This is a genomic window from Mycobacterium pinniadriaticum (assembly GCF_026242045.1).
Classification (GTDB): domain Bacteria; phylum Actinomycetota; class Actinomycetes; order Mycobacteriales; family Mycobacteriaceae; genus Mycobacterium; species Mycobacterium pinniadriaticum.
Genome location: NZ_JAPJDO010000031.1, coordinates 1 through 57,671, shown reverse-complemented (window position 1 = coordinate 57,671; position 57,671 = coordinate 1). Strand labels below are relative to the sequence as shown.

At 66.4% G+C, this 57,671-nt stretch carries 30 protein-coding genes and 1 tRNA gene (1 of these 31 running past the window's edge); 12 read left to right on the top strand and 19 right to left on the bottom strand.

The features are described from left to right. From ORI27_RS25335 to fadD1, 5 genes are all read right to left on the bottom strand, one after another. Positions 1-649, bottom strand: the 5' portion of a protein-coding gene (locus tag ORI27_RS25335) for an L-threonylcarbamoyladenylate synthase (protein WP_265999828.1). Its footprint begins 5 nt before the window's first position; 649 of the gene's 654 nt are visible here — the first part of the coding sequence; its start codon is at positions 647-649; its stop codon lies off the left edge, out of view. Continuing rightward, the gene (prmC, locus tag ORI27_RS25330; protein ID WP_265999827.1) at positions 646-1,584 is read right to left on the bottom strand and encodes a peptide chain release factor N(5)-glutamine methyltransferase; all 939 of its coding nucleotides are present in this window, start codon (positions 1,582-1,584) and stop codon (positions 646-648) included. The genes ORI27_RS25335 and prmC overlap by 4 nt, the downstream gene beginning before the upstream one ends. Beyond that, the gene (gene prfA, locus ORI27_RS25325; RefSeq protein ID WP_265999826.1) at positions 1,581-2,648 is read right to left on the bottom strand and encodes a peptide chain release factor 1; all 1,068 of its coding nucleotides are present in this window, start codon (positions 2,646-2,648) and stop codon (positions 1,581-1,583) included. The genes prmC and prfA overlap by 4 nt, the downstream gene beginning before the upstream one ends. A 91-nt stretch (positions 2,649-2,739) precedes the next feature. Beyond that, positions 2,740-2,970: a 50S ribosomal protein L31 gene (gene rpmE, locus ORI27_RS25320; RefSeq protein WP_265999825.1), complete on the bottom strand. Its 231-nt coding sequence runs from the start codon at positions 2,968-2,970 to the stop codon at positions 2,740-2,742. Between the two features lie 139 nt (positions 2,971-3,109). Beyond that, positions 3,110-4,693, bottom strand: a complete 1,584-nt coding sequence (fadD1, locus tag ORI27_RS25315; protein ID WP_265999824.1) for a fatty-acid--CoA ligase FadD1 — start codon at positions 4,691-4,693, stop codon at positions 3,110-3,112. Between the two features lie 185 nt (positions 4,694-4,878). Between fadD1 and ORI27_RS25310 the strand changes: the two genes are divergently transcribed. Beyond that, entirely contained in the window at positions 4,879-5,505 is a 627-nt protein-coding gene (locus ORI27_RS25310) for a TetR/AcrR family transcriptional regulator (RefSeq protein ID WP_265999822.1), read from the top strand. A gap of 3 nt (positions 5,506-5,508) precedes the next feature. Here the strand turns inward: ORI27_RS25310 and ORI27_RS25305 are convergent, their stop codons facing one another. Beyond that, positions 5,509-6,117: a maleylpyruvate isomerase family mycothiol-dependent enzyme gene (locus tag ORI27_RS25305; RefSeq protein WP_265999821.1), complete on the bottom strand. Its 609-nt coding sequence runs from the start codon at positions 6,115-6,117 to the stop codon at positions 5,509-5,511. Between the two features lie 62 nt (positions 6,118-6,179). Here ORI27_RS25305 and ORI27_RS25300 point away from each other — a divergent pair, with 62 nt between their 5' ends. Together ORI27_RS25300 and ORI27_RS25295 are read left to right on the top strand one after the other, a co-directional pair. Further along, complete coding sequence (locus tag ORI27_RS25300; protein WP_265999820.1) at positions 6,180-6,617, top strand: MarR family winged helix-turn-helix transcriptional regulator; 438 nt, start codon at positions 6,180-6,182, stop codon at positions 6,615-6,617. 166 nt (positions 6,618-6,783) lie between these two features. Next, positions 6,784-7,452 (top strand): RsiV family protein, encoded by a 669-nt coding sequence (locus ORI27_RS25295; RefSeq protein WP_265999819.1) that lies wholly within the window; start codon positions 6,784-6,786, stop codon positions 7,450-7,452. A gap of 72 nt (positions 7,453-7,524) precedes the next feature. On the opposite strand, the gene rho is transcribed toward ORI27_RS25295, so the two are convergent. The 6 genes from rho to argS all read right to left on the bottom strand — a co-directional run bounded on the left by rho (position 7,525) and on the right by argS (position 16,126). Further along, positions 7,525-9,414, bottom strand: coding sequence for a transcription termination factor Rho (rho, locus tag ORI27_RS25290; protein WP_323055668.1), 1,890 nt, complete (start codon positions 9,412-9,414; stop codon positions 7,525-7,527). Positions 9,415-9,690: 276 nt separating this feature from the next. Continuing rightward, positions 9,691-10,635 (bottom strand): homoserine kinase, encoded by a 945-nt coding sequence (gene thrB, locus ORI27_RS25285; RefSeq protein WP_265999818.1) that lies wholly within the window; start codon positions 10,633-10,635, stop codon positions 9,691-9,693. A gap of 12 nt (positions 10,636-10,647) precedes the next feature. Beyond that, positions 10,648-11,733 carry a threonine synthase gene (gene thrC / locus ORI27_RS25280; protein WP_265999817.1) on the bottom strand — a complete coding sequence of 362 codons (1,086 nt, stop codon included), beginning with the start codon at positions 11,731-11,733 and terminating at the stop codon, positions 10,648-10,650. Further along, complete coding sequence (locus ORI27_RS25275) at positions 11,730-13,055, bottom strand: homoserine dehydrogenase (RefSeq protein WP_265999816.1); 1,326 nt, start codon at positions 13,053-13,055, stop codon at positions 11,730-11,732. Before ORI27_RS25275 ends, thrC begins: the two co-directional genes overlap by 4 nt. Positions 13,056-13,058: 3 nt before the next feature. Next, on the bottom strand, positions 13,059-14,438 hold the full coding sequence (lysA, locus tag ORI27_RS25270) for a diaminopimelate decarboxylase (RefSeq protein ID WP_265999847.1): 1,380 nt from the start codon (positions 14,436-14,438) through the stop codon (positions 13,059-13,061). Positions 14,439-14,473: 35 nt separating this feature from the next. Beyond that, positions 14,474-16,126, bottom strand: coding sequence for an arginine--tRNA ligase (gene argS / locus ORI27_RS25265; RefSeq protein WP_265999814.1), 1,653 nt, complete (start codon positions 16,124-16,126; stop codon positions 14,474-14,476). 204 nt (positions 16,127-16,330) lie between these two features. Between argS and ORI27_RS25260 the strand changes: the two genes are divergently transcribed. From ORI27_RS25260 to ORI27_RS25250, 3 genes are all read left to right on the top strand, one after another. Beyond that, a tRNA-Arg gene (locus tag ORI27_RS25260) sits at positions 16,331-16,403 on the top strand. Positions 16,404-16,755: 352 nt separating this feature from the next. Next, positions 16,756-18,312, top strand: a complete 1,557-nt coding sequence (locus ORI27_RS25255; protein ID WP_265999813.1) for a hypothetical protein — start codon at positions 16,756-16,758, stop codon at positions 18,310-18,312. Positions 18,313-18,887: 575 nt separating this feature from the next. Beyond that, the gene (locus tag ORI27_RS25250) at positions 18,888-20,009 is read left to right on the top strand and encodes a hypothetical protein (RefSeq protein ID WP_265999812.1); all 1,122 of its coding nucleotides are present in this window, start codon (positions 18,888-18,890) and stop codon (positions 20,007-20,009) included. 83 nt (positions 20,010-20,092) lie between these two features. On the opposite strand, the gene ORI27_RS25245 is transcribed toward ORI27_RS25250, so the two are convergent. Further along, positions 20,093-20,920 (bottom strand): hypothetical protein, encoded by an 828-nt coding sequence (locus ORI27_RS25245; protein WP_265999811.1) that lies wholly within the window; start codon positions 20,918-20,920, stop codon positions 20,093-20,095. Positions 20,921-20,924: 4 nt separating this feature from the next. Here ORI27_RS25245 and ORI27_RS33045 point away from each other — a divergent pair, with 4 nt between their 5' ends. Beyond that, positions 20,925-21,845 carry a PGRS repeat-containing protein gene (locus tag ORI27_RS33045; RefSeq protein ID WP_323055666.1) on the top strand — a complete coding sequence of 307 codons (921 nt, stop codon included), beginning with the start codon at positions 20,925-20,927 and terminating at the stop codon, positions 21,843-21,845. A 7-nt stretch (positions 21,846-21,852) separates the two neighbouring features. On the opposite strand, the gene ORI27_RS25235 is transcribed toward ORI27_RS33045, so the two are convergent. Next, positions 21,853-23,619: an AMP-binding protein gene (locus tag ORI27_RS25235; RefSeq protein WP_323055669.1), complete on the bottom strand. Its 1,767-nt coding sequence runs from the start codon at positions 23,617-23,619 to the stop codon at positions 21,853-21,855. Between the two features lie 281 nt (positions 23,620-23,900). Between ORI27_RS25235 and pks2 the strand changes: the two genes are divergently transcribed. From pks2 to ORI27_RS25220, 3 genes are all read left to right on the top strand, one after another. Then, positions 23,901-30,254 (top strand): sulfolipid-1 biosynthesis phthioceranic/hydroxyphthioceranic acid synthase, encoded by a 6,354-nt coding sequence (pks2, locus tag ORI27_RS25230; protein WP_323055665.1) that lies wholly within the window; start codon positions 23,901-23,903, stop codon positions 30,252-30,254. 74 nt (positions 30,255-30,328) lie between these two features. Continuing rightward, positions 30,329-31,003 (top strand): methyltransferase family protein, encoded by a 675-nt coding sequence (locus tag ORI27_RS25225; RefSeq protein WP_265999810.1) that lies wholly within the window; start codon positions 30,329-30,331, stop codon positions 31,001-31,003. A 36-nt stretch (positions 31,004-31,039) separates the two neighbouring features. Then, on the top strand, positions 31,040-31,999 hold the full coding sequence (locus tag ORI27_RS25220) for a metal-dependent hydrolase (protein WP_265999809.1): 960 nt from the start codon (positions 31,040-31,042) through the stop codon (positions 31,997-31,999). On the opposite strand, the gene ORI27_RS25215 is transcribed toward ORI27_RS25220, so the two are convergent. The 5 genes from ORI27_RS25215 to ORI27_RS25185 form a co-directional block, all read right to left on the bottom strand. Next, the gene (locus tag ORI27_RS25215; protein ID WP_265999808.1) at positions 31,996-47,583 is read right to left on the bottom strand and encodes a non-ribosomal peptide synthetase; all 15,588 of its coding nucleotides are present in this window, start codon (positions 47,581-47,583) and stop codon (positions 31,996-31,998) included. The genes ORI27_RS25220 and ORI27_RS25215 overlap by 4 nt on opposite strands. Next, positions 47,570-52,123: an amino acid adenylation domain-containing protein gene (locus tag ORI27_RS33040; protein WP_407666426.1), complete on the bottom strand. Its 4,554-nt coding sequence runs from the start codon at positions 52,121-52,123 to the stop codon at positions 47,570-47,572. Before ORI27_RS33040 ends, ORI27_RS25215 begins: the two co-directional genes overlap by 14 nt. A 27-nt stretch (positions 52,124-52,150) precedes the next feature. After that, on the bottom strand, positions 52,151-52,378 hold the full coding sequence (locus ORI27_RS25195) for an MbtH family protein (RefSeq protein WP_265999807.1): 228 nt from the start codon (positions 52,376-52,378) through the stop codon (positions 52,151-52,153). 276 nt (positions 52,379-52,654) lie between these two features. Further along, on the bottom strand, positions 52,655-53,932 hold the full coding sequence (locus ORI27_RS25190) for a glycosyltransferase (RefSeq protein WP_265999806.1): 1,278 nt from the start codon (positions 53,930-53,932) through the stop codon (positions 52,655-52,657). 29 nt (positions 53,933-53,961) lie between these two features. Beyond that, complete coding sequence (locus ORI27_RS25185; RefSeq protein ID WP_407666428.1) at positions 53,962-54,687, bottom strand: class I SAM-dependent methyltransferase; 726 nt, start codon at positions 54,685-54,687, stop codon at positions 53,962-53,964. 103 nt (positions 54,688-54,790) lie between these two features. Here ORI27_RS25185 and ORI27_RS25180 point away from each other — a divergent pair, with 103 nt between their 5' ends. After that, entirely contained in the window at positions 54,791-55,291 is a 501-nt protein-coding gene (locus ORI27_RS25180; RefSeq protein WP_265999804.1) for a DUF2505 domain-containing protein, read from the top strand. Between the two features lie 71 nt (positions 55,292-55,362). Then, on the top strand, positions 55,363-57,564 hold the full coding sequence (locus tag ORI27_RS25175) for an acyltransferase family protein (RefSeq protein ID WP_407666425.1): 2,202 nt from the start codon (positions 55,363-55,365) through the stop codon (positions 57,562-57,564). The last annotated feature ends 107 nt before the right edge of the window (positions 57,565-57,671 follow it).

Sequence of the window (57,671 nt, the reverse complement as noted above, 5' to 3'; positions counted from 1 at the left end):
CGGTCAGCGAGGCGATGTCGGTGCCGAGAACCTCAGCGATCGCCGCGGCGCTGATCGGGCCCTCGCGCAGCAGCCGTGGGGTGGCGCCGGTCAGGTCGACGATCGTCGACGCGGCCTGTTCCTGGGACGGCCCGGCATCCAGATACACCGCAACCAGATCGGCCAGCTGACGCTGAGCCTCCTCGGACGTGGTGGCCGCCGGGCGGCCGGAGAGATTGGCGCTGGACACCGCCATCGGGCCGACCTCGCGCAGCAGTTCGATCGCCACCGGGTGCAACGGCATCCGCAACATGACCGTCCCTCGCGCATCACCGAGGTCCCACTGCAGCGAGGGCGCCTGTTGCACAACCAGGCTCAGCGCCCCGGGCCAGAAGGCGCGAATCAGTTCGCGGGCGCTGTGCGGCACCGAATACACCAGGCCCTCGATGGTGTGCCAGGAGCCGACCAGCACACCGACCGGCATGTCGCGGCCGCGCCCTTTGGCGGCCAGCAGCGCCGTAACGGCCTCGCTGTCGAAGGCGTCCGCACCGATGCCGTACACGGTGTCGGTAGGCATCACGACCAAGCGGCCGCTCTTCACCGCGGCGGCGGCCGCGGTGATCGCCTCGGTGCGACGGCTGGCGTCGGAGCAGTCGAACACCTGGGTCACGCCGGCTCCTTTGGGTTGGGTCGGCCCCGGCTTCCCCTGGCCTCCGCCGGCGCTGGCGCGCCAACTCCGGCCAGCCTCGCCGAACCTCCCGTCGTCCGGCAGGCCGTCACGAACCGCGGCCGTCCCGCGAGATCGCAATGCGGGGTGATAGTAGCGAAACACCCTGTACCGCAGATGGTTTCAATGGTCTGACGCGAGGTGGTGTCATCGTGCTCGACGGCGAGCAGGCCGCCGGGCCGCAGCCAGCCCGCGGCCAGCCGCGCGATCGGCGCGATGACGGCCATCCCGTCGGCGCCGCCGAACAGCGCGTGCGCCGGGTCGTGCTCGGCCACTTCGGGTTCCAACTCTGCCCCGGTAGGGATGTACGGCGGATTAGCTACCACGAGGTCGACGCTACCGCTCAGTTCAGTGAGCAGTCCGGGCGCGGTGACGTCGGCCCGCACCACTTCGACGGTCGTCGATTCGGCGTTGTGGCGCGCGTAGTCCAACGCAGTGGGGTCGTCGTCGATCGCGATCACCCGCGCGAGGGGCCAGTGGGTGGCCAGGGCGACGGCCAGCGCACCGGATCCGGTGCACAGGTCCACAATCACCGGGTCTTCGGGCAGCCGTTGCGCCAGCGCCCATTCCAGCAGCGCCTCGGTCTCCGGCCGCGGGATGAACACGCCCGGCCCGACCAGCAGGTCCAGCGGGCCGAACGCCGCAGAGCCGGTGAGGTGCTGCAGCGGGATCCGGAGCGCGCGGGAGCCGATCAACTCGTCGTAGCGGGTGAAGAAGTCGGCATCGGGCTCGTCGATCGCCGCCAGCCGGCCACGGTCGACACCGGCGAGGTGAGCGGCCAGCAGTTCGGCATCGGTACGGGCCGAGTCGATACCGGCCCCGGCGAGGGCAGTAGTAGCCACATCGATGGCCTCACGCAGCCGCGGCCGGCCGGTCATGCCTGTTGCAGCCGGGACTGCTTGTCGGCCTCGGCCAGGGCATCCAGCAGCGGGTCGAGCTCACCGTCGAGCACCTGGTCGAGGTTGTGCGCCTTGAAGTTGATCCGGTGATCGGCGATCCGGTTCTCGGGGAAGTTATAGGTGCGGATCCGCTCGCTACGGTCGACCGTGCGGATCTGGCTGGCCCGATCGGCCGACGCGTCGGCTGAAGCCTGTTCTTCGGCCAATGCCTGCAGGCGCGCCGCGAGCACGATCATCGCGCGCGCCTTGTTCTGCAGCTGCGAGCGCTCGTTCTGACACGTCACCACGATGCCGGTGGGCAGGTGCGTGATGCGGACCGCCGAGTCGGTGGTGTTGACGCCCTGGCCACCCTTGCCAGACGACCGGTAGACGTCGATGCGCAGATCAGACTCGTCGATCTGGACGGCTTCGACGTCTTCGGGTTCGGGGTAGACGAGGACACCGGCGGCCGATGTGTGCACGCGGCCCTGAGACTCGGTGACCGGTACGCGTTGGACGCGGTGCACCCCGCCTTCGAACTTCATCCGCGACCACACGCCGTCGGCGGAGTCGCCCTTGCTGGCGATGATCATCGTGGCGTCCTTGTAGCCGCCCAGGTCGGACCACGTCTCGTCGAGCATGGTGACCGTCCAGCCGTGGCGCTCGGCATAGCGCATGTACATGCGGGCGAGATCGGCGGCGAACAGCGCCGACTCTTCTCCGCCCTCACCGGATTTCACCTCGAGGACGATGTCGTCGGCGTCGTGCGGATCACGCGGCGCCAAGAGGTCGGTCAGGTGCGCGTCGAGGTCGGCGACCTTGGTTTCCAGGTCAGGCACCTCGGCGGCGAAGGACGCGTCCTCGGCGGCCAGCTCGCGCGCGGCCTCAAGGTCTCCTCGCGCGGTCTCCAACCGGCGATAGGCCGTCACGATCGGCGCCAGCTGTGCGAACCGACGGCCCACCCGGCGGGCATTGCCCGCGTCGTTGTGCAGCGCGGGATCGGACAGCTGACGTTCGAGGTCCGCGTGTTCGGTCAGCACCGCTTCAACCGTCGCGTGCGTCATTGGCCTCTCCTCCTCTCAGCTGTGCCTGCCCCGAACGCAAACCGACGCCCGGCCTGCGCACACAGCAGCAGAGCGGGCGTCGGTGAGGCAGCTACTTGTCGGCTGAACCGGCAGTGTTGCGCTTGCCGTAGCGCTTCTCGAAGCGAGCCACACGGCCGCCGCTGTCGAGGATCTTCTGCTTGCCGGTGTAGAACGGGTGGCACTGCGAGCACACCTCGACGGTGATGTGGCCGCCGTCCTTGGTGCTGCGAGTGGTGAAGGAGTTGCCACAGCCACAGACCACGGTGGTCTCGGCGTAGGCGGGATGAATCCCTGTTTTCATGGTGTCCTCTGCATTCGGTGGTCGCCGGGTCGCCCGTACTGCTGTGCCTGGTAATCGAGCGTGAACCGGTACCTGAGGTGGTCGACGATCCAGTATGCCAGGTTGACCGTCACCTGCCCAAACGCGTCGCCGCCGGACGCTATTCCGCGGAACTGACGGCGTAGGTCCTGGCCCGGGCCGCACGCGTCCACACCACACCCGTTCCGGGGTGGGTACCGGCGGCGACGAGTTCGCGCTTGAGCACCTTGTTGGTGGCCGTGGCCGGCAGTTCGTCGGCGATCCAGACGTACCGCGGCCACGCCTTGGGCGACAGATCGGACTGCTCGGCGAGGAATTCGGCGAGTTCGGCCGCGGTGAGTTCGGCACCATCGACGAGCACGATCGCCGCCATCACCTGATCGCCCACGTGCTCGTCGGGCACCGGGTATACGGCGACCTGGCTGACTTGCGGCAGGCGCAGGATGACGCGCTCGATGGGCGCGGCGGCCATGTTCTCCCCGTCCACCCGCATCCAGTCCGCGGTGCGCCCGGCCAGGAAGATCCAGCCGTCGGCATCGCGGTAGCCGAGGTCACCAGACCAGTACATGCCGTGCCGCAGGCGGTCGTCGGTGGCGCTGCCGTCGTTGTAGTAGCCGCCGAACATGCCGCCGCCGGAAGTGTTGACGATCTCCCCGACCGCTTCGTCAGGATTGGCCAGCGCACCGCTCTCGTCGAATACGGCCGTCGCGCATTCCTGCAATGTCTCGGAGTCGTAGATCGCCACCCCGGGATAGCCGCGCCCGACCGAGCCGGGCGGGCAGCCCTCCTCCCGGGTGATGATGACCGCGCCCTCGGTGGAGCCGAACCCGTCCCACACCGTGCACCCGAAGCGGCGGCCGAACTCGGCGATGTCGCGGTCGGTGGCCTCGTTGCCGAACGCGACCCGCAGCGGATTGTCGTGATCGTCGGGCCGTTCGGGCGTCGCCAGTACGTAGGCCAGCGGCTTGCCGACATAGTTCATGTAGGTGGCGCCGTAGCGGCGTAGATCGGTCAGTAGCCCGGAGGCCGAGAACGTCGCCGGTGCCATCGCCGCCCCCGCGTTCAGCGCCACCGCCCAGCCCGCCATCAACGCATTGGAGTGGAACAGCGGCATCGACAGGTAGCACACATCGTCGGCGGTGAGCCCGAACCGGTCGACCAGTGCGACACCGGCGAACGGCACCATCATGTGGGCGACCTGGACCGCCTTGGGCTCGCCGCTGGTGCCGGAGGTGAAGATCAGCATGAAGGTGTCGGTAGCGGTGACTTCCCGGTGCGGGGTCAGGTCACCGGCTCCGGCCAACCGGGTCGACCACTGCGGGGAATCGACGTCGAACACCTGGACTCCCGGCAGCTCGAGGCCGTCGAGCAGCTCGCGGTTCGTGGCGTCGGTGAGCAGGATCTGGCAGTCAGCCTTCACGATGTCGCGGGCCAGGGCCGCACCTCGACGGGTGTTGTTCACCCCGCACAGCACGTATCCGCCGAGGCCGGCCGCGGCCATCGCGGTGAGCATCGCGGGCGTATTGCCCAGCAGCGTGCCCACGTGCAGCGGCCGTCCCGGATCGGCGGTCGCGATCAGCACCGCCGCCTGCCTGGCCGCTTCGTCGAGATGTTCACGCCAGGTCCACACCTGCTCGCCGAACTTCACCGCCGGGGTGGTTTCCTCGCGGCGCTCACGCAGAAGCTGTTGGACGGTCTCGGCCACGGATCTCCCGTCTTTCGTCATCTTCCGCATCACCCCGCGTTCTCGCGGTGCCTTAGGTCACAATAGAAGCGCAGAGTAAACAGAATGACAAATCTGTCTACCTATGCGACGAGCCCAGCGCGGACCTGAATTTGAAAGAATGTCGGCATCGGGACTGTCGCGTCGACACGAGGAGGACCACCAAGGTGACTGCGAGCACCGACGCCGACAGCCGGCGAGGGGCCAAATCGGTCCAGGAGCGACTGGTCGACGCCGCCGAGGTGTGCCTGCGCGCCAAGGGCATCCGGGCGACGACGGTATCGGAGGTGGCCGAGGCCGCGGGGGTGTCACGGGGATGGCTCTATCGTCACTATCCCGACAAGGCGTCCCTGCTGGGGGCGGCCATCGTGCGACTCAACAACGCGTTCTGGGCCGAGTCGCACGAAGTGCTCGACGCCATCGACGCCTTTGAGGAACAGCTGGCCGTCGGGGTACGGCTGGGCCGCAGCGCCTACGACTCCCCCGGCGCGCTGGTGATGCAACTGCGCCGTGACGAGCCCGAGGAGTTCGCGGCCTGCGCCGGCGCCGGGGTACAGGGCCTGGTCCCCGATCTGGGCAGGTTCTGGCAGCCCTACCTGGAGGCGGCGCGCGATCGCGGCGAGATCCACGCCGACACCGCACTCGACGAGGCCGCCGAGTGGGTGGCCCGGGTGCAGATCAGCCTGGGCACCGTTCCCGGCGAAACCCTCGACCCCGACGACCACGACGCGGTGCTGCGCTATATGCGGCGATATGTGCTGCCCGGCCTTCGCGAGGCGCCCGCAGCGCAGTGATGCTCAGGCGATCCGGTGGGCGTCAACCTGTCCGGAGATGTCCGCGGGCCGGCCGGCAAGCACCATCAGGATGTCGCGGATCGGGGCCGTGATCTGGTAGCCGGTACCGACCGCAAAATCGGCGTCGTCGGCGATCAACCTCATTCCTTTAACGCGCTTGGCAGGATGCATGGGAAAACGCATGCGCCACAAGTGGTTCGCCGCCGCGACCGCGGCCGGCACCGGTGGTGGGCGGTCGATGCCCAAGGGCACAGTGATGTCCTGGCCGTGGACGAGCATGTCGGTGAGCGGATCCAGCGGGCTGGTGCCGATGATGCGTCGGCGACTGCCGACCATGTCGCGCATCGCGGTGACGATATCGGGCTGCGGCCGGGTGTCCTCCAGCGCCAGACGGCGAATCATCGGGTCGAAGCGAAAGCCAGATTTCAGCGCCTCCAGCACAACCCGCGCCGGACTCATCTGAGATTGCGTGAGGTGCGCGGCCACGTGGCGCACCTGCCACCCGTCGCACAGCGAGGCGCTGGTCCACTGATCCGGGGTGAGCGTCGCGAGCACGTCGGCCAGCTCGCCGCGCTGCTCATCGATGTTGCGCCAAATCTCATCAGAGTCCATAGTCCGCCCTTTAGTCAGGATTACTGACTAAAATAGACAGTCTGCCGTACTAAAGTCAACGGATGGCCGACGACGTGCCCACGACACCGACGCTGATGTTCATCGCCCATCGGGCCGCTGAGGCCCAGGTGATGGCCGCGGTGACGGCCGGCGGCAACGATGACCTCACCCTGGCCCAGGCGCGGCTGCTACAACGCATGCATCCCAACGGCATTCGCGTGACCGATCTCGCCGATCAGGCCGGTGTCACCAAGCAGACCGCGGGCGCACTTGTCGATCAGCTCGAAGGCTCGGGCTATGTTCGCCGCGTGGCCGATCCGGCGGATGCCCGTGCGCGGCTGGTCATCCTCACCGACAAGGGGCTCACCTTGTGCCAAGCGACCGCGGCCGAGGTCGCCAAGATCGAGCATCAGTGGCGAAAACATCTGGGCGCCAAGCGTTATCACGAACTGCGTGCGGCGTTGGTGGATCTGCGGGAAATCACCGATCCGTATCACTGAGGGCCACCCGCCTGACAGAATGCCGGACATGGGCACACGTAGCCTCCGGGGGGCGGTCCTGGTCGCGGCTTTGACTATCGGGCTCACCGCCTGTGGCGCCACGACAACGGCACCAGAAACCACGGAATCCACCACAAACGCCGCGACCTCGTCTGGGAGTGAAACCGTGTCACCGACGACGGCGGAGCCGACCAGCGGGGTCTCCAACAAGCAGAAGTATTCGGTCACCCGCTCGACCGCCGGGGATGCCACCACGGACGGCATGGGTCGGTGGACACTCGTCGTCGACACCATCACCGGCGGAGATCCACAAGTCGCGGGGGCGTTCAACAACGCGGTACACGCGTCGGCGGAGGGCCAGCTCGAGCCGGTCAAGCGCGATGCCGACCCGGACGGCACGTGGACGTTTGAAACCCAGCCGCAGATCTATTTCGGCGGCGTATCGGTGTCGGAGCTGATCAGCGGGCTCTACGTGCATGTGCCGTCGGCACATCCCACCAGCTATGTCAGCACGGTGGTGATCGACTCCCGGTCGGCCAAACCCATCACGCTCGGCGAACTGTTCACCGACAAGCAGGCCGGTTTGAACCGGCTCTCGGAGGAGACGAAGGCTCTGCTACCCGCGGTGACCGGGGTCGGGCCGACTCCGATGGCCGATGAGCCGGGCAATGCGCCCACGGAGGAGAACTTCGCCAATTGGATCCCCACACCCGATGGCCTGGAGATCCATTTCGCCGATTACCAATTCTTCCACGGGACACCGACGATCACGGTGCCATGGTCGGCCCTGGACGGCCTGCTGGCCCCCGGGATGGACGCGCTGCGCCAGAGCTAGACGACGCCCCGAGACCGACGTTTTGCAGGGTTTCTCTCGATGTTTCCCTGCGGAACGGCGGTTTGGGCGGGACTAGTCGACGTTGTCCATGCCGCCGGCGGGGCCGCCGGGCGCCGTCTTGGAGACCTGAACGAGGAACTCGTAGTTGTTCTTGGTCTTGCGCAGCTGGCTCATCAGCAAGTCGATGGCCTGATGCGAATCCAACCCGGACAGCACGCGGCGCAGCTTGTGCACAATCGCGAACTCGTCGGGGCTCAGCAGGAGCTCGTCCTTACGGGTACCGGATGGGTTGACGTCGACCGCCGGGAACACCCGGCGCTCGGCGATCTTGCGGTCGAGCTTGAGCTCGGCGTTGCCGGTGCCCTTGAACTCCTCGAAGATCACGGTGTCACCGGTCGAACCGGTCTCCACCATGGCCGTCGCGATGATGGTCAGCGAGCCCCCGTGCTCGATGTTGCGGGCCGCGCCGAGGAACCGCTTGGGCGGGTACAGGGCGGTGGAGTCCACGCCACCGGACAGGATGCGCCCGGACGCCGGCGAGGCGTTGTTGTACGCGCGGCCCAGCCGGGTGATCGAGTCGAGCAGCACGACGACGTCCTTGCCCTGCTCGACGAGTCGCTTGGCGCGTTCGATGGCCAGTTCGGCGGCCTGGGTGTGATCTGATGGCGGGCGGTCGAAGGTGGAGGCGATGACCTCACCCTTGACCGAGCGCTGCATGTCGGTGACCTCTTCGGGCCGCTCATCGACCAGGACCACCATCAGGTGGCACTCGGGGTTGTTGCGGGTGATCGCGTTGGCGATGTCCTGCATGATCGTGGTCTTACCGGCCTTGGGTGGCGACACGATCAGGGCGCGCTGGCCCTTGCCGATCGGCATGATCAGGTCGATCACGCGGGTGGTCAGCCGCTCTGAGGTGGTTTCCAGCCGCAGCCGCTGGTTCGGGTAGAGCGGGGTCAGCTTGCTGAACTCCGGACGGTTCTTCGCCGCCTCCACGGGGCCGCCGTTGACGCTGTCGAGACGGACCAGGGGGTTGAACTTCTGGCGCTGGTTGCCCTGCTCGCCCTCCTTGGGCACCCGGACCGCGCCGGTAACGGCGTCCCCGCGACGCAGTCCGTTCTTGCGGACCATGTTCATCGAGACGTACACGTCGTTGGGGCCGGCCAGGTAGCCCGACGTGCGCACGAACGCGTAGTTGTCGAGGACGTCGAGGATGCCGGCGACCGGCTGGACGACATCGTCCTCGCGCAGCTCGGAGTCGCCGCCGCCCTCGCCGCCGCCGCGCTCGCCGCGGCGGCGCCGGTCACGGAACCGGCGACCACGACGGCCCTGGCGGCTGTCGTCGTCGTCATCGCGGTTCTGACCGTCGCGATTCTGGTTGTCACGGTTCTGCTGGTTATCGCGGTTCTGCTGGCCGCCTGATTGGCCCTGCTCGCCCTGATCGGACTGGTCGCGGCCGCGATCCTCGCGGTTCTCGGATTTGGGTTCGGAACGCTTATCGGCCTGCTCGGGACGGTTGCCCTGGGATTTCGGCTGCTCAGCGGCCTCGCCGCCGGCGGCGCCGGCATCGCGGGTGGCCGCCCGGCGCTCGCGCCGGCGCGGCTCCCCGCCGTTGGTCTCGGTGTTCTCGCGAGGCTCACTCGGCTGCTCGGCAGGGGCCTGACCAGCGTCGTCGGCGCGGTGGTTGGTGCCGTTGCCGCCGTTCTGGCGCTCCTTGATCGCGGCGATCAGGTCGCTCTTGCGCATCCCGGAGGTTCCCTTGACCCCGACCTTGTTGGCCAGGGCGCGCAGCTCGGGCAGGACCATCGCCGACAGAGCGCCGGTCGGGCCGGCGTCCGCACTCGGGGCGGCCTGCGACGTCGCTTCCGGCCGAGAATCGGGCGCCGAGGGGATTTCTGCGGTCACGGCCGGCGCATCCGTCTGTGGGGCGCGCTCTGCAGCCGTGATCAGGTCCGTATCGGTCACGGATTTCCTTTCTTTCCCTCGCCGTTTCGTGGAGGCAAGGGGTCTGGCATTCAGCCGATTCGCTGAATGCGAAGTCTCACCATCGTCTGTGCGTCATCGGTGATCGTCGGGATTCGCGGCTATATGGCGAACCGTCAGTCCACGAGTTGAACACGAGAGAATTGGTGGTCGTCCTAGTGTCGGCGCAGGAACAGTCGCTGCGATTGCCTGGACGGCACCGAGAATAGCCCGCTTGACCGCCGGAAAGCAAGAAATCGGTACCGGCGTGTGCGCAACTCAACGCCTGACCGCGACACCCGAGCTCCAGCGAACTGCTTCGCCGACGCCCATCTCGGTGACGGTGAACCCCTTGGCGGTGCCGAATTCGACCGCTTCCTGCGGTAGCTCTGAGCTGGTCGTCAGTGCCAGAACGGCTGGACCAGCACCGGACAACACCGCCGGAACTCCACAACGCCGCAGCACCTGCAAATATTCCGCCGAGGCAGGCATGGCCGGGCCACGTTGGGACTGGTGCAGCATGTCGTCGGTGGCGGCCATCAGCAAGTCCGGCCGCTCCGTGAGCGCCACCACCAGCAACGCCGCCCGGCTCAGATTGAACCGAGCGGCTTCATGTGTGACGTGGTCGGGCAGCAGCACCCGGGTCTCCGCGGTCGACGACCGAACCTGCGGGATTCCCGGAAACACGTGAATATCGGGGTGCAGCCGCAGCCCGGCCGCCGCATACGTCGGGGGGTTGGTCCGCGCGTCGACCCACGACACCACTGCGCCACCGAGCACCGAGGCCGAGGCGTTATCGGGGTGACCTTCGAACTCCGACGCCAGCTGGATCAGCTGCTCCTCCGTCAGCGGATCCTGATCCGTTTGTGCCAGAAGACCATTCGCCGCCGCCAACCCACCGACGACTGCTGCAGCCGACGAGCCGAGCCCCCGCGAGTGCGGGATCGCGTTGCGGCAGCGCACCACCAGCCCGGGCACCTCCGTGCCGCCGGCCGCCAACCCGCGGTGCAGCGCCCGGACCACCAGATGCTCGGGACCCAGTGGAACCTGACCAGCTCCCTCCCCCTCGACCTCGATGATCAGTCCGGCGTCCGTGGTCTCGACGAGGATCTCGTCGTAGAGCGCCAGCGCCAGGCCCAGGCTGTCGAAGCCCGGGCCGAGGTTGGCGCTGGACGCCGCGACAGTGGCGCTGGCGGTCAGACCGGCAGGCAGGTTGAGGGTCACCGACGATCCGCCTTAAACCAGGCCCAGCTCGGCGACGACCGCACCGGCGTCGACAGGGACCGGCGCCGGAGTCGGCATGTCGCGAAGTGCGGTGTCGGGATCTTTGAGGCCATTGCCGGTCACGGTGCACACCACCGTGGATCCGGGCTTGACCCAGCCATCCTCGACCGACTTGAGCAGTCCGGCGATGCTGGCCGCCGACGCCGGCTCGACGAACACGCCCTCGACCTCGGCGACCAGGTGATACGCGGCCAGGATCTCCTCGTCGGTAGCGGCCAGGAAACGACCGCCGGAGTCGTGTTGGGCCGCCACGGCACCGTCCCAGGACGCCGGCGACCCGATGCGGATCGCGGTGGCGATGGTCTCCGGGTTGCTCACCGGTTTGCCGGATACCAGCGGGGCGGCGCCGGCCGCCTGCGTCCCCAGCATCCGGGGCAACCGGTCGGCCAGCCCGTCACGGTGGTATTCGGTGTAGCCCTTCCAGTAGGCGGTGATGTTGCCGGCATTGCCCACCGGCAGGGAATGCACGTCCGGGGCTGTTCCCAACGCGTCGACGATCTCGAACGCGGCGGTCTTCTGCCCCTCGATTCGGACCGGGTTGACGCTGTTGACCAGTGCGATCGTCGGATAGTCGGCGGTGAGCTTGCGGGCCAGCTCCAAGCAATCATCGAAGTTGCCATCGATCTGGATGATCTTGGCGCCGTGCATGACTGCTTGCGCGAGCTTGCCCATCGCGATCTTGCCCTGCGGGATCAGCACCGCGCAGGTGATGCCGGCCCGAGCGGCGTAGGCCGCCGCCGACGCCGACGTGTTGCCGGTCGACGCACAGAGCACGGCCTGCTGGCCGCGCGCAACCGCGTCGGTGACGGCCATTGTCATGCCGCGGTCCTTGAACGAGCCGGTGGGGTTGAGGCCCTCCACCTTCAAATACACTGTGCAGCCGGTCTTTTCAGACAGCCGAGTCGCACTGATCAGCGGCGTTCCACCCTCGAGAAGGGTGATCGGCGTCCAATCCGGCGCCACCGGCAGCCGATCACGGTACGCCGCGATCAATCCGGGCCAGGGGGTATGCACGGCAGGCGATTTCGTCGAGCTCATTCGCTGGTTCCCTCCAGGCGCAGCACACTGTTGACAGCCTGGACGGCCTCGAGGTCGGCCAGCGCGTCGACGGTCTCGGACAATGCCGCATCGGTCGCCCGGTGAGTGACCACCACGATACGCGCACCGCAGGGCTGCCCGCCGTTGTCCACGATGCCTTCCTGGCGCACCTCGGCGATACTGACCTCGCGCTTCGCGAATTCGGCTGCGACCGAGGACAACACACCGGGACGATCGGAGACCGTCATACTGACGTAGTACCGGGTGGGGATCATGCCCATCGGCGCGATCGGCAGTTGGGCGTACTTGGACTCACGCGGCCCACGACCCCCCTGAACGCGGTTACGCGCGGCCATCACCAGATCCCCCATCACCGCCGAAGCCGTCGGCGCACCGCCGGCGCCCTGCCCGTAGAACATCAATCGGCCGGCCGCCTCCGCCTCGACGACGACCGCGTTGAACGCGCCGTTGACTGTGGCCAGTGGATGACTCAACGGAACCAGCGCCGGGTATACACGAGCCGATACCCGCTGCTGGCCGTCGCTTCCGATGATGCGTTCGCAGATCGACAACAACTTGATCGTGCAGCCCAGCGCCTTGGCCGATTCAAAATCCTCCGGGGTGATCTTGGAGATGCCCTCGCGGTAGACGTCGTCGGCGGTGACCCGGGTGTGAAAAGCGATCGATGCCAGAATCGCAGCCTTGGCCGCCGCATCGTATCCCTCGACGTCGGCGGTGGGATCGGCCTCCGCGTACCCCAGAGCACTCGCGTCGGCCAGCGCCGAGCTGTAATCGGCTCCGGTGGAAGCCATCTCAGACAGGATGTAGTTGGTGGTGCCGTTGACGATGCCCGCCACCCGGAGCACGGTGTCGCCCGCCAGCGACTGGGTGAGCGGACGGATCACCGGAATGGCGCCCGCGACGGCGGCTTCGAAGTACAGGTCGACATGAGCCCGCTCGGCGGCTTGCGCCAATTCACCGGTGGACTGGGCCAACAATGCCTTGTTGGCCGTCACCACCGACTTCCCGCCTTCCAACGCCGTCAGGATGGCTTTGCGGGCCGGCTCGACCGGGCCCATCAGCTCGACGACGAGGTCGACATCCGCGCGCGACACCAGTTCCTCGACGTTATCGGTGAGCATCTCCACCGGCAGACCGCGGTCGTCGGCGACCCTGCGCACCGCGACACCCCGCAGTTCCAGCGGCGCACCAATACGGGCCGCGAGATCGGGTGCGCTCTCCTCGATGATCCGGACAACCTCGCTGCCGACGTTGCCCAGCCCCAGTACCGCTACACCGATTGCCTTCTCGGGTGTACTCATCTGTTACCTCACTTCCAGACTCAGCAGGTCGTCGACGGTCTCCCGGCGCAGAATCAGGCGAGCCCGCCCGTCACGCACGGCCACCACGGCAGGACGGCCGATCAGGTTGTATCGACTCGACATCGAATAGCAGTACGCGCCGGTGGCTGCCACCGCGAGCAGGTCGCCGGGGTGGACATCGCCGGGAATCCAGGCATCTCGCACAACGATATCGCCACTCTCACAATGCTTTCCGACCACACGCGCCAGCGCCGGCGGCGCATCGGTTATCCGAGATACCAGCCGGACGTCGTACTCGGCACCGTAGAGAGAGGTGCGGATGTTGTCGCTCATCCCACCGTCGACGCTGACGTAACGCCGCGATCGATCGGCGGCGACAACCACGTCCTTGACGGTGCCGACCTGGTAGAGCGTCACCGTGCCCGGCCCGGCGATCGCCCGTCCGGGCTCGACGACCAGCCGCGGCGCGGGCAGGCCGACGGCCGCCGACTCGCTGCGCACAATCGCTTCGAGCTTGGCCGCGAGATCCTCGACCGGAGGCGGATCATCTTGGGGAAGATAGGAAATCCCTAGTCCCCCACCGAGGTCGACGGTCGCGATCTGCGCGGTCTTGTCCACCCCGAATTCGGCGACAACATCACGCAGCAGGCCGATGACCCGGTGGGCAGCCAGCTCGAAGCCCGCCACGTCGAAGATCTGCGACCCGATGTGGCTGTGCAGGCCGACCAGGCGCAGGTGATCAGTGGCGAAGACCCGGCGCACCCCGGCCATGGCGGCACCACTGGCCAGCGACAGGCCGAACTTCTGGTCTTCGTGGGCGGTCGCGATGAACTCATGGGTGTGCGCTTCGACGCCGACGGTGATTCGCAACAGGACGTCCTGCACCACGCCCGCCTCGCCGGCGACGGTGTCCAGGCGATCGATCTCGGTCATCGAGTCCAGCACGACGTGGCCGACGCCAGCCTTCACCGCGGTGGTCAGTTCCTCAACCGATTTGTTGTTGCCGTGGAATGCGATTCGCTCAGCGGGGAAACCGGCGTGCAGCGCGACGGCGAGCTCACCGCCGCTCGCCACGTCCAGCGAGAGCCCTTCCTGATCGACCCACCGCGCAATCTCGCTGCACAGGAAGGCTTTACCGGCATAGTGGACGTTGTGGCCGCCGCCAAAAGCCTCGGCGATCTCGCGGCAACGACCGCGGAAGTCGTCCTCATCGACAACGAATAGCGGTGTGCCGTACTCGGCGGCCAGGTCGGTCACGCCCACCCCGGCGATCGCCACCTCGCCGTCGGCGCCGCGAACGAGGTTGCGCGGCCACACATTCGGCGCCAATTCTAGCGCCTCGGCAGAGGTCTGAGGTCGCGCTGGGGCGCCGCCGTGGTGGATTTCCTCGGCGTGGCGCGGGCCGGCGGGGTGAGCGTTCACATCCGCTCCGGCGCGGACACGCCCAGGATGGCCAGACCATTGGCGATCACCTGACGGGTGGCCGCACACAACGCCAGCCGAGCACGATGGAGATCGCCGATCTCCTCGTCGCCTTGCGGTAGCACCCGGCACGAATCGTAGAACCGGTGATAATCGCCGGCTAGGTCCTCCAGGTAGCGGCACACCCGATGCGGTTCGCGCAGCGACGCACCGGCCTTGAGCACCCTGGCGAATTCGCCGAGGTTGCGGATCAGCGCACCCTCCTTGTCGTGGGTGAGCAGCTCCAGATGAGCGGTGTCGGGCGCCAGGCCGAGGTCGTTGGCGTTGCGAGCCAGCGCCGACAACCGGGCGTGCGCGTATTGCACGTAATAGACCGGATTTTCGTTGGAGGCCGAGGACCACAGCTGCAGGTCGATGTCAATCGGGGTATCAACAGACGAGCGGGTCAGCGCATATCGGGCAGCGTCCACCCCGATGGCCTCGACCAGGTCGTCGAGGGTGATGACGGTTCCGGCCCGCTTGCTCATCCGCACCGGCTGGCCGTCTCGAACCAAGTTCACCATCTGGCCGATCAACACCTCGACGGTGTCGGGGTCGTCACCGAGCGCCGCGGCAGCCGCCTTGAGCCGTGCGATGTAGCCGTGGTGATCGGCACCGAGCATGTAGATGCACAGGTCGAAGCCGCGCTGCCGCTTGTCGAGGTAGTAGGCCAGGTCTCCGGCGATGTAGGCGGGCTGACCGTCACTCTTGATGACGACCCGATCCTTGTCATCACCGAATTCTGTTGTGCGCAACCAGGTTGCGCCGTCCTTCTCGTAGATGTTGCCGGTTTGACGCAACTTGGCGATGGCCTGCTCGACCCGGCCGCTGGTGTGCATCGAATCTTCGTGGGTGTAGACGTCGAAGTCGGTGCCGAATTCGTGCAGGGACTCCTTGATGTGGTCGAACATCAAATCCACCCCGATCGAGCGGAAGGTCTCCTTCTGCTCGTCGCCGGTCAGGCTCAGCGCATCGGGCGCCTTGGCCAGCACCTGGGCGGCGATATCGCCGATGTAGTCCCCGGCATAGCCGTCTTCGGGGGTGGGCTGGCCGGTGGCGGCGGCAATCAGGGAGTTGACGAACCGGTCGATCTGCGCACCGTGGTCGTTGAAGTAGTACTCGCGGACCACCTCGGCACCCTGGGTGCTCAACAGCCTTCCGAGGGCGTCGCCGACGGCCGCCCACCGGGTACCGCCGATATGGATGGGACCGGTCGGGTTGGCCGAGACGAACTCTAGGTTGATGTTCTGGCCGTCCAGCACGTCGGAGTTCCCGTACGCGGGCCCGGCATCGAGAACGTTGTGCACGATGACGCCCTGCGCCGACGCCTCGATACGCAGGTTTACGAACCCCGGACCGGCGACCTCGGCCGCGGCGATGCCGTCGGCGGCGGCCAGCGCCGCCGCCAGCCATCCGGCGAGTTCGCGGGGGTTGGCGCCGACTTTCTTGCCGAGTTGCAGGGCCAGGTTGGTCGCGTAGTCGCCGTGCTCGGGGTTTCGCGGACGCTCGACGGTCACCGTCGCGGGCAGTGCGGCGGGATCAAGATCATGCTCGGTGAGCACCGCGGTGGCGGTGTTCTTGAGCAGCTCGGCGAGGTCGGCGGGTGTCACGAGGCTCCATCCTATGGTCTGGCGTGGTCAGGGCCCGAATCCGCATCCCCGGCGGGCAGGAGCGAAGCGACCCGGGAATCCCGAGGGGCGGGCAGGAGCGCAGCGACCTGGGAATCCGACCGGCGGGCAGGGCACGCCCGGCGGCCGGCACGGAGCAGCCGTTCGGATGCGTTACGCTGTCTGAGCCCCACGGCGCAGATATGCGCCCCCGTAGCTCAGGGGATAGAGCGTCTGCCTCCGGAGCAGAAGGCCGCAGGTTCGAATCCTGCCGGGGGCACTCACCTTCGTCGCGATACAGCAACGCGATCGGCCGAGGAGCCATTCTCGTCGAGGTGACGGCTCCGCATCCCTATCCGTCGAGGATCGGATGCACCAGGATGGTCGTCCGGGACGGCGTAATCCCCTATGCCGCATCGTGGCTGTCCCACCGCCGGTCGCGACGACGTCGACAGCAGTGCGAGCGCTCTCCTGCTGAACATCCAGTCGACGGGCACGCCCACGATCACTGGCGGGAATCCGTCTGGCAAGCTATGAATCGCCGGCAAATATGCATTGGAACCCTGTCAGTAGTGGGTGGCGTCGGGTACGGTCCAAACCAGCAAAGACACATAAAAGCGACGGAGATGTCGGTGGGTCGGGTTCGAGATGGACGCAACATGGCGCTCGGCGCGTTGGTCTCCAGTGCGCTTGCGGCCGGGGCATTCACGCCAGCGCCCACCGCCAACGCGTCCTGCTTCTCGGCTTTCGGTTTGAGCAACGGCAATGGTTGCACCAGCAATCTGACCACGCTGGCGATCGGGATCGGCGACGGCGCGGTCGCAAATGCCGGCAACGCGCTGTTCGGCGGGGCCATCGCGATCGGCGACAACGCCAACGCGATCACCAACATCGCCGCCTTCACCTTCGCCGGCGCATTCGGCAACAACGCGGTGTCCTCAACACTCTCGTCTCTGTTCGGGATCAACCTTCAGTTCGGGCCGGGCACGGCCACGACGCTGGGTGGCCTGTTCAATCTCGTCCTCGGTATCACCCCCGAGGGTTCCGCGGCGAATTCGACCGGCGCCATCGGCCTCGGCAACATTGCGTTCCAGCTCGGGTCGGGCACGACGTCCACGATCGGCGGCTTCAACCTCGCGGTCGGCCTGCCACACGGCAGCGGGAACCAACAGACCGGCGCGGCCGGGTTCGGGAACTTGTCCTTGAACATCGGGCCGGGCTCGGTGACCACCGTCGGCGGCCTCAACCTGGCCTTCAGCTTCTCCCCCGACGGCAGCGGGCTGCAATCCACCGCTGCCGGCGGTATCGGCGCGTGGGCGCTCAACTGGCTCGGCGACGCGGGCAACGTCCTCGCACAGGGCTTCTTCACTACCGCCGCCAATATCCGGGGCGCCAACACCATCGTGGTGCAGGGCCTCCTGAGCGCGGCCGCGAACTTCTTCGGAACCGGCAACACGATTCAGTTGTTGTCGTCCACCGGTTTCCCCGCTCCATTGAGCTTTGTGCTGAACATGTTCAGCAACAACGGTTCCCTGACCGCCATCCAAGGCCCGTTTTCGATCCTGGAGTCGTTCTGGCAGGAGGCGGCGACGCTCGTCCAAAATGGACCAGGCATCACCATCAACCGCTACCCCTCCAATTACGGCCTCTCCCCCTCCCGTATCCCTGCCGCCGCGGTCGCCAGCAGCAATAGAACCGTCTCGGCAGCCGCCGACGAGAGCACGACGGCCGCGACCGGCACGCCAACAGCCGCCGGTGACGACACCAGCGCAACGACCACCGGCACGACCGCGTCGACCGACGGCGACAGCGGCGGCGTCACCGAGTCCGCCGACGACAACCCGACACCGGCGACCGACGGCGACAACAGCGACGCCACCCAGACCACCAACGACGACCCGACCGCGCCGACCGAGGGCGACAGCAGCAGCGACGGCGCCGAAAGCACCCACGACGACACCCACCCGTCGAGCAACAGCGATAACAACACGAGATCCACGGCGGGCTCCGGCCGTCACCGCGCCACCACAACCAGCACCACAACGACGGCCACCAGCACGAGTGGCAGCACAACGACCACCGCCACGGGCGGCCGGCACCGCAAACCCGAATCGTCGAGCGCCTCCTCCGGCAGCACGAAATCCAGTTCCGCCCACGGCGTCGGCGGCGGGAAGCACAGAAAGCGTTAGTCGCGGGTTCCCTTCAGCAATGCGCTTATCCGTGCGGCCTTGGTCGATCGGTGTGCATCGAAGCCTTGACCAGACCATGGGTTCGACGCGCCGCCGCGGTGGCTTGGGCATTCGCGAAGACGGCTGCGCAGATGCAGTGAATTACTCCCGCCGCGAAATCGAGGGACTGATCAATCAGTCAGGCGCGATCTGCGCGTAGCGCATGACTGTTCATATATGGCAAATGACTGTCTCACTGCGTGAACCGTTGCCGCGATACTCATTTCAGGTGATGCCGAGAACGTGTGACTTGGTCGATCATTCGTGCGGACCGCACCCGGATCCGGTGCGCATCGCCCATCACCTCGCCGCCTGCAACCGCGTTCAAAAGCCAGTCTGAACTGGGACTTTGAGATTATGCGCGGCACCCACGCCATGCCACCGACGACCGTCGCAGACGCATCGGCAATTCGAAGCCCCGGGTGCCGATGTCCACCAATTGGGAGTGCTGGGTGCAATATCTTCGAGAAAAGCTGTAAGCTCCATTCCCGTCGGACATGGTCCGAGACAGCAAAGACTCCTAAAGTTGCAGGGGTATGTCGATGAATCAGGTCCGCGCCAAAGGTGGTGTGGTGCTTGCCGCTCTGGTATCCGGCGCGCTCGCGGCCGGAGCCCTTGGCGACGCCCCCGCCGCCAATGCGAGTTGCCTATCCGTCTTCGGTATCGGTAACGGGGGCGGTTGCACGAGCAACCTGACGAGCTTCGCGATCGGAATCGGCAACGGCGCAACCGCGAACGCGGGCAGTGGGTTATTCAGCGGCGCCATCTCGTTCGGCACCAACGCGGTCTCCGCCACGACGTTGAGCATCCTCAGCTTCGCAGTGGCAGTCGGCGACGACGCAAGGGCCTCGACGCTCCCCTCTCTTCTGAGCCTTGCTTGGCAGACCGGGCCGGGCAGTACGGCCACACTCGGCGCTCTCAATATCGCGATCGGCTCCCTCACCAGTGGTTCCGGGACGCAGTCGACCGGCGCCGCCGGCCTTGGCAACATCGCCGTGCAATTCGGGCCGGGCAACATGACGAACGTCGGCAGCTTCAACCTCACCCTGGCGAGCGCGACCGGTGGCGACGGGTCGAAAGCCACCACCGCAAGCGGCCTCGGCAACCTGGCTCTCAACATCGGCGATGCGGGCACCGCGTTGACGCAGGGCTTCTTCAGCTCCACCACCAATCTCCTCGGCGCCAGCACTGTGATCGCTCAGGGCATCTTGACCGCCGCCGGAAACGTTTTGGGCAACGGCAACATCGTGACGTCTGCGGGGCCATACCCCAACACCACGTTGAGCCTGGCGTTCAACTTCTTCGGCGACAACAACACGGTGACGTCCGGGTGGGGTCCGTTCGCAATCGCCGGGGCGATCGGTCAGACCCTTCAGACCATCAAACGGTCCATCCCGGGCGTCAACATCAACGGTGGCTCCGCCTCCGGGGCGGCAGCGGTAGCCAGCAGCAAGAAGACCTCTACGGCCTCGGCGTTGCGCGCCAGCAGTACCGAAACGACCGCGACGGAACCGGCCAGCAACCTCACCACCACCGCCGCAGCGTCGGCCGCCCGAAGCACCAGCCACAAGAAGGCCTCATCCTCGTCGAGCGCCGGCAGCAAGACATCGGGTTCCCGCAGCGGCGGCAAGGGTTCGTCGGCTCGGCACGCAAAGTAGCCGGGTGTGATAACGCCCACGCCGGCCGTACGCCGGCGACAGTTGATCGCGATAGCTCAACCGGCTCAGAAGGCCACCACTGTTCACATAGCGGACACGTCCGTGTGCTCGGCCAAAATCTCCTGGCCCGCAATCCCCCGACGACATTTCGCTGCCACCAGGGCATCAGCGGGGGTCGATGACCAAAGGCCCGACCGGGCAGAAATTCCGGCGATCGAGAGTTTGCCACGGGCCCGCATGGCCATTGCTACCATGTGACCGCTCAGAGCATCAGCGACTTGGGAGCTATCCATGGCTGCAAGGCATCGTGCACCTAGCCGGGCCAAGCCCGGAGCACGGCGCGCCGCTGACCGGCACCGGGCACAGCGGCCACACAGCAAAGTCTCCATCTGGCTGGGCGCCGGCGCTCTCACCGTCGGCGTGTGCGCGTCGTTTGGCGCCACAACAGGGACCGCCCACGCCGATTCCGGCGCCAGCGGCACCTCGTCGTCGAGCCACAGCAGCACCGGATCCAAGGTAGGAAAGTCGGGCCGCCCGACTTCGTCGGCCCACACCACCGGCAGCGGCCGCAAAGCCGGACCAGTCGGCCGAACCACCGCGGCGAAATCGACGTCGGCCACCGCACCCGCTGAATCGGCCGGCACCAGCAGTGCCGTCCGCACCAACCGCACGATCACCACCGACACCGCTTCGAACGCGAGCCCTTCCGCGGCCGCCGACCCGAGTGAGGCTCCGGCGGTAGCGCCCCCCGCATCGAGCTCCCCCACGACCGACATCACCACCCAGGCCGCCACCAGCACCACGTCGATGTCTGACGGCGCGGTGTCGGCCAGACCGTTGGCCGCTGCGTCCATCTCCGCGAACGCGCTTGCGAGCGATTCCCCGACCACCCCGCCGAACCTCTCGCTCAACGACGTGATTGGCGCGATCGTCGCGTTCGCCCAAACGGCCGGGGGCTCGAATCCCCATCCGATCAGTCTCTCCGACATCGTCACCGCGCTGGTCACCAACGAGTGGCAGGGCCGCCCGATTATCGGAAACGGTGCCGACGGGACAGCGGACAACCCGAACGGGAATCCCGGGGGATGGTTGCTCGGCACTGGCGGCAACGGTTACTCCTGGACTGACGCGACGTGTACCGACAGTGCCGGCTGCGTCGGGGGCGATGGCGGCAGCAGCGGGTTGATCGGCAATGGCGGCGGTGGCGGTACCGGTGCCAATGGTGGTGCCGGCGGCGCCGGGGGGTCGGCAGTCTTGTTCGGCGCCGGCGGAATCGGCGGCGCCGGCGGAGCCAACACCGGCGGTATCGGTGGAAACGGCGGTGCAGGCGGCACCGGTGGGCTGATCGGCGGAATCGGCGGCAACGGCGGAGCCGGCGGCACCGGCACCACGGGCGGCGACGGCGGCGCGGGCGGCTCCGTCATCAGCTACGGCTTCGGCTTCTTCGCCGGCATCTACCACCCGGGGAGCATCATCGGCGGCAACGGCGGGGCAGGCGGCGACGGCACGGACGGAGCCGGCGGCAACGGCGGTGCGGGCGGCACCGCCGACCTCGCGGGCGACCCACTGTGGGATTACCTGCTCACCGTGGTGACCCAGGTGACCGGTATCGCCGCCCCCGGCACGGCGACCGGCGGGCAGGGCGGAGTCGGCGGCGACGGCACCACAAGCGGTGGCGATGGCGGCAACGGCGGTGTCGCCTACAACTACAGCATCGGCGACTCAGTCGGGGGTGACGGCGGCAACGGCGGCAACGCGGGCGGTGTCGGGGGCGCCGGCGGGACCGCGTGGGCGGACAGCGGGTCAGCGACCACCGGCGCCGACGGAACGCCCTAGCAAACTATTAGACGTCCAGGCGGGAAAACTGCCCGCGCTGGTACAAATCCACCGAGGCCTGCCGTCTGACCTTGCCACTGGTGGTGACCGGAATCGAACCCCCGCCGACCAGAACGAGATCTGAGACGGCGATCCCGTGCGTGTTCGAGATCGCCGAGGTGACCTCCCGCTTGATGGTCTCGAAGTGCTGCTTCGACTCCTCATCGGAGTCGCCGCGCTTCCTGACCTCCATCACGACGACCAGCTTCTCCACATCGTGGTCAGGAACGGCGATCGCCACGCACCGACCCTTGGTTATCTCGGTAACCGTCGCCTCGATGTCGTCAGGGGAATGGTTACGGCCATAAATGATCAGGAGGTCCTTGATACGGCCCACCACGAACAGCTCCCCGTCCGAGACGAAGCCGACGTCGCCGGTCCGCAACCACGGACCTTCGGGTGTCCCCGCCGACGGCTCGGCAATCGTGGCGCCGAATGTCCGCGCAGTCTCCTCGGGATTTTCCCAGTAGCCGATACTGACGTTGTCGCCATGGCACCAGATCTCGCCTGTCTTCCCCTCTGGAACCTCCATGCGGGTCTCCGGGTCGACGATCCGCAAGACCGGCGAGCGCGGGCTGATCGGGCCGTCGTAGCTGACCAGCGGTGTGCCCTCCTCGCCATCGGCGCGTTTTGCCTCGCCGGCGGTCAGGGCATCGGTGTCGAAGTACACGACCTTGATGGGATCTTCCGGCCTGGGGGTGGCCATGTAGAGCGTGGCCTCGGCCATGCCGTACGACGGCTGTATCACCGCTTCGTTCAGGTTGAAGCGGGCAAAACGGTCGGTGAAACGCTTGATCGTCGCCGGCTGAACCCGTTCGGCGCCGCTTTGGATGGTGTGCACGCCGCCGAGGTCGAGCCCGGCCATGTCCTCGTCGGAGGTTTTCCGCGTCGCCAAATCGAATGCGAAGTTCGGCGCGGCGGTGAAGGGGCACGGATTGGTCGCCAGCAACTGCATCCAGCGCGCCGGCCGCACCAGGAACGACGCCGGGCTCGTCAACACCGCGCTGGTTCCAAGAACAATCGGCGAGCAAACCCCCAAAATCAATCCCAAGTCGTGGAAGAACGGCAGCCACGACACAAATGTCAAGTCTGGCGGGGTGACGCCCGCATGCCTCGAGTAATCAGTGGTGATCTGTTGCAGATTGGTGAATAGGTTTGTGTACGAGATCATCACACCGGCAGGGGAACGTGTTGACCCAGAGGTGTACTGCAGGTACGCGGTGGCGTGGGGATTCTCGTTCTCGTACATCGCCGGCGCACCGGGCCGGGGCGGTGCATCCAGATCCAGCAAATCAACTTCGATGATGGCCGGCGGAGCCTGCCCGGGCTGCGGGACGATGCTGCGGCTCACCTCGGCCACGACAGCCGACGTGGTGAGGACGGCGGTGGGTGTTGCGTCGCGCATCACCGATTCGACTCGCTCGTCGGTGACACCACCCATCGGAACCGAAAGCGGAACGGGGATCACTCCGGCGTGCAACGACCCCAGGAAAGCAATGATGTATTCCAGGCTCTGCGGGGCGATGATCATCGCGCGATCGCCGGGCGACGCGGTTTGCCTGAGCTCGCGGGCGAAGTTGGCGACGCGCCGATACAGCTGCGGCCACGTCAGGCTTATCGGGACGCCGGCCCAGTCCTGGTCATAGTCGATAAAGGTGTACGCAATGTCATCCGGCTGCATGCTGGCGCGTTCACGCAGCAGAGCCGGAATCGATGCCTCAATCGCCTGTGTCACGCGAAGCAAAGTATCAGTAGCGGTCGCCGCGACACCTTCGAACACCCAAGTTAAGTAACGTCATCGTCAACCACTGCCGACCTCGGCAACTTGGCGGGTCAACCCGTTGCGACAACCCTGCCAGCCATGGACGTACCTGTGCATTTGGTTGCGAATCAAGCAAACTTGACCCGTGGCGCTTCGTCTGCGTCAATAATTGCCTTGCCTGGGCCGGGGGGAAACCAGTTGTGAGAGTCAAGCAACGGACTGCACTATCAATTCCGTTGCTGTGAGGAGACGGGATGGTTTCATTCGGTGCGGTCGATGATCGGTCCAGCGGTTCGGGTTCTACCAGCTCCCCGGCCACTATGAGCACCAGATCGACCACTCCGGTTGCCGTCATCGGCATGGCCTGTCGGCTTCCTGGCGGTATCGACTCCCCCGAACAGCTGTGGGAGGCGTTGTGCAGGGGCGATGACCTGGTCACCGAAGTGCCGCGCGACCGCTGGGACAACGACGAGTACTTCGACCCCGAGCCGGGTGTGCCGGGCCGGACAACGTCGAAGTGGGGCGCATTCCTCGACGATGTCGCCGGCTTCGATGCGGAGTTCTTCGGCGTCAACGAGCGGGAGGCCGCAGCGCTCGATCCACAACACCGATTGCTGCTGGAAACCTCCTGGGAGGCGATGGAGCACGCCGGCCTGACGCCGGAAGCGGTCAAAGACTCCCTCACCGGCGTATTCACCGGGTTGACGCACTACGACTATCAACTGGTGTCGACGGAGTCCGATGCCATGGAGGGACCGTTCGGCTTCTCGGGCAGCACGTTCAGCATGGCCTCCGGGCGCATCGCTTACACCCTGGGACTGCATGGTCCCGCGATGGCGGTCGATACCGCATGCTCCTCCGGGCTGTTCGCCGTGCACATGGGTTGTCGCAGCCTGACCGAGGGAGAGAGCGATCTCGCGCTCGCCGGCGGCGCATACGTGATGCTGGACCCACGCAAGTACGTCTCGGGGACGGCGGCGGGCCAACTGTCCCCGACGGGACGCTGTCATGCCTTCGACGTCTCGGCCGACGGCTACGTCGGCGGGGAGGCGTGCGCGATGGTGCTGCTCAAGCGCCTCCCGGACGCAGTGCGGGACGGCGACCGGATCCTTGCCGTCATCCGCGGTACCGCCGCCAACCAAGACGGCCATACCGCCGAGATCTCCACACCGTCGGTCGCCGCCCAGGCCGCGGTGTACCGGGCAGCTCTGGCCGGCGCAGGCGTGGAAGCAGGCAGCGTCGGCATGGTCGAGGCGCACGGCCCGGGCACCCAGGCGGGCGATCGGATCGAATACACCAGCCTCAGCGAGGTCTACGGCCTCGATGGCCCCTGCGCGCTCGGATCGGTGAAAACCAACTTCGGCCACTCCCAGTCAGCGGCCGGCGCCATCGGCCTGGTCAAGACGATCCTGGCATTGCAGCACGGGGCGGTTCCGCGCAACCTACACTTCACCCGCCTGCCCGACGACCTGGCCCGCATCTCCACGAAACTCTTTGTGCCAGTGGAGAACACAGATTGGCCCACGGGCAGCGAGAATCCGCGTCGCGCGGCGGTGTCCTCATACGGGGTGTCGGGGACCAATGTCCACGCCGTCCTCGAACAGGCTCCCGACCCATCGGGAGCGCAGACCACCAGCGCCGAGGGCAGCGCCCCGGCCGCACCCCTGCTGTTTCCGCTCTCCTCGTCGTCGGCCGAGGAATTGCGGCGCACCGCGGGCCGGCTGGCGCACTGGGTACAGCAGCATGACGACGTAGCCCTGCCGGATCTCGGGTACACCCTGGCGCGTCGGCGCGGCCATCGCCCCGTGCGCGCCGCGGTGCACGCGAGCAGCCGAACGGAGTTGGCCGAGGCGCTACGCGAACTCGCCGACGGCGACACGCGGCAGGAAGCCGCACTCGCCCACGACGACCTCGGACCGGTGTGGGTGTTCTCCGGGCAGGGCTCGCAATGGGCCCGGATGGGCGCCCAACTGTTGGCGATCGAACCGGTATTCGCCGCCACGGTCGCGCAACTCGAGCCGCTGATAGCGGCCGAATCCGGGTTCTCGGTCACCACGGCCTTGACGGCACCGGAGGTGGTGGCGGGCGACGCCCAACTGCAGCCGACCCTATTCACCGTTCAGGTTGCGCTGGCCGCCGCGCTCAAGGCGTACGGCGCACGCCCGGGCGCGGTCATCGGGTATTCGATGGGCGAGGTCGCTGCGGCGGTGGTCGCCGGGGCGCTGTCACTCGAAGACGGGGTGCGGGTGATCTGCCGGCGCTCGCGGTTGACGTCCGGCCTGGCCGGCTCCGGGATCATGGCGGCGGTGGAACTGCCCGCCAAGCAGGTGCTTTCGGAGCTCACGCTCGCCGGCATCAAGGATGTGGTCGTCGGCGTGGTCGCCGCGCCAGAGTCGACAGTGGTCAGCGGCGCCACCCAGACCGTCCGCGACCTGATGGCGACGTGGGAAGAACGTGACGTCACAGTCCGCCAGTCCCCGATCGACGTCGCCGAACACTCGCCCCTTGTCGATCCGATCCTCGACGAGTTCGCTACGGCTCTGGCGGAGATCAAACCACTGACTCCGCAGGTGCCGTTCTACTCGGCGACGGGCTTCGATCCGCGCGAAGAACCGGTGTGCAACAACAAGTACTGGGTGCGCAATCTGCGTAACACTGTCCGGTTCGCCGCGGCCGCACGCGCCGCCGTGGAGGACGGCTATCGCGTGTTCGCCGAACTGGCGCCACACCCGATGCTCACCGAAACCATCGAACGGACCGCCGACAGTCTGGATGCGCCGGTCGCCACCTTTGCGAGCCTGCGCCGTGAGCAGACACTGCCGCACGGATTGCGCGGTCTGGTATCGGATTTGCACGGTGCGGGTGCCGCGGTCGACTTCTCCGTGCTGTATCCGAATGGGCGACTCGTGGATGCCCCGCTGCCGACCTGGACCCGCCGCCGGCTATGGCTGGACCACGACCGCGATGAGTCGACGGCACACGGCGATTACACCGTTTCGGTGCACCCCCTGCTGGGCCCTCATGTTCGCCTGCAGGAGGAGCCGCAGCGCCACGTCTGGCAGGCCGAAGTCGGTACCGCGGCCCAGCCCTGGCTCGCCGATCACACAATCCGCAACGTCGCAGTGCTGCCCGCCGCGGCCTACTGCGAGATGGCCCTGGCGGCCGCCCACACGGTGCTGGGTGAGGCTGCCGAAGTCCGCGATATCCGCTTCGAACACGCGTTGCTGCTCGATGAGCAGACCACCGTTGGAGCCTCGGCCGCGCTGTCCTCACCCGGCGTCGTCGAGTTTCTCGTGGACTCCGAGGAAAGCGGCCATCCGACTCGGCACGCCAGCGCGATCCTGCACGCAGCCGATGATGATGAGCTACCCGCGGCTTACGACATCGCCGCACTCCTGGCCGCCCATCCGCATCACATCGACGGCGCCGAGGTCGGCGACGGATCGGACCCGCGCGGTGTCCACTACGGTCCGGCGTTCACCGGCCTGAGTGGCGTCAACACCGGTGAGGATTCCGCCGCCACGGTGTTGGCCGAAGTCGCGCTGCCCCGCCAAATGCGCATGCAGCAAGGGGCTTACGGCGTGCACCCGGCGCTGCTCGATGCCTGCTTCCAGGCGCTTGCCGCCAGTCCGCAGATCCGGGCCCAAGGGGTGGGCGTGCTGGGCTGGCCGCAAGGCGCGCGCCGGCTGCGATCCTTCGGGTCTGCCCGAGGCGCCCATTACTGCTACGCCCGGATCACCGGACTCGAGGCGGCCGGAATCGAGGCCGACCTCGACCTGCTCGACGCGCACGGGGCAGTCCTGCTCACCGTGCAGGGATTGCGGTGTGGAACCGGGGAATCCGAGCAGGCTCAACAGGATCGGATCCTTGGCGAGCGGCTGCTGGCCATCGATTGGCAGCAGCGGCAGCTACCGGAGCCTTCGCATGTCGACGCCGGAACCTGGCTGCTGATCAGCACCACTGACACGGCGGACCTGCTCGGCGCCAGGCTGACCGACTCGCTGAAAAGCCAAGGCGTGCCATGTAACACCATGTGTTGGTCGCCGAATGCCGACCACGCTGTCAACGCCGGACAGCTGGCCGAGCGGCTGCAGTCGGGGCGCGTCACCGGTGCGGTGATCCTCACCGGTACCAAGGCCAGTGCCGCCGACGACCAGACCCCGCGAGTCGGTCGCGAATACGTCCAGCACCTGACGCGCATCACCCGCGAACTGGCCCAGACCACGGGCCACATCCCGCACCTGTTTGTCGTGACCCGCGCCGCTCAGACCGTCCTGGCCGGCGACGTGGCCAATCTCGAGCAGGGCGGACTGCGCGGCCTGGTACGGGTGATCGGCGCCGAGCATCCACATCTGCACGCCACCCAGATCGACGTCGACGACAGCGCCGACGCCGAACAACTGGCCCGGCATCTGCTCAGCGGATCCAAGGAAGACGAGACCGCCTGGCGAGATGGCGTCTGGTACACGGCTCGATTGCGGCACAGCCCGTTGCGCCCCGACGAACGACAAACCGCCTTCGCCGCCAACAACTACGAGGGTATGCGGCTGCACATCCGCACGCCCGGCGATCTGGAATCGTTGGAACTGGTTGCCTGCGAACGGGTTACGCCAGGGCCGGGACAGATCGAGGTTGCCGTCGGCGCATCGAGCGTCAACTTCGCCGACGTACTGGTCGCAATGGGCCTGTTCCCGGCTATCGAGGGCGGGTTGCCGGAGTTGGGGATGGATTTCGCCGGCGTGGTCACCGCGGTCGGACCCGGCGTCACCAACCATCGCGTCGGCGACCGGGTCGGCGGATTCTCCGCCAATGGGTGCTGGGGCACATTCGTCACGTGTGACGCGCGACTGGCCGTCACACTGCCGGAGGCCATGACCGATCACCAGGCGGCGGCTGCCGCCACGGCCACCACGACAGCGTGGTACGCACTGCACGATCAAGCCCGGATAGCAGCCGGCGACCGGGTACTGATTCACTCCGCAACCGGCGGCCTGGGCCAGGCCGCCATCGGAGTCGCGCGCGCCGCCGGCGCAGAGATCTTCGCCACCGCAGGCAGCGAGGATCGCCGGAAGATGTTGCGCGACATGGGAATCACGCACGTCTACGACTCGCGCAGCACCGAGTTCGCCGATCAGATCCGTCGCGACACCGATGGCTACGGCGTGGATATCGTGCTCAACTCCCTGACCGGCGCAGCCCAACGGGCCGGAATCGAATTGCTGGCCACCGGTGGACGATTCGTCGAGATCGGTAAGCGTGATGTCTACGCCAACAGCCGACTCGGACTGTTCCCGTTCCGGCGGAATCTCACGTTCTGCTACGTCGACCTGGCGCTGATGTCATCAAGCCATCCGCAGCGAGTCGGCGAACTCCTGCGCACCGCCTACCAGCTGGTGGCATCCGGTGACTTGCCGCCCGCCCGGCATACCGAGTACCCGCTTGCCGACGCCGCCACCGCGATTCGGATGATGAGCGCGGCCCAGCACACCGGCAAACTGGTGCTCGACATCCCACGCACCGGGACCAGCCGCGTCGTGATCCCCCCGGAGCAGGCCGCGGCCTTCCGCCGCGACGGCGCCTACCTGGTCACGGGTGGTCTGAGCGGCCTCGGATTGTTCCTTGCCGAGAAGATGGCCGACGCCGGGTGTGGACGAATCGTCCTGACGTCCCGCTCGCAGCCGACACTCAAGGCGCTGGAAACCATCGAACTGATCCGTGCGATGGGTTCCGAGGTCGTGGTGCATTGTGGCGATATCGCCGATCCCGCCACCGCCCAGCGGATGGTGGAGGCCGCCACGGCGACCGGGTTACCGGTGCGGGGCGTGCTGCACGCCGCAGCGGTGATCGAGGACGCCACCCTGGCGAATATCACCGACGACCTCGTCGAACGCGAGTGGGCACCCAAGGTCTACGGCATCTGGAATCTGCACGCTGCCACCGCAGATCAGCCACTCGACTGGTTCTGCTCGTTCTCCTCAGCGGCCGCGCTGATGGGCTCGCCGGGACAGGGAGCCTACGCCGCCGCCAACAGCTGGCTCGGCGCCTTCACCCGCTGGCGGCGCTCCCAGGGTCGGCCGGGCACCACGATCGCCTGGGGCGCCTGGGGCCAGATCGGGCACGCGACGCACACCACCGAGAACGCCGGCACACCCATCGCTCCCGATGAGGGCGCCTACGCACTCGACGTGCTGTTGCGCCATCAACGTGCCTACACCGGGTATGTACCGATCGACGGCAGCACGTGGTTGACCGACTTCGCCCAGCGGAGTCCCTTCGCTGAAGCATTCAGCGCTGTCGACCAAGGACCAACGGGCACCAGCAGCCTACGTGTGGAACTCAGCGGACTACCTCGTGAGGAGTGGCCCGCACGGTTGCGACGCCTGATCTCCGATCAGGTGAGCCTGATCCTGCGTCGCAACGTCGAGCCCGACCGGCCGCTCGCCGAATACGGGGTCGATTCGCTCGGCGCGCTGGAACTGCGCACCCGCATCGAAGCCGAAACGGGCGTGCGATTGACGTCCGGCGACCTTGCCGTTGGCACCATCCGCGGACTGGCCGAAGTTCTCTGCGAAAGGTTGGCGCCGACCAACAGCGACGCGTCGGCCTAGTCGGGATCCATGACATCGGCCACGGAGATCGCAGCATCGCGCATGCGCCACGCGACGGATCATTTGGGAGGATTGTGAACGCCGTACTCAGGGTGTCTGCGCTGGGTCTTGGCCAGCTCGTCGCGATCGGATTGCTGGTGTTCGCCTCAGCGGGCACATTGAACTACTGGCAGGGGTGGACGTTCTTGGCCGTGTTCGCTCTCACCGCCTGGCTGCCGAGCATCTACCTGCAGATCACCAATCCTGTTGTCCTGGAGCGGCGAATGCGCAGCGGACCGATCGCAGAAGGCCGGATGGTACAGAAGATCGTCATGATCGGCCTTTACGGATCGCTGGTGGCGATCTGTGTGGTGAGCGGCCTCGACCATCGCTTCGGCTGGTCATCGGTACCGCCGGCACTGTGCCTGATCGGTGATGTTCTGGCCGGCGCCGGCTTGGTGGTCACGGTGCTGGTGGCGATTCAGAACATCTATGCGTCGACGACCGTCCAGGTGGAGACCGGCCAGAAGGTGGTCAGTACCGGTCTCTATGGTCTGGTGCGGCACCCCATGTACACCGGAAACGTGCTGATTCTGGTGGGTCTGCCGCTGGCCCTCGGCTCATTCTGGGCGCTCGCCTTTGTCATGCCCGGTGTGGCCGTGCTTGCCGCGCGCATCCACGACGAGGAGAAGCTGCTGGGCGACGAGTTGGAAGGTTATCGCGAGTACACCCAGAAGGTCCGCTCGCGCCTGATCCCCTACATGTGGTGACGGCCGCCGTGCCCGAGAAAGCAAGGTGCAATCCAGGTGACTGATCTACAAGTGCGCAAGATGCGATTCGGCTTCGCCGACTCTCCCGTGCCGTTCATCTGGAATCAGTCCGATCCGGCGTTCTCCTGCGCGGCCAACATGCTCTCCTTCCTGTTTCTCGCCATCGAGAAGATGATCAGCGCGACGGTGCACGAGGCGATGCCGTTAATCGCCGACCCGCAGGTCGCTGAGGAGGCCTTGGCGTTTGTTCGCCAAGAGGGCCAACACAGCATGGCGCACCGCCAGCACGCGAAGGAGCTGATCAAGGCCTATCCAGCGCTGCAGGAGACCCTTAATGAGGTCATGTCGGTCTACGACGATCTGACCGCCACCGCACCCTTGAAGTATCGGTTGGCCTACATCGCCGACCTCGAGGCGACATTCACACCGACGTTCACAATGATGCTCAACAACGCCGACACTTTGTTCGCGCCCGGCGATGATCGCGTGGCCTCGTTGTTCGTATGGCATTTTGTCGAAGAAATGGAGCACCGTAGCTCCGCATTGATGATTTACGACAGCATTGTCGCGAATCCGTGGTATCGCATGCGGATGGCGCCGTCAGTGTTTCAACACGGCGGGGCAGTGATGGTGAAGGCCGCCAGCAGCTTTAACAAGCTCATCCCACTCGAGGAGCGAAACGTGGACGCCACATCCATTTTCGGCAGCGAGTTGTGGAAAGTATGGCTCACACGGAAATTTTCTTTTCTGCGCAAGTATCGATTCTTCGCGCTGCCCGACGATGGCCCGATCCAGAGACTATATTCGCAAATTCCGCTCCGGGAACAGGCCGCTGTCGCATTCGGGGTCATGCGCAGCCAGGTTCCAGGGCATAATCCCGCCAAACAGGAAATGCCCCGCCTCGCCAAGGAATGGCTGGCCCGTTACGACGCGGGCCACGACGTCAGCAGGTGGTACACCTCGGGCAACCAAAGAAGGCAGGGCCAGCACGATTAATCCCCCGCCCACTGACCCAACTCTCGAACGGTCGGCGCAGCGAAGAAACGGGGCAGGGTCACCTGTGCCCCGAAAGCAGCACCGATCGCGGCGACCGCTCGCATAGCCGACAGCGAATCGCCCCCCAGATCGAAGAACGAATCATCCACACCCACCCGATCCAGTTCCAGCACCTGGGCGTAGATACCACAGAGGATCTCTTCGGTCTCGGTGGCCGGTGCGCTGTAACCGCCTGCCGTTCGGCGCCGTTCGGGCACCAACGTGGTCGCCCGTGACTGGTCGCCCCACCCGCCCGACGACGTAAGCGGCTGATCGGGATCGGCAGCCATGGCCGACAGCGCGCGGTCCAGTTGATCGACCAGCCGCGCGATGCCGTCTTCGTCGAACACGTCCGTTCGATACTGAACCCGAAGGTCCAGCTCATCACCCGGCACCGCTTGGATCGTTAGCGGGTAGTGGTAGTAGTCGCGACTTGCCACATCGGCGATGGCCAACCCGTCGGCGCCCGACAACAATGAGGTATCGGTTGGGTAGTTCTCGTACACGAATACGGTGTCGAACAGCTTTCGCTGACCGACGATCCGGTGAATCTCATTGAGCCCCAGGTGTTCATATTCTAGAGTCTGGCTTCGCTGGTCCTGCAATTGGTCGAGTAGATCCACGAGGGTGGTGTCCGGCGAAACACGGACCCGCATCGGCACCGTGTTGATCAACAAACCCACCATCGAATCCGCACCCGCCACCTCGGCCGGTCGTCCTGCGACCACGACACCGAAGGCGATGTCACGCTGGCCGGTCATCGAGATGAGAAGCTGCGTCCAGGCGGCCTGCAGTACGGTGCTGACGGTGGTGTGGTGCGAGCGCGCCAGCTCGTTCAATGCCAGCGTGGTCGCTTCCGAAATCCGAAGCGACGTAACGCTTCGCGGCCCCACCCCGAGGTCGGTTGGGCCGACCAGGGTCGGAGCGTCAAAGCCCGTCAACGCCTCGCGCCAGGCCGCTTGAGCGGCGTGCAGATCCCGATCGGCCAGCCAGCTGACGAACCTGCGATACGGCACAGCGGCGGGCAGCCGGTGTCCGTAGTAGCCGGCGAACACCTCGGCCAGCAGCACCGATAGCGACCAGCCGTCCAGCAAGATGTGGTGATTGGTCAGAACAAGCCGGTGCCGGTCCGGCGCGATGCGGATCAAGGCCGCCCGGAATGCCGTCTGCTCGGCCAGATCGCAGACAGCGGCGCGCTCTGCCACACACAACCGCTCGATCTCGTCATCGCGGTCGACGGCGTCTCGGCTGAGATCGACGTATTGCCACGGCACCATCGGATCAGCCGGAATGACCTGCACCGGCTCGTCAAACTGGGCGCAGAACCGCGCCGCGAGATTGGGATGGCGAAGGACCGCGGCGTGCACGGCCTCCTGTAGCCGGTACCGATCGAGCCGACCGGTCAGGGTGATACCCATCTGCACCGCGTATACGTCGTCGCCGGAAATGTGAGCGACGTTGGCGTGGAACAACAATCCCTGCTGCAGTGGCGTCAACGGCAGGACATCGGCGACGTCATGGGACTGGCACAGCTCGTCGATCTGCGACTGGGTCAGCCGAGCCGGCGCGATATCCGACGGCGTCAATCCCCCACCGCCACCGTGCACAAGGGCGCAGATACCGGCCAGAGCGTCGAACCACAGGCCGGACAGCCGGGTGACCTGTGCGTGGTCGAGTGCCGACAACGCCCACGTCCAGCCGGCGCGAAGGCGTGGGCCGTCGGCGGTTTCCACGGTGCCGGCGTTGAGTTCGACCGTGTGCATCAGCGGCATCGGGACTGCCGTGGCGGCGCCGGTCACCTTCCAGCCGTCCTCGCGGATCTCCCAGAAGTCACCCGACACTTGGCCGCCGCCGCTCATCCGGCCGAGATAGTTGAAACCGATCGTCGGGTCGGCGCCCGCCAGATCGACATCGCTGTTGAGGTAACGCAACAGGCCATAGGTCAAACCATCCGGCAGGGCCCGAAGCTGCTCCTTGGCGTCCTTGACGATCGGGCCCAGGCTCGGGTCGCCGGAGAGTACCTGCTCCCAGTCCAGCCCATCCACCGCGAGCGACACCGGGTACTTGGTGGTGAACCACCCCACGGTGCGCGACAGATCGACATCAGCCACCTCTTCTTGGCGGCCGTGCCCCTCTGCGTCGATGACGACCGGCGAGCCTGCGGTGCCGAGGAATTCGGTCAGCGCCAACCCGAAGGCGATCAGCAGTATGTCGTTGATCCCGGCATGGAACGCGGCCGGTACCTCGCCGAGTAGCATCCTGGTGGTTTCCGGGTCCAGTTCCACCGACAAACTGCCGGCATTGGCGTAGGTGTCGATGACCGGCTGGACGGCGGGCAGCGGGGCGGGCACTGACGCGATCTGCCGCCAGCGCTCCGCGGTGTTGAGGACCTCGGGCTGATGTGCGTGCTCGGCGAGGATCGACGCCCACCGGGCGAACGATGTCCGAGGCGCCGGCAGTTCGATCTGCTGCCCACCGTGCAGCTGTGCCCACGCGAGATTGAAGTCCTCCAACAGGATTCGCCACGAGACACCGTCGACAGCGAGATGGTGCACGATCATCAACAACTGACCGGCGGGAGCCGCCCACAATGCGCTCACCATCGCTCCGGCGGCCGGGTTCAGCCTGGATCGGGCCTTGGTCACCGTTTCGTCCGACAACACATCGACCGCATGCAGGCAGGTGCGGGCGTCCACGGATCCAGGCTCGGGTACGGTCAGCGACCAGCCCCCGGCGCTGTCTTCGTCGACGCGCAGCCGCAGCATCGCGTGCCGGTCCAGCACGGCTTGGAGCACCACCAGCACGTCGTCCTCGGTCACACCGACCGGTGCCTGGATCAAGACGGTCTGATTGAACTGGTCGACCGGGCCCGCCACGTCATGCAGCCACCGGATGATCGGAGTCGCCAGCAGCGGCCCGACACCTTCGTCGGCGATATGTTCGTCCCCGTCGGCGACTGTCGCGACCCGGGCGAGCCCGGCCACCGTCTGTTCGACGAAGATGTCGCGCGGCCGGCAGAGCACCCCGGCGGCCCGCGCCCGCGCCACCACCTGCATCGACAGGATGCTGTCGCCGCCCAATTCGAAGAACGATTCGTCCACGCCGACCCGCTCGAGTCCGAGGACCTGGGCGTAGATGCCGGCCAGGATCTCCTCGACCACATCTGAGGGAGCGCGGTAGGAGTCGACATCCTGATAGTCGGGTGCGGGCAAGGCTTTGGTGTCGAGCTTGCCGTTGACGGTGAGCGGCAGCGCGTCGATGGCCACCACGGCGGTGGGGACCATGTAGGACGGCAACCGGTCGCCCAGCGCGGCGCGCGCGGCCGCCGGGTCCACCTCACCGGTCACATACCCGACCAGGCGCTTGTCGCCGGGCCGATCCTCACGGGCGATCACCACCGCCTGCTCGACACCATCCAATTCGCTGAGCGCGGCCTGGATTTCGCCGAGCTCGATCCGATAACCGCGGATCTTGACCTGCTCGTCGGAACGCCCCATGTAGCGAAGTTGGCCGTCGGCGCCCCACGCCATCAGATCGCCGGTGCGGTACATGCGCGCACCGGGTTCCCCGAACGGACAGGCCACGAACCGGGTCGAGGACAAACCGGCCCTGCCGATGTATCCGTCGGCAACCCCGGCACCGGCCACATACAACTCGCCGACGACACCCACCGGCACCGGCCGCAACAGCGTGTCGAGCACGAAGAAGCCGAGATGATCCAGCGGTATGCCGATGGGGCTGACGGCGCTGTCGGCATCGCCCGCCACGATCTCGCGGAACGATGCGTGCACCGTCGTCTCGGTGATGCCGTACATGTTGATCAGGCGCGGCGATCCCGGAGGATGAGTCTCCAGCCATGCCCGCATGCGTTGTGGTTCCAGTGCTTCACCGCCGAACACGACGGCCTCGAGCTTCAGCTGGGAACCAACGTCGGGGTTCGCGGCGTCGGCGGTCTGTAGCGCGTAGAACGCCGAGGGCGTTTGGCTCAGGACGCCGACCTGCTCGGCGACCAGCAGGGCGTGCAGGTCTTCCGGTGAGCGCACCACCGCGTCGGGTACCACGACGACACGGCCGCCGTACAGTAGGGCGCCCCAGATCTCCCAGACCGAGAAATCGAAGGCCAGGGAGTGGCACTGCGACCATGCCAGCCCGGCCATGTCCATGTCGGCGTCCAGCGTCTGCAGCAGTCGAATCACGTTGCGATGCGGAATCGCCACGCCCTTGGGTGTTCCCGTGGTGCCTGAGGTGTAGATGATGTAGGCGATGTCGTCGGCCTGTGGCTCCGGCAGCGCCGCGTCGGCGTGGGCGGCCGGGTCGAGCAGATCGGTCACGTCGATGACCGAGAGACCATGCCCGTCAAGCAGTTCCGCCAACGCCGCGGTGGTGACAGCCGCAACCGGCTTGGCATCGCCGAGGACGAACTGGCGACGCGCCTCGGGCACCGAGGGATCGATCGGCACATAGGTGGCTCCGGTCTTGACCACCGCCACCATCGCCACGATCGCCTCGGCCGAGCGGGGCAACAACAGCGCCACCCGCTGGCCGGGACCTGCTCCGCGACTGGCCAGAACGCGCGCCGCACGGTGGGCCGCCTCGTCGAGTTCGCGGTAGGTCATCGACACGCCGTCGAAGGTGACCGCCAACGCCTCAGGGGTGCGCGCCGCCTGCGTGGCGAACATCGACGCGATCGATTCGGGACTGCTCACCGGCCGGGTCAGCACGGCGCGGTTGCCAATCTCATCGAGGCGGGCGTGCTCTTCGGTATCCAGAACGTCCAGCGCCGACATCCGCCGAGCCGGGTCGCTGGTCAGCTCCACCAGTACCCGTTGCAGCCGGTCGACCAGCGTCTGGATACTGGCGGTATCGAAGACGTCGGTCCGGAATTCGACGCCACCGCCGATCCCGGTCGGTTCGCCGGCTTCGTTCCAGCGTTCAGCCAAGTTGAACGTGAGGTCCATGCGGGCTGTCTTGGTATCCACCGCCATCGGCTCGACCTGCAGATCGCCCAGTGACAGGCCGGCGGCATCGCTGGACTGCCAACCGAAGTTCTGCCACGCCAGGACCACCTGCACCAGCGGATGGTGAGCCATGCTGCGGGTCGGCTTGAGCCGCTCGACCAGGACCTCGAACGGCACATCCTGATGCTCATAGGCGGCCAGGCTGTTGCGGCGCACCTGGGCCAGCAGCTCGGCAAAGGTGGGGTTTCCCGTCAGGTCGACCCTCAGCACCAACGTGTTGACGAAGAAGCCGACGAGCTCATCCAGCGCGGTGTCACCGCGCCCGGCTATCGGGAAGCCCACCGCCACATCGTTGTTGGCGGCCAGGTTCGACAGCAGCGCCGAGAGGGCGGCCTGGATCACCATGAAGCTGGTGGCGTTGTGTTCGCGTGCCACCCGGGCGACCTGTAGCTGCAACTCGGCCGGCCAGTCCACGTCCAGCCGGGCACCGCAGTAGTCGGCGACCAGCGGGTAGGGCCGGTCGGTGGGCAGCGCGAGTTGCTCGGGCATTCCCGCCAGGGCGTCTTCCCAGTAGGCCAACTCCGCGGCGATGCGGCTGTCGGGATCAGCCAGATCGCCCAGCCGCGAGCGCTGCCACAGCGTGTAGTCGACGTACTGCACGGACAGATCGGCCCAGCCGGGAGCCTCGCCGCCTGACCGGCTGGCATAGGCGATGCCCAAATCGCGCACCAACGGCGCGATAGACCAGCCGTCGGCGGCGATGTGGTGCACCACGGCGACCAGGACATGCTCGTCGCCGGCGACGCGGAACAGTTTTGCCTGCATGGGGATTTCAGTCGCCAGGTCAAAGGCGTAGCGGGTCGCCGCTTCGATCGCGTCGGCCAGTTCGCTTTCCGACCAGCTGGTGGCATCGAGCACAGCCCAACCGAAGTCCGCCGCCTCGGCGGGAACGACCAGCTGCTGCGGTACGCCCTCGACCGCCGGGAACCGGGTGCGCAGGCTCTGCTGATGGTCGACGACGTCGGCCAGCGCCGCTCCCAGCGCGTCGGCATCCAGCTGGCCGTGCAGGCGTAACGCCACCGGAAGGTTGTAGATCGGCGACGGCCCCTGGAGCTGGTCGACGATCCACAGCCGGTTCTGCGCGAATGACAGCGGCAGCACGTCGGGCCGCGGACCGGCCACCAGTGGCTCGGACCGGGTTTCGTCTCCGGAGATTCGGGGCGCCAACTGGGCCACGGTCGGCGTCTCGAACAGTGCACGGACCGCCAGACCGGAACCCAGACTGTTGTTGACAGCGGCGATCAGACGCATCGCCGACAGCGAATCCCCGCCCAGATCGAAGAACGAGTCGTCTACTCCGACCCGGTCGGTGCCCAGTACCTGGGCGAAGATTCCCGCCAGAATCTCCTCGGTGGGAGTGCTTGGGGCACGGTAGTTTTCCGCGTCCTGATAGTCGGGCGCCGGCAGCGCCCGCCGGTCCAGTTTGCCGCTGACGGTGAGCGGCAGCGCTGACAACTCCAGCACCGCGGCCGGCACCATGTAGGCGGGCAGCCGTTCGGCCAGCGCCACCCGGATCTTGACCGGATCAGCTGTGCCGGTGAAATAGCCCACCAGGCGCGGGTCACCGGGGCGGTCCTCGCGGGCGATCACCACCGCCTGGTCGACCCCATCGAGTCCGGCCAGCACGGCTTGAATCTCGCCGGGCTCGATGCGATACCCGCGGATCTTGACCTGCTCATCAGCGCGCCCGAGATACTGCAGCTGCCCATCGCCACGCCACCGCACCAGGTCTCCGGTGCGATACATGCGCTGCCCGGGGTCGCCGAACGGGCACGGTACGAAACGTGAAGCTGTCAGCCCGGTGCGACCGATGTACCCAACGCCCACGCCGCGACCGGCCACATACAACTCGCCGATCACCCCCTCCGGCACCGGGTGTAGCCGCTCGTCGAGGACGAACAGAGCCACTGTCGGTGGCGGCGCGCCGATCGGAACCTCGGCGCCGACTGTCAGCGGCGCGCTCATAGACGCGTACACCGTGACTTCGGTGGGGCCATAGGCGTTGATCACCACCCTGCCGGGTGCCCACTGCTCGACGACTTCGGGCGGGCAGGCCTCACCACCGAGCAGCAGCGCCACCGACTCCAACCCCTGCGGGCTCAGCGCCGCCACCGCCGACGGCGTCTGGGTGAGCACGTTGACGTGCTCGCGGACCAGCAAGGCGTGGAAATCGTCCGGCGACCGCACGACCGAGTCGGGCACCACCAGCAGGCGCCCGCCCCCGAGCAGGGCAGCCCAGATCTCCCACACCGAGAAGTCGAAGGCATAGGAGTGGCACTGGGTCCACACCTGGTCGGCGGGTAGATCCGGATGGGCCGAGTCTGCCAGGTGGGCCAGGTTACGGTGGCTGAGCGCAACACCTTTCGGGGTGCCGGTCGTGCCCGACGTGTAGATGAGGTAGGCGACGTTGTCCGGGTCCGGTGCCGGCAACGCGGTGCTGGGCTGCAGGTCGATGCCGGGGTCATCGATATCGATGACCGCGACGTCGTGTCCGTGCAGCCGGGGCCGCAGCGCCGCGCTGGTGACGGCGGCGACCGGTGTGGCGTCGGCCAGCATGAACTCGATGCGCGCCTCCGGCAGCGCGGGATCAATCGCCAGGTAGGCCGCCCCGACCTTCAGCGCGGCCAGCATGACGACAACGGCATCGGCCGAGCGCTCCAGCATCAGCGCCACGCAGTCACCAGCGCCGACACCCGCGCCGGAAAGCACGTGCGCCATCCGGTTGGCGGCCTCATCGAGTTCCCGATAGGTCATCGACACGTCGCCGGATGTCAGCGCGACAGCCTCCGGGGCTCGCGCAACCTGTGCGGCGAACAACTCCGGGACCGAATCCGCTTCGGGCACACGCTGAGTCAGCACAGCGCGGTTGCCCACCTCGTCGAGGCGCGCATGCTCGGCTGAATCGAGCACATCGATCGCCGACAACGGTCGGGACGGGTCGGTAGTCATCGCGACCAACACCCGCTGCAGCCGCTCGACCAACGTTCCGATGCTGTCAGCGTCGAACACGTCGGTACGGAATTCGACCATCCCACCGATCCCGGTGGGCTCACCGGCCTGGGTCCAGCGCTCAGTCAACGAGAACGCGAGATCCACCCGGGCGGTATGGGTGTCGAGCGGGAGCTGGGTGACCTGAAGGTCTCCCAGTGCCAAGGCGATGTCCTCGCTGGTCTCCCCGGGCAGGTTCTGCCAGGCCAACATCACCTGCACCAGCGGATGATGGTTGAGCGATCGAGTGGGGTTGATCCGCTCGACGACCACTTCGAACGGTACGTCTTGATGCTCGTAGGCAGCCAGACTACGCGTGCGTACCTGAGCCAGCAGGTCGGCGACAGTGGGGTCACCGCCGATGTCGACCCGCAATACCAAGGTGTTGACGAAGAATCCCACCAGGGCGTCAAGGGCGGGGTCCCGGCGTCCGCCGATCGGGAATCCCACCGCCACATCCGAACTCGCGCTGAGCTTGCCCAATAGCGCAGCCAGGGCGGCCTGGACCAGCATGAAGCTGGTCGCGTTGTGCTCGCGGGCCACCTCGGCGATCCGCTTCTGCAACGCAACTGGCCACTGCCACGAGAAGGTGGCGCCGTGCTGGTCTGCCACCGGCGGATACGGTCGGTCGGTCGGTAACTGCAGCCGTTCGGGCATGCCCGCCAACGCGTCCTGCCAATACTCCAGCTGGGCGGCGATGAGACTGTTCCCGTCGTCCAGGTCACCAAACTGCGCGCGCTGCCACAGGGTGTAGTCGACATATTGCACCGGCAATTCGGGCCACACGGGATCGAGCCCTGCGCATCGGCAGACATAGGCCACGCCCAGGTCGTGGACCAGCGGAGCCATGGACAGGCCGTCGGCCGCGATGTGGTGCGCTACCGCGACCACCACGTGCTCGTCGTCGCTGACACGGAACAACCTTGCCTGCATGGGGATCTCGGTGGCCAGATCGAACGCGTGCAGCGCTACCGCGTCGACCGCCTCATCCAGCTCGGCCTGCGACCAGCCGGACGCATCGATGACATCCCAACCAAAGTCGGCCTGATCGGCGGGCACCACCAGCTGCTGAGGGATTCCATCAGGCGCGGCGAACATCGTGCGCAGGCTTTCGTGACGGCCGACGACGTCGGCCAGCGCGGCACCCAGCGCAGCGGCATTCAGGTGGCCCTGCAACCGCAGGCCGACCGCCATGTTGTAGGTGGGCGACGGTCCTTGCAGTTGATCGAGGAACCACAACCGGTTCTGCGAGAACGACAGCGGGATCACCGCGGGCCGCTCCATGGGTGCCAGCGGCTTGAGCCGGTCGTCGCCGCCGCCGATGCGCGGTGCCAACTGGGCGACCGACGGCGTCTCGAACAACGTCCGAACCGAGAGATGGGTGTTCAGACCGGTGTTGACGGCGGCGATCAGCCGCATCGCCGACAGCGAGTCACCACCCAGGTCGAAGAACGAGTCGTCCACCCCGACTCGGCTCAGACCGAGCGTCCTGGCATAGATGCCGACCAGGATCTCCTCGACGGCGCTGGCGGGGGCTCGGTAGGTATCGGCGTCGGCGAACTCCGGCGCCGGCAGGGCACGTCGGTCGAGTTTGCCGTTGACCGTCAACGGCAACGCGTCGATCACCATGATCGCAGCAGGAACCATGTACTCGGGGAGGCGTTGCGCCATCGCAGCGCGCACCGCCGCCGGTTCGAGATCCGATGAAGCCCCGGTGACGTAGCCCACCAGCCGCTTGTCGCCGGGGCGGTCCTCGCGGGCAATCACGACGGCCTGCCCGACTCCATCCAACCCGGCCAGCACCGCGCGAACTTCGCCGAGCTCGATGCGATATCCGCGGATCTTGACCTGCTCGTCGGCGCGTCCCACATAGCGCAATTCGCCATCGGCGCCCCACCACACCAGGTCGCCGGTGCGATACATCCGGTCCCCCGGCGCACCGAACGGACAGGCGACGAAGCGTGACGCCGAGAGTCCGGGTCGGCGCCAATACCCCAGACCAGCCTGCGGCCCGGCCACATACAAGTCTCCGACGACGCCCGCCGGCACCGGGCGCAACCACTGGTCCAGCACGAAGAACGCCAGGTCGGCCAACGGTCCGCCGACCGGGCTGACATCGTCGGCGGTGTCCGCTTGGACGATCTCCCGGAAGGAGGCGTGCACCGTCGTCTCGGTGGTGCCGTACAGGTTGAGCAGGCGCGGCGAACTCGGGTGACTGTCCAGCCAGGTTCGAAGGCGTTGTGGCTCAAGCGCTTCACCGGCGAATATCACCGCATGGAGGTTCAGCCGCCGGGCCACGTCGGGCTGCAGCGCATCGGCCGTTTGCAGCGCGTAGAACGCCGACGGGGTCTGAGACAGGACCGTGACCTGTTCAGCCGCGAGCAGGGCATGGAATTCCTCCGGCGCGCGGGCCACCGACTCCGGCACCACCACCAACCGGCCGCCACGCAACAACGCACCCCACATCTCACAGACCGAGACGTCGAAGGCCAGGGAATGCCAGAGCGACCAAACCTGTTCCGCCATATCGATGTCGGCGTCCATGGCAGACAGCAACTCGATGACATTGCGGTGGGTGATGGCGACACCCTTGGGGACGCCGGTGGTGCCCGAGGTGTAAATCAGATACGCGATCTCCTCGGGAGCCGGCCCCGCGAGAGGGGTGCTGGGTTGACCGTCGACCGCCGGATCGTTCACGTCGATGACGTGCAGGCCCTGCCCGGCCAGCCGCCCGGCCAACTCGCAGTTGGTGATCGCCGCCGCCGGCGCGGCGTCGCCGAGCACCAGCTGCATGCGTGCCGAGGGCGCGGCCGGGTCGATCGGCACATAGGCCGCGCCGGTCTTGAGCACCGCCAGAATGGACACGATCGCGTCCGCCGACCGCGGCAACAGCAGCGCCACCCGCTGGCCGGGCCCAATCCCATTGCCCGCCAACAGATGAGCGAACCGGTCTGTGGCCTCATCCAACTCGCGGTAGGTCCATGAACGCTCACCCCAGGTCAGCGCCGGCGAGTCCGGAACGCGGGCCACCTGAGTTGCGAACAAGGCCGGAATCGACAGCGGCGCAGAGACATGCTTGGTCAGTGTCGCGCGATTACTCCAATGATCCAGCTCGGCGAGCTCGGTGTCATCGAGCACGTCGATGGACGACAGCGGCTGGGTGGGATCGGCGATCATCGCGGCCAGAACCCGCTTGAGGCGCTCGATCAGCGTTGCCACAACCGCAGCATCGAACACATCGGTGTCATATTCGACGCGCAGCGTCAGCTCATCGCCGGGCAGAGCTTGCATCGCGATGGGGTAATGGTTGTACTCGCGGTGGGTGAAGTTCGTAACCGCCAACCCATCGCCGCCCGACAACGTCGCGGCATCGATCGGATAGTTCTCGTAGACAAAGAACGTGTCGAACAGATGATCCTGACCCGTGACCCGATGAATCTCACTCAGCGCCAAATACTGATGATCAAGAGTCTGAGCATGCGCATTCTGCAACTGATCCAACAGCTCAACGGTCGTGGTCGCCGCCGTAATACTCGCCCGCACCGGCACCGTATTGATCAACAGACCCACCATCGAGTCCGCACCCAACACCTCATCGGGGCGCCCCGACACCGTCGTACCAAACGCCACATCACGCTGACCCGTCAGCGACATCAACACCCGTGCATAGGCACCCTGCAACACCGTGCTGACCGTCGTATGACACGACCGTGCCAACTCACCCAACGCACGCGTCATCCGCTCCGAGACACCGACCGAGATGACGTCGCGGCGGCCCAGGCTCGCCCGGCCGGCCGCACCGGTCAGAGTCGGGGTGTCGAACCCAGCCAGCACCTGTCCCCACGCCGCCCGCGCGGCATCCAGATCACGCCCAGCCAACCAGGTGACAAACCGCCGATACGGCGCCGCCGGCGCCAACCGCTGCCCGTAATAGCAGGCAAACACCTCACCCAACAGAATCGACAGCGACCACCCATCCAACACAATGTGATGATTGGTCAACACAAACCGGTACTGATCAACCCCGGTCCGAATCAACGCCGCCCGAAACGCCGGCTCGTTCACCAACTCGCACACCGCAACCCGCTCGGCCGCGCAAACCTGCGCAATCTGCTCCTCGGCGTCGAGCTCGAAGTACTGCCAGGGCACCGCGGGATCGGCCGGTATCACCTGGACGGGGTCGGCGAATCTCTGCGAGAAGCGGGCCACCAGATTGGGATGGCGGACCACCACCGCCTGCACCGCACGATGCAACCGCTCCACATCCAGCGGGCCACTCAAACCGACATACAGCTGCACCGCATACACATCGTCGCCACCCAACGCCGCGCTGGCGTGAAACAGCAACCCCTGCTGCAGCGGAGTCAGCGGCAGAACATCAGCGATCCGCATACTGCCGCTCGAGCCCGGCGAGCTACTCTTGGCGACTACCGGCCGCACCTCGGGGGGCGTGGCTACCGTCGGCTCCGGCCGGGCCCCGTCCTCACCGATCAGCGCTGCCAATTGGGCGACGGTGGGCGCGTCGAACAGCGCTCGCACCGAAAGGCGGGTGTTTAGTCCGGTGTTGACCGCGGCGATCAGCCGCATCGCCGACAGCGAATCCCCACCCAGCTTGAAGAACGACTCGTCGACGCCAACCCGTTCCAAGCCCAGCACCTGCGCGTAGATCCCGGCCAGGATCTCCTCTACCGCGTCACTTGGTGCCCGATAGGAATCGGCATCCTGATACTCCGGCGCCGGCAGCGCCTTGGTGTCGAGCTTGCCGTTGACCGTCAGCGGCAGCGCGTCGATCGCAACGACAGCGGCGGGAACCATGTAGACCGGGAGCCGTTCGGCCACGGCCGCACGCGCCGTCGCCGGGTCGGCAACCCCGGTGATGTACGCCACCAGCCGCTTGTCACCAGCGCGGTCCTCGCGGGCGATCACCACCGCCTGCTCGACCCCATCCAATTCACTGAAGGCGGCCTGGATCTCGCCAAGTTCGATGCGGTACCCGCGGATCTTGACCTGCTCATCGGCACGCCCCACGTACTCGAGCTGCCCATCGGCGTTCCAGCGCACCAAGTCGCCCGTGCGGTACATGCGTGCACCCGGCGCTCCGAACGGGCATGCCACGAACCGCGTTCCAGACAGCCCGGCTCGGCCCACGTAGCCATAGGCCAACCCCGACCCGGCCACATACAGTTCGCCGACCGCGCCCGCTGGAACAGGCTGTAACCAGCCGTCAAGCACAAAGAAACCCAGGTTCGACAGCGGACGCCCAATCGGGCTGACCGCGTTGTCGCTATCGGCCTCGACAACCTCGCGGAACGACGCATGCACAGTCGTCTCGGTGATTCCGTACATATTGATCATCCGCGGTGACCCGGGATGGCTACGCAGCCAGGCCCGAAGACGGTGTGGTTCAAGGGCTTCACCACCGAACACGACGGCCTTGAGCGCCAACTGCTGCTCAAGAGGCGTATCGACACCTTTCAACGCATAGAACGCCGTGGGCGTCTGACTCAGCACATCGACCTGTTCGGCCACCAACAGGGCGTAGAAGTCCTCAGCCGAGCGAACCACCGCGTCGGGAACCACTACCACCCGGCCGCCATAGAGCAGGGCGCCCCAGATCTCCCACACCGAGAAGTCGAAGGCCAGCGAATGACACTGGGTCCAAACCTGCTCCGCCAGTTCCATATCGGTGGCCAACGCCGCCAGCAGACGCGTCACGTTGCGGTGCGGAATGGCCACGCCCTTGGGCGTCCCCGTAGTGCCCGAGGTATAGATGATGTACGCGATGTCGTCGGGCGCAGGCCCCGGCAGCGCCGTAGTGGGCTGGCTGTCGACGCCCGCATCACCGAAATCGATGACCAACAGATCCCGCCCATCGAGGCGAGAACGCAGTTCAACGGTGGTGATCGCGGCAACCGGCGCGGCATCGTCGAGCACAAACTGCATCCGCGCCTCCGGCACGGAAGGATCGACCGCAACATAGGTCGCCCCAGACTTCAACACCGCAAGAATCGCCACGATCGCCTCGCCCGACCGCGGCAACAACAACGCCACCCGCTGCCCAGGCCCCGCACCATGAGCCACCAGCAAATGAGCCAACCGGTTCGACGTCTCATCCAACATGCGGTACGTCCACGACCGCTCGCCACAGCGCAACGCCACAGCATCCGGAACCCGAACCACCTGCTCGGCGAACAACGCAGGAATCGATACCGGCGCACTCAGCGGCTGAGCCAGCACCCCCCGATTACCCCATACCCCAAGGGCATCCCGCTCTACTGCATCGAGCACGTCAATCGAGGACAGCCTACGTGCCGGATCAGCGGTCATCGCCACCAAAATGCGCTCGAGCCGTTTGATCAGCGTTTCGATATCGGCCACGTCGAATATGTCGGTGTCGTATTCGACACGCAGAGTCAGTTCGTCGCCCGGAATGGCTTGGACTGAAAGCGGATAGTGGTTGTACTCGTGGTGGGTGAAGCTCGTGACAGTCAACCCATCGGTGCCCGACAACGTCGCGGCATCGATCGGATAATTCTCGTAGACAAAGAACGTGTCGAACAGATGATCCTGACCCGTGACCCGATGAATCTCACTCAGCGCCAAATACTGATGATCAAGAGTCTGAGCATGCGCATTCTGCAACTGATCCAACAGCTCAACGGTCGTGGTCGCCGCCGTAATACTCGCCCGCACCGGCACCGTATTGATCAACAGACCCACCATCGAGTCCGCACCCAACACCTCATCGGGGCGCCCCGACACCGTCGTACCAAACGCCACATCACGCTGACCCGTCAGCGACATCAACACCCGTGCATAGGCACCCTGCAACACCGTGCTGACCGTCGTATGACACGACCGTGCCAACTCACCCAACGCCCGCGTGGTGTCCTCGGCCACCCCAAACGACGCGATGCCGCGCCCACCCGGAGCCCGGCCGGCCTCCCTGATCAGTGTCGGGGTGTCGAACCCAGCCAGCACCTGTCCCCACGCCGCCCGCGCGGCATCCAGATCACGCCCGGCCAACCAGGTGACAAACCGCCGATACGGCGCCGCCGGCGCCAACCGCTGCCCGTAATAGCAGGCAAACACCTCACCCAACAGAATCGGCAGCGACCACCCATCCAACACAATGTGGTGATTGGTCAGGACGAACCGGTATTGGTCCGTCCCAGTCCGAATCAGCAGAGCCCGAAACGCCGACTCATTGCCCAACTCGCACACCGAAACCCGCTCGGCCGCGCAAACCTGCGCAATCCGTTCCTCGGAATCGAGCTCGAAGTACTGCCAGGGCACCACCGGATCATCCAGAAGGATCTGGACCGGTTCGGCGTACTGCTGGGAGAAACGGGCCGCCAGATTGGGATGGCGGGCCACCACCGCCTGCACCGCCTGATGCAACCGCTCCGCATCCAGCGGACCACTCAAACCGACATACAGCTGCACCGCATACACATCGTCGCCACCCAACGCCGCACTGGCATGAAACAGCAACCCCTGCTGCAGAGGAGTCAGCGGCAGAACATCAGCTATCCGCATACTGCCGCTGAAGCTCGTCGATCTGCTCCTGGGTCAGGCAGGCGGCGATATCCGACGGGGTCAGCCCGCCCCCGCCGCTTTGCACATGCGCACAGATTCCGGTCAGGGCCTCGAACCACAATTGGCTCAACCGGTTGACCTGGGCCTGATTCAGTGCCGAAGTCGCCCACGTCCACGCCGCGCATAGGCACGGCCCGGCGTCGGTGTCCACGGTGCCGGCGTTGAGCTCCAAGGTGTGCATCAGCGGTATGGGCGGTTTCACGCTCGGACTGATGTTCGCCAACCCGTCCCAGCAGATCTGCCAGGCATCGCCAGAGGTTTCGGCCGTCGTCGCACCCTGGCGCCCAAGATAATTGAACCCGATCACCGGATCGGATCCCGCCAGATCGACCTCGTTGTTCAGGTAGCGCAGGACGCCGTAATTGAGGCCCTCGGGCAGGGATCGAAGCTGCTCTTTGGCGGCCTTGATCACCGCACCCAGCCGCTCGTCACCGGCCACCACCTGCGCCCAGGTCAGTCCCCCGCCGACATTCAATGACACCGGGTACTTCGCGGTGAACCAGCCCACGGTGCGGGAAAGGTCGACCGGCTCACCCTGGGCGGCGACCAATTCTTCGTCCCGCCCGTGGCCCTCGACGTCGATGGCGATCGGCGTGCCGCCACTACCCAGGAACTCCGTCGCGGCCAAGGCGAAGGCGATCAACAAGATATCGTGCACACCGGCGTGGAATGCCGCCGGAACCTCACCGAGCAGCATCTGAGTGGTCTCGATGTCCAGATACGCCGCCAGGTCGCCAGCCGTCCGCAGCGTATCCACCTCTGGCCGAACCGCCGGCAACGCGGCCGGTGTGGCCGCGATCTGCCGCCAGGTATCGGCCTCCGCCGCAACGTCGGGACGGTGGGCATGCTCTTCCAGCAGCGAGGCCCACCGGGCGAAGGACGTTCCCGGCTCAGGCAGTGTCGCCGGTTGGCCGGCGCGGTGCTGAGCCCAGGCGAAGTTGAGGTCCTCCAAGAGAATTCGCCACGACACCCCGTCGATCGCCAGGTGATGCACGATCGCCACCAACCGACTCGTCGAGGTCACCCAGACCGCGCTGAACATGACACCGGCCGCCGGGTTCAACTGCGTCCCGGCGTGCAGCACGGCGTCATCGGTCAGCACGTCAACGGTATGCAGGTGAGATCGGGCGTCTACCGAGCCGGCCTCGGGTACCTCCAGCGACCAGCCACCGGCATCGTCGCGGTCGACCCGCAGCCGCAGCATGGCGTGCCGATCCAGCAGGAGTTGCAGCATCGCCAACACATCAGCCTCGGTGGTGCCCACGGGGGCCTGCACCACCACTGTCTGATTGAAGTGTGCGACCGGGCTGCCCGCGGCTTCCAGACTCTCGAGCCAGCGGATGATCGGCGTCGCGATCACCGGACCGGTCCCGTCGGCGGTCAAGTCGGTGTCGGCGTCGACGACCGTGGCGACATGCGCCAGCCGGGCCACCGTCTGCTCGACGAAAACATCACGCGGACGGCACAATACGCCCGCGGCTCGAGCACGGGCCACCACCTGCATCGACAGAATGCTGTCGCCGCCCAATTCGAAGAACGACTCGTCGACGCCGACCCGCTCCAACCCCAGCACCTGGGCAAAGATCCCGGCCAGGATTTCCTCCACCGCGTCGCTCGGTGCGCGGTAGGAATCGCCGTCCTGGTATTCCGGTGCCGGCAGTGCCTTGGTGTCGAGTTTGCCGTTGACCGTCAGCGGCAAAGCGTCGATCGCGACGATCGCGGTGGGAACCATGTAGACCGGGAGCCGTTCGGCCACGGCCGCACGCGCCGTCGCCGGGTCGGCGGGCCCGGTGATGTAGGCCACCAGCCGCTTGTCACCCGGGCGGTCTTCGCGAGCGATCACCACCGCCTGCTCGACACCGTCCAATTCGCTGAGCGCGACCTGAATTTCGCCGAGCTCGATGCGATAACCACGGATCTTGACCTGCTCATCGGCACGCCCCACGTACTCGAGCTGCCCATCGGCGCTCCAGCGCACCAGATCGCCGGTGCGATACATCCGCTCCCCCGGCTTCCCGAACGGGCACGCGACAAACCGCGTTGCGGACAACCCGGCCCGACCGACATAACCATAGGCCAGCCCGGATCCGGCGACATACAGTTCTCCGACCACGCCCGAAGGCACTGGCTGCAACCAACCGTCAAGCACAACGAAACCGAGGTTGGCCAGTGGGCGGCCGATCGGGCTGACGGCGATGTCGGTGTCAGCTTCAACGATCTCCCGGAACGTGGCATGCACGGTCGTCTCGGTGATGCCGTACATATTGATCATCCGCGGTGCGCCGGGATGGCTCTTCAGCCACGCCCGAAGGCGGTGCGGTTCAAGGGCTTCGCCACCGAACACCACGGCCTTGAGCGCGAGCTTGTTCGACTCGTCGGAATCGGCGTCAACACTTTGCAGCGCGTAGAACGCCGTCGGGGTCTGGCTCAGAACGTCGACGCGTTCGGACACCAGCAGGGCGTGGAAGTCTTCCGGCGAGCGGACCACCGCGTCGGGCACGACGACCACCCGACCGCCGTAGAGCAGGGCGCCCCAGATCTCCCATACCGAGAAATCGAAGGCCAGCGAATGGCATTGCGTCCAAACCTGCTCCGCCAGCTCCATATCGGTGGCCAGCGCCGACAACAGTCGGGTGACGTTCTGATGCGGTATCGCCACGCCCTTAGGGGTTCCGGTGGTTCCCGAGGTGTAGATGATGTACGCGATGTCGTCGGGAGCCGGCCCCGGCAGCGTCGTGCTGGGTTGCCCCTCGACGGCGGGATCGTCGAAATCGATGATCAGCAGATCCCGGCCCTCGAGGCGACGGCGCAATTCCGCGTTGGTGATCGCCGCGACCGGCGCGGCATCGTCGAGCACGAACTGCATCCGCGCCTCCGGCACGGACGGATCGACCGCGACATAGGTCGCACCGGTTTTCAGCACCGCAAGAATCGACACGATCGCCTCGTCCGACCGCGGCAGCAACAACGCCACCCGCTGGCCGGGGCCGGCACCGTGAGCTGCCAGTAGGTGGGCCAGCCGGTTCGTGGTCTCGTCAAGCCGGCGATACGTCCATGACTGCTCGCCGTAGCTCAGCGCCACAGCATGCGGGACTCGCGCCGCCTGCTCGGCGAAAAGCCGGGGAATCGAGACCGGTGCGCTCATCGGTTCCGCCAGCACCGCCCGATTGCCCCATGCCCCAAGACAATCCCGTTCGGTGGCGTCGAGCACGTCGATCGATGAGAGCCGCCGGCCCGGATCGGCGGTCATCGCCACCAGCACCTCCAATAGGCGTCTGGTCACCTCGGCGACGTCCCAATCCGCGAACAGGTGACCTGCACCCAGTGTGCTGAGGAAGAGCTCGTCGCCAAGCCCGGAGAAGGTGAACCCGGTGCTACCCGCAAGACCGGAGTTGGTCATGTTCGCCGATGCCGGTACGCCGCCGAAGTCCAAGGTAAATGCGGCCGGGAAGAAGTTGATGACCATCCGGTCGGCGGTCTTCGTACCGCGTTCGAGCGCGTGCACCGGAAACCTCTGATGCTGCACGGCTTCTGAGATCTGGGTGTCGACGTGCTTGCAGAAATCCCGCACCGAGGACTCCGCCGGGGTGCGTAATACCAGCGGCACCAAACCGGCGGCATTCCCCGGAAGTGTTTTCAGCTCCGGGCGGACCCGCCGGCTGACGGGGAAGTCGAACACCACCTCGGAGCCCGCGGCACAACGCCCACGTACCAAGAGCGCGCTCGCCGCGGCGATGACCGACGTACGCGGGATGTCCCATTCGTGAGCCAGCTCGTCGACCCGTCGCAGGACTGCCGGATCCAGGGGCACGGGCACCGAACGCCAACCCGCATCATCGCCTTCCGGCAATCGGTTATCCGATCCGCCGCCGGAGGGAAGGTGTGCGGTCCAGTAGTCCTGGTCGTCTTGATAATCGCTTGATGCTTCATATTCCGATTCACATTCCAGCAATTCCCGCAATGAACCGAAGAACGCGGGTGGAATGAGGTCCCCAGAAATGGTGGCAGAGTAAATCGACGCGACGCGATTGACGAGCAACCAAATTCCGGCACCATCGATGACGATGTGGTGGAAACACCCGAATACGTAGAATTCCGCGGGACCGGTCTCGAATAGCGCGTATTTGAAGAGCGGGCCGGCGAACGGCATCGGCGTGCGCTGGATCGACAGCGCCGCCTCGTGCACGTCACGTGCCGGATCGTCCGAGCGGGAGAAGTCGTAGAAGTCCAGCTCGATTTCCGGGTAGTCGATGACCCGCTGGAAGACGTGGCCGTCCTCCTCGAAGAATGCCGCCCGCACCGGTTCGGCTTCTCGCATGGCACGTTGCAGCGCCCACTCGAAAGCGTCGCGTTCCAGTGCGCCCTCGACTTTCAGCAGCATGCCGATTTGCCAGTCCGTACCGCCGTGACCGGTCTCCTGCGCCAGCCAGATGTCCAGCTGCGCGCGCGTCAGAGGAAGCGCATCCTCGTTGAACTCCATCAGAACTCCCAGACCCAAACCGACCGACTAGTCAGACGCTCGGCTGCCCGCCAACCGGTCGCGCAGACTCTTCGGCCGTATGTCGGGCCAGTTCGCTTCGATGTAGTCCAGACATGCCGCACGGTCAGCCTCGCCGTGGACGACCCGCCAGCCGGCGGGGATATCGGCGAACGTCGGCCACAGGCTGTGTTGCTCCTCGTCGTTGACCAGGACGACGAAGGTGCCCTCGTCGTCATCGAACGGATTGGTGCTCACCGCGTCTCCCGACACTCTCGTCAATATGGGTAGAACAAGTTCCAAACCATACTTCTTGGGTATGACCCATGTCACGGAGTTCGGTGTGACTCACATCACCAGCAGCAACCTTTTGTGCACTCGTGCACGCTAGTGACAGCAGTGGCCACCGGTTTCTCTCAGATGGCGCGGTTAGGTTCGCCGTTGAGGCATTTCGTTGCCGCGACACCGGGAAGCCCGCGAGGAGGCGGAATCCGCCTACGGTCGTTAGTGCCCAGCGCCAGCAAGCGCCCGACATCATCGCTGACGGTGCGATTGTCCGCGGCGAGCGAACTCTTCCAACCGATCGGCGGCGTCTGCCGCGCTCTTGGCAGGTTCGGTGATCCGGGTGGCCAGCTCGCGAGCCCTGGCGACGTAGTCGGGGGCCAGGATCGCCCGCAAGTCTGCGACCAGCGACTCCTCGGTAACCGTAGAAAACCGCCGGGCGGTGCCCACCTTCAGCCGTTTGACCGCGGCCCCATAGATCGCGTGAACGAGGTCCCAGAAGAGGATCAGCTGGGGCACGCCCGCTCGCATCCCGATGGGCGTGGTGCTCGAGCCGCCGTGGTGGACGACCGCGCGGCAGGCCGGGAAGACGGTCGCGTAATTCATCAGGCCGACCACTTTGACCCGGTCGGAGTGGGGGGCATTGCTGAAGTCGGTTCCGGCTGCGCCGACCAGCGCCCGCTCGCCCAGCCGCGCGCACGCCGCGTCGATCGTCGCGATCGTGTCGGCCGGAGACTCGACGGGAATGCTGCCGAAGCCGAAGAAGATCGGCGGCGTGCCCGCGGCAATCCACGCCATGACCTCCTCGTCGTCTGCGGTCGCCAACTCCAGCGTCAGCGTCCCGACGAACGGCCGTTGCCCATCGAAGGACGTCCATTCGGTCGCGAGACCGGGAAAGCACGCCTGGTCATACGCCTGGATTTCCAGCGATCCACGTTGGGTGATCCGCCACGGCGCCGACCGGGTCGCCTTCGATAAGCCCAGTTCGCGGCGCTGGGTGTCCTCGACCTTCTTCGTCCCGCGCCAGGACATCCACCAGAACGCCCTGACCACCGCGCGGCCCAGCGGCGCCGGCAGGAAGGGCAGGACCCGGGCGTTGGGCCGCAGCGGGAAATAGTGCAGGGTGGCGAACGGGATGCCGTATCGCTCGGCGACGTTGGAGGCGGCGTCCTCGAAATTGATGCCGCTGAACACCAAGTCCGCGCCCTCGGCCAGCGACATCAACGTCGCGCTCATGTCCTGCCAGCCCTGGAACAGGGGCCCGGATATCTCCCGCCGCGCCGCGGCCATCGTCCGGATTTTCCAGGGGGTACTGAAGAAGCAGGTCCAGTAGTCGCGGTGCGCATCCAGGATCGAGCGGGAGTTCGGCCCGAATCCGACGGTGTCCGGCACGGCGGCCTCGGTGAACTCGACCAGATCCGGCGGAACTGCCATGGACACGTCGTGTCCGCGGCGCACCAGCTCACGCCCGACAGCTGCGGTGGGCTCGATATCGCCGCGGCTACCCCAAGTTGCCAGCACGAACTTCATCGCGGATGTGTGACCTCGCCGAGCGACCGCTACCGGGCGCCGCTCATGGCGAGAAATTCGCCTAGATACTTCGGTGGCTTGAGGTTGAGCAGCCGGGTGCGGTCGGCCTTGAGATCCGCGTAGGTCAGTGCCGCAACCTGTTCCGGTGAGTAGGACAGGGTCGACTCCGGAGTTCCCTTTCGGACGAATCCGACGCCCTGATCGCACTTGAGCACGCCGACCAGCAGGTCGGGGCGGGTGCTGCGGAGTTCGACGATGGCTTTCCAGACGTCCCCGTTCCAGATGCCGATCTTCAACGGCCCGGACTGCTGCGCCATGAACTCGTCCCACGACTCCGCGCGGCGGCCGGCCAATTCGAACGGCGGGTTGCAGTCGTGCAGGAAGATGACGCCGTCGTCCTTGAGATGGCGCACGGTGTTCTCGACGTCGCGCACCACCTGCTCGTAGGTGTGCAGCCCGTCGATCAGCGCGACGTCGACGGGATGTTTCTCGAGCAGAGCTGTCTCGTTCTCGAAGAAGGCGTCACTGGTGGTCTCGAAATACCGGACGTCGCGTCCCTTGGCGTTGGCGAGTTCGCGGGTGCGATCGGTGAGCCGGAACGCGGGGTCGACGGCGATCTTCACGTCGGCACTGATCCGTTGGAAGGCCTGCCCGCGCGAAACGCCGATCTCCAGGTAGACGGGGTCGGTCCGCATGGCGAGTGCCTGTTGGACGGCCCTGATCCGGTTCACGCCGGGCATCGCATCTGCCAACATCACCAGACCGTTGTTGATATTCACGCGACGATCCTTACCACAAAGCGGTTCGGCGCCATGAGGGTTTCGGCCCACTGGCCGGTGGGGGTAAGAATGGTCGGCTATGCCGCGTTCATTCGAGATCGTCACCGAATCAGCCGCCAGCGTCGCGCAGATTCACGAGGCGTTCGTCCGGGAGGACTACTGGCGCGATCGCGTCGCCGGTGACGGGTCATCCACCCTGGATTCGCTGATCATCGACGCCGACGGCGTGGTGGCGGTGCAGATCACCCAACACCTCGGTCGCCAGATACTGCCGGCGCTGGTGTCCAATTTCGTTCCCGGAAACCTGAAGCTGGTCTATCGCGAAACCTGGCGACCAACCGGCGACGGCGAAGTGCTCGGGGAGAGCCACGTTTCGGCATCGGGCGGATTGGGCTCGACCCGCGCCGACAACTGGCTCACACCGGCGGGCGACGCATCCCAGCTGCGCGCCACCGGAAGAGTGGACGTGAAAATCCCGCTGGTCGGCGGCAAGCTCGAGAAGTCCATCAGCGCGAGTCTGGCGGCCAGCATTCCTGCAACGCTGCGCTACACCACCACGTGGATAGCCGAACACGGATAAACCACCACTTATTGACGTGCGCGAATGTAACAATGCCTCGACCGCAGCGTGTCCGCTCAGTGAGTAGGTAGGTGATCTTGCGCCAGGCGCAGAGCGTTAGCCCTACCGAGAACCCTCAGACCCAGCGCTCCGACCGGAAGACCTTCCGTGCGGATATCGAAGGTTTGCGCGCGGTCGCCGTGCTGGCCGTCGTGCTGTTTCACGCCGAGGTTCCCGGGCTCGGCGGCGGCTATGTCGGCGTCGACGTGTTCTTCGTCATCTCCGGGTTTCTGATCACCGGCCTGCTCTGGCGCGAGGCGAGCAGCACCGGCACCGTACGGTTGCGCAGCTTCTACGGGGCCCGCGCCCGCCGCCTGCTGCCGGCCTCGGCCGCCGTCGGCGTCGTCACCATGGTCGGCTCGGCGATCCTGTTGCCACCGCTGCAGGCCCGGCTCGCGATCAGCGATGGCATCGCCAGCGCGCTGTATGTGAGCAACTACCAGTTCGTCCTGCGGGGCGTCGACTACTTCGCCAACAACGTGACGCCATCGCCGTTCCTGCACTACTGGTCGCTCGGCGTGGAGGAACAGTTCTACCTGGTGTGGGCGCCGATGCTGCTCGGCACGGTCTGGCTGATCCGCTTGGTCCGCCGGGCCAGGGGGCGCCCCCAACCCCGGGCAGTCGCCTCCAGGCGCCCGTTCATCGCGTTGCTCGCCGTGGTCGCGTTGGTGTCCTTCGTGTTGTCCTACCTGGCGACCTACATCGTGCCCGCGGCGGCGTTCTACTCCCTGCCCACGAGGGCGTGGCAGCTGGCTATCGGCGGGCTGGTGGCACTGACGGCCATCGGCTGGCAGCGCCTGTCACCGCGAATCGCGGCGGTCGTCGGCTGGACCGGACTAGGGATGATCCTGCTGGCCTGCGTCTGGCTGAGCCCGACCACGCTGTATCCGGGCACCGCGGCCCTGCTGCCCACCGTGGGCACTGCACTGCTCATCGGCGCCGGCTGCGCCACCGCCGACCACGGCGCTGGACGTCTGCTCGGATTGTCGCCGATGCGCGCCATCGGCCGCATCTCCTATTCCTGGTACCTGTGGCATTGGCCGGTGCTGATCCTGGCTCCGTTCCTGCTGGGACACCCGCTCGGGTTGGCGGCCCGCCTCGGTGTGGCTGCGCTGTCCGCAGTGCTGGCCTGGCTGACCATGCGCTACCTGGAGAACCCGCTGCGATTCGCGCCGAAGATCCGCAGCTCCGCCTGGCGCAGCCTCGGACTCGGCGCGGTGGCCACCGTGATCGCGGTGTGCGTCGGCCTCGGGCTGATGAGAGTCATGCCCACTCCCGTCGGGCATGGCGCCCCCGCGACGCCGCTGGCGTTCGCCGCGTTCCCCGTCCCCTCCGGTGCGCCCATGGGTGCGTATGACACCGCAGTGCACCAAACATTCGCCGAGGTCGAAGCTGCGGTCGCGGCATCGGCCCGCATGAAAGCCGTCCCCAGCAACCTGACCCCACCGCTCGAACAGGCCTATGCCGAGAAAGCCCAACTCTCGTTCGGCGGCTGCCTGCGCGAGCCGTTCGAAAGCGGACAACCCGAGTGCGCCATGGGCGATACCTCGTCGTCGACAACCGTTGCATTGGTCGGTGACTCACACGCCGCCATGTGGACCCCCGCGTTCCAAGAGGTCGCCGCCCAGCGACGCTGGCGGCTGGAAATGCTCGCCAAAGGCGCGTGTCCGCTCCTCGACCTGCCGATCACCAATCCGCTGAGCCGGTTGGCCGAACACTTCGAACACTGCGCTCAGTGGCGGGTACAGATCCTGAATCGCCTGGAATCCGAGCGTCCGCGACTGATCGTGCTGAGCCTGTGGCGGGGCTACGGCACCGCGGAGTCGTTGTCCGGATACCGGGCCTACGACACCGCTTGGATCGACAGCTTCACCAAGCTGGTGGCGCGGCTGCGCGCCACCGGCGCGCAGGTGCTGACGCTCGGCCCGATCCCAGATCCCCACATCCACGTGCCGGTCTGCCTGTCCGGCTACCTCGATGACGTCTCAGCCTGCACCCCGGCTCGCTCGGCCGCGGTCAACGAATCGGGCATCGCCGCCGAAGCCGCCGCCACCGAGGCTGGCGGCGGACAATACGTCGACACCACCGACCTGTTCTGTACCAAGGAAAGCTGCCCGGTCATCGTCGGCAACACCCTCGTGTACATAGACCAGGACCACATGGCCCTCGAGTACGCGCGTGCGCTCGCTCCGGTCATGGCGGCACTGGCCGACCGCGCACTCGCCCACACCTAGGCCGTGTCCGATAAATGTGGTAGCCAGACGGTGATGGCACGTAGGACTGCTGCGCCGCGGTAGACGATGGCGAGTTTGTCGTAGCGGGTGGCCAGGCCGCGCCATTG

Coding starts and splice junctions, on each gene's coding strand:
- rpmE (WP_265999825.1), bottom strand. CDS start 2,970: ATGAAAACAGGGATTCATCCCGCCTACGCCGAGACCACCGTGGTCTGT.
- ORI27_RS33040 (WP_407666426.1), bottom strand. CDS start 52,123: ATGGAGTTCAACGAGGATGCGCTTCCTCTGACGCGCGCGCAGCTGGAC.
- ORI27_RS25250 (WP_265999812.1), top strand. CDS start 18,888: ATGTCGATGAATCAGGTCCGCGCCAAAGGTGGTGTGGTGCTTGCCGCT.
- ORI27_RS25185 (WP_407666428.1), bottom strand. CDS start 54,687: ATGTTGGCAGATGCGATGCCCGGCGTGAACCGGATCAGGGCCGTCCAA.
- prmC (WP_265999827.1), bottom strand. CDS start 1,584: ATGACCGGCCGGCCGCGGCTGCGTGAGGCCATCGATGTGGCTACTACT.
- thrC (WP_265999817.1), bottom strand. CDS start 11,733: ATGAGCTCGACGAAATCGCCTGCCGTGCATACCCCCTGGCCCGGATTG.
- prfA (WP_265999826.1), bottom strand. CDS start 2,648: ATGACGCACGCGACGGTTGAAGCGGTGCTGACCGAACACGCGGACCTC.
- pks2 (WP_323055665.1), top strand. CDS start 23,901: ATGGTTTCATTCGGTGCGGTCGATGATCGGTCCAGCGGTTCGGGTTCT.
- ORI27_RS25190 (WP_265999806.1), bottom strand. CDS start 53,932: ATGAAGTTCGTGCTGGCAACTTGGGGTAGCCGCGGCGATATCGAGCCC.
- ORI27_RS25215 (WP_265999808.1), bottom strand. CDS start 47,583: ATGCGGATAGCTGATGTTCTGCCGCTGACTCCTCTGCAGCAGGGGTTG.
- ORI27_RS25275 (WP_265999816.1), bottom strand. CDS start 13,055: ATGAGTACACCCGAGAAGGCAATCGGTGTAGCGGTACTGGGGCTGGGC.
- ORI27_RS25305 (WP_265999821.1), bottom strand. CDS start 6,117: ATGGACTCTGATGAGATTTGGCGCAACATCGATGAGCAGCGCGGCGAG.
- ORI27_RS25300 (WP_265999820.1), top strand. CDS start 6,180: ATGGCCGACGACGTGCCCACGACACCGACGCTGATGTTCATCGCCCAT.
- ORI27_RS25180 (WP_265999804.1), top strand. CDS start 54,791: ATGCCGCGTTCATTCGAGATCGTCACCGAATCAGCCGCCAGCGTCGCG.